Source organism: Rhodococcus sp. I2R, from assembly GCF_020889545.1.
GTDB lineage: Bacteria > Actinomycetota > Actinomycetes > Mycobacteriales > Mycobacteriaceae > Rhodococcoides.
On record NZ_JAHUTG010000014.1, the window covers coordinates 57,672 to 114,005 of the forward strand.

A 56,334-nucleotide genomic window follows, 5' to 3' on the forward strand; every position below is an offset into this window, starting at 1 on the left:
ACACCTTGTACGGATCACCGTCGTTCTTGGTCACCCGTCCAGGCGCGATGGCGAACGGCGACCCCGTTGCGACGAGGTCGACGTGCTTGCCGACGCGTTCGTCGCGATCACGTCCGTACGGCCCGTAATCGGCACTGACATGCACCTCGGCGGTATCGAGCGCCTGAGCGACTTTCGGAACGACCTCCTCCGGATCACCCTTGACCACCAGAAGTCGACCACCGAGCTGATCGTCGAGTGCCTGCAGGCTCCGATACAGGAAATCTCGTCGCGGCCCGCCCGAGGTTTTCAGCAGTTTCTCGTCGAGCACGAACAATCCGAGAACGGGACCGGCGCCGTCCGCGGCAGCGGTCAGGGTCGGGAGATCACCTGTTCGCAGGTCACGTCGAAACCACACAACAGTCATGCATCCAGTCTTACCGGAGGAATCTCATAGATCTCCCATACTTGCCTCACTCGCTGCCCAAAATTGGGTTCTACCTTGGGAAACATGACAAACACAGCAACCCCGATCTTCCCCGGAGCGGCGTCGCTGGTGAACAGCACCTGCACGTTCGACGCGTTCTACGCCAAGCTCTACGCCAACGCGCCCGCAGTAGCGTGGACGCTCGACGCCGATCGCGACCGCCGCACCGCACTCGAAGAGTTCTTCGCCAAAACGCCCGAGGAGCGAGCCATAGCCATCGACAGTTGGGCTGCATAATTGCGGGTGTGCCCGACACTGCCACCGTCCTGATCGTCGACGACGACGCGGACGTGCTCTCTTCCCTCCAGCGTGGACTGCGCCTGTCCGGATTCACCGTCATCACTGCCGTGGACGGTGCCCAGGCGCTGAGCGTGGTCAGCCAGCGCGCACCCGATGTGGTGGTTCTCGACATCAACATGCCCGTCCTCGACGGGGCCAGCGTCGTCAAGGCGCTACGCGCCATGGGCAACGACGTCCCCATCTGTGTGCTGAGCGCGCGCAGTTCGGTGGACGACCGCATCTCGGGCCTCGAATCCGGCGCCGACGACTACCTCACCAAACCATTCGTCCTCGCCGAACTGGTCGCCCGCATCCGCGCGATGCTGCGCCGCCGCGCAGCAGCCCCGGCTGCAACCCCGGACGCCGACTCGGCCGTGGTGATCGGCGACCTCCGCGTGGACATTCCCGGATACCGAGCTCATGTGAAGGATCGAGAGCTCGACCTGACGAAACGCGAGTTCGAACTCCTCGCCGTGCTCGCCCGTAACTCCGGTGTGGTCCTCACCCGCGAAAGACTGCTCGAGCTCGTATGGGGATACGACTTCGTCGCCGATACCAACGTCGTCGACGTCTTCGTCGGATATCTACGACGCAAGATCGAGGTCGACGGTCAATCGCGCGTGCTGCACACCGTCCGCGGCGTCGGCTTCGTCCTGCGCGCAGCATCGTGAAGAGATCGAGTGGGTTCTCGCTGCGTGCCCGAGTGGCAGCTGCGACGGCACTCGGCGCAACCATCGTCGTCGCGACGCTCGGAGTCGTCACCTCCGTCGCCATCTCCCGAAACAACGTCAACAATCTCGACGACCGACTCACGACGGCCTCGCAGGTGCTGATTCCGAGTGCGGCCAGCCTCGAGCTGTTCCTGGACCAGCTCGCCAGCACCGGCGCGTTCGCCGTCACCATCAGAACCGGCGGATTGGTGGTCGCATCGACGCCGACGCAGCTGCCCGATCTCGATGAGGGCTCCCAGACGGTCGACGTCGACGGCGACCGGTTCCGCGTCTATACCTCGCGTGCGGTCTCTGCCACCGACATCGTCATCTCCATCGGTGTGCCGGCGATCGAGGCCCAGCGCGTCACCGACGACCAGCAACGCTGGGTGATCCTCGGCGGCCTCGCCGCCATCGCCGCATCCACCGGACTCGGCTGGGTGTTCGGTGGCCGCGCGGTGAAACCGCTGGTGACCCTGACCGAACAGGTCAGTGCGCGGCCGCCCCAACCACCCCAGACCCGAACAGGCGTCCGCGAGGCCGACGAGTTGGCCATCGCCATCGCCGATATGCTGCAGCGACTCAACGACGCGCAGGCCCGCACCAACGACGCACTCGGCACCGCCCGCGACTTCGCGGCTGTGTCCGCACACGAGCTTCGGACGCCGTTGACGGCCATGCGGACAGACATCGAGGTCCTACGCACCCTCGAACTCGAACCGCCGCAACGCTCGGAGATACTCGACGACCTCCAACGCACCCAGGGGCGCGTAGAAGCCACCCTCTCTGCGTTGGAAAGACTCGCATCGGGTGAACTGTCCAGCGAGAACGACCGCGTGAACGTCGACGTCGTGGAGATCTGCGATGTCGCAGCGCAGGACGCCATGCGGCAGAACCCGGAACTTGATGTGCGGATCGAATCCGACACGACCGAGTACATGCGCGCACTGCCGGCCGGTCTGCGGCTCGCGCTCGACAACGCGATCATCAACGCGGTCCGACACGGCGGCGCCACACAGGTGAAGATCACCGTTGCTCGCGAGGACGCCTGCGTCAGCATCACCATCGATGACAACGGCAGCGGAATCCCGGCGTCGGAGCGCACGTCGGTGTTCGAGCGGTTCTACCGCGGAGCGTCCGCAACGAAGGGCGGCTCAGGCCTCGGTTTGGCCCTCGTCGAGCAACAGGCCGAAATACACGGCGGCCGGGCGTACTTTGCCGACAGTCCACTCGGCGGGGCCCGGCTGGTGTTGGAACTCGCCGATCACGAGGTTCCCAGCGACACTGCCTGACTGCCGGCAAAGGCCGCGACCTCGATGGCCACCGCGGCGACGAGCAACGACATCGCGAAGCCCGGCAGCACTGAGGCGACGAGACCGATTGCGGCCGCCGCAACAATGTTGGCCGACATCACCGTCCACAGCATGGGCCGAAGAGCGAACCGCCTCGACCCGAACCACAGAAACGCTGCCCAGGCCGCGACCACGGACGCCACGGCAACCAACGCGATGGGGCTGACTTCGAGAATCGGGGCGAGCAGCGGAGTGAACCCCGCGACCAGCACTGCCGTCGCCGCGCAATACACCGCGTCCAGGCGGAGCGATACCGAGCCGATACGTCGACCGTCCACGAGTCCCCCTAAGCGTCGGCAGCAGCGGCTACTTGACGTCGAGCAGGTCGATCACGAACACGAGAGTCTTGCCCGACAGCTGGTGACCGTGACCGGCAGGTCCGTATGCCAGCTCCGGCGGAATGGTGAGCTGACGACGCCCACCGACCTTCATACCGGGAATGCCGTCCTGCCACCCTTGAATCAGGCCCTGCAGGGGGAACTTGATCGACTCGCCGCGGTTCCACGAGGAGTCGAATTCCTCGCCCGACTCGAACTCGACGCCGACGTAATGAACCTCGACATTGCAGCCGGCAACCGCTTCTGCGCCGTCGCCTTCGACCAGATCCACCACCACTAGGTCGGTGGGCGGAGGGCCGGCTTGAAACTCGATAATTGGCTTCGTCACGACGTCCACCCTACGGCGCGGCCGTCAGACTTTCGGAGCAGGTGCAGATAACGACGGCTTTCCCCAGCTAGAGGTGCTGACGGATGCTCCGGCGGTCAGCGAAGCCATAGGCTGAAAGTCTATGGCCGAAGAAACGAACCAGGAGGATCAGATGGGCACCACCCTCCGCATCAGCCTCGCGCAGGTCACGAGTGGCACCGAGCCGTCCGACAACCTGAAGATCATCGACAGTCACGCGCACGCAGCCAAGGAGGCCGGGTCATCTCTGGTCGTCTTTCCGGAGGCGATGATGCGGTGCTTCGGTGGACCGATCCGCGGCGTCGCCGAGCCCATCGACGGCCCTTGGGCGGATGCGGTTCGCGAGATCGCGCAACGTATCGGCATCACCGTCGTCGCCGGAATGTTCACGCCCGCCGACGAGGGACGGGTGAGCAACACCCTGCTCGTCACCGGGCCGGGCACAGACGCCCACTACGACAAGATTCACCTGTTCGACGCGTTCGGATTCGCCGAATCCGACACCGTCGCACCGGGTTCGGAGCCACTGACCATCGACATCGGCGGGGTCACGATCGGCTTCGCGACCTGCTACGACATCCGCTTCCCCGCGTTGTTCCAGAAGCTCGGCGACCTCGGCGCCGAACTGATCGTCGTCCCAGCCTCCTGGGGCAGCGGTCCCGGCAAGGTCGAGCAGTGGTCGCTGCTGGCGCGCGCCCGCGCATTGGACTGCACCGCATTCGTCGCCGCCTGCGATCAGGCCGAACCTGCCGACGCCGAGGGGGCCGCGCCGCGGGGCGTCGGACACAGCATCGTCAGCTCACCCGTCGGCGAGATTCTGGGCGAACTCGACGCGACGCCGGGCCTACTGACGGTCGACATCGACACCGGGCTCGTCGAGTCGGTTCGCAAGACACTGCCGGTCCTGGGCAATCGCCGACAGTTCTGAGCCGTACTCCCCTGACCCCCGCCGAAATCGAGGTTGTGTACCGAAAACCGCCGAAATGCGTACACAACCTCGATCTCGGCGGGAGGGGTGGGGACGACAAAGCCGCCGGCCCCGAAATATGGGACCGGCGGCTTCACGTACTGGTACTCAGCGCGAGCTGACGTCCTTGTAGTCGCGCTCGGTGTAACCGGTGTAGATCTGACGGGGACGGCCGATCTTGCCGCTGGCGTCCTCGTGCATCTCACGCCAGTGCGCAATCCAACCCGGCAGACGGCCCATGGCGAAGAGAACCGTGAACATACGCGGCGGGAAGCCCATAGCGCGGTAGATCAGGCCGGTGTAGAAGTCGACGTTCGGGTACAGCTTGCGCTCGACGAAGTAGTCGTCGGTGAGCGCGGTCTCCTCGAGCTTGAGTGCGATCTCGAGGAGCTCGTCACCCTTGCCCAGCTTGTCGAGGATGGTGTGCGCGGTCTCCTTGACGAGGGTGGCGCGCGGATCGAAGTTCTTGTAGACGCGGTGTCCGAAGCCCATGAGCTTGACGCCGTCTTCTTTGTTCTTCACCCGGCGCAGGAATGCGGAAGCATCACCGCCGTCGGCCTTGATCTGGTCGAGCATCTCGAGTACGGCCTGGTTGGCGCCGCCGTGCAGCGGGCCCCACAGTGCGTTGATACCGCCGGAGATGGACGTGAACAGGTTGGCGTTGGACGAACCGACCAGCCGAACCGTCGAGGTCGAACAATTCTGCTCGTGATCGGCATGCAGGATGAGCAGCATGTCGAGGGCCTTGACGATCTCGGGATCGATCTCGTACGGCTCCGCCGGGAACCCGAAAGTCATCCGCAGGAAGTTCTCGACGAGGCTCTTCGAGTTGTCCGGGTACAGGAACGGCTGACCGACCGACTTCTTGTACGCGTAGGCCGCGATGGTCGGCAGCTTCGCGAGGAGCCGGATGGTCGAGAGCTCGACCTGCTCGGGATCGTTGGGGTCCAGAGAATCCTGGTAGTACGCAGACAGCGCATTGACTGCACTGGACAGCACCGGCATCGGGTGAGCGTTGCGCGGAAAGCCGTCGAAGAACCGCTTGAGGTCCTCGTGCAGCAGCGTGTGTCGACGAATCTTGTCGGTGAACCTGTCGAGCTGGTCCTCGCTGGGGAGCTCACCGTAGATCAGCAGATAGCTGACCTCGATGAACGAGGACTTACCGGCAAGTTGTTCGATCGGGTACCCGCGGTAGCGCAGGATGCCTTCGGCGCCGTCGATGTAGGTGATCGCAGACTTCGTCGACGCGGTGTTGACGAACCCACCGTCGAGAGTCGTGTAGCCGGTCTCGGCCAGCAACTTCCCCAGCTCGATACCGTCGTTGCCGTCGGTAGCCTTGGCAATGGACATGATGTGTTCGCCACCGGGGTAGGTGAGGGTGGCTTTTGCGTCATTCTCAGCGGGCACGAATGGTCCCTCTCGAACTCATGTAACGGACAATTTCTTATCTCGATAGTGAAACTAGTCTCTCGGCGCCTCGGACGCCCACGGAGGGTCTGCACCCGGACGTGAAACCGTGACGGCTGCGGCCCGTGCGGCGAACCTCAATGCTCGTTCCCAATCTTCCCTGTCCATCTCACCCAGCGTGCCGGATGTGACAATGCTCTCTCTGACGAGAAAACTGAGCAGGGCGCCGTGCACGGTGTCACCTGCACCGATGGTGTCGACGACGTCGACGGGGACACCGGGGACCGAGTACTCGCCGGTGGCCGTGAAGACCGAGATACCGTCGCCGCCACGTGTCATGACGACAGCCGTCACCCCTTGCTCGAGCCAGTCGTCGACCGTCGTACCTTCTTCACCCAATCCCAGCCAGTGAGAATCGTCCTCCGACACCTTCAGGATGTCGACGGCCGGCAGCCACGTTCTGAAACGAAGCCGGAATCCGTCGGCGGTGATGTCGCCACTGGTGCTGTCGATCGCCGCCGGACGGATGTTCGGATCGACCATCGTCAACTTGCCCGCCGCGTGGGCGCGGTGAAGCAGCGCCGCATACATCGACGCACCGGGCTCGTACAGCAACGACAACGTCCCGAAGGACAGCACGTCGATCTCGTCGGGCAGAGCCCCGGGATCACGCACGAGACGATCCGCGGTGCCGTCGGCGTAGAACGAGTATTGGGCGCTGCCGTCCTCGGCGAGCGTGGTCATCGCCAGCGTCGTCGGTTCGTCGCCGCGTTGGATCCACGACGTGTCGACGCCCGCATCCTGCAGACTCGCGAGGATCTGCTCGCCGAACGGGTCGGTGGACACTCGCGACAGGAACGCCACCGACGACCCCAGTCGCCCGAGCGATACGGCGACGTTGAACGGCCCGCCGCCGAGCTTCGGAGCGAGCAGCGGCCCGTCGTGCACAGGCACTAGATCCACCAGGGCCTCGCCGCACACCAGAATCGTCATGCTGCGCGGTACTCCATTCCCCACGTGCCGGTCCAGGACTTGCCCGGCCCGAGGACCAACAGATCGATCTCCGAATTGAATGCGTCCGGCGGACACGTCATCGGCTCGATCGCCAACGCTCGGCCGCGATCGGGATAGGCCTGATCGTTCTTCGGGTCAGCAGTGAAGATCTGGACCCAGTCGAACTCGCGATCGGTCCACAGAGCAGTCGCGGTGCCGTCCGGGCCACGCAGTACGTGGTAAGCGCGGCCGGTCTCGTCGGGCAACTCTGCACTGAAGGGAGTGTCGAGCCAGACGCCCTCGAGCAGCTTCGGCGCCCGGAAGTCGAAGTCGGTGTCCGCGATGGCCACCGAGGGCGGGATCGGCAGGCTGCGCTTCGGATCGATCGGCATGCGCGTGCCCGCCGAGAATTCGAGCGTGCACTCGTCCAGGGGAACGTCCCCGACCCGGACGAAGGAGTGAAATCCCATTCCGTAGGGCGCATCGACGTCGCCGGTGTTGGTCGCGGACGCGGTCACGACGAGTCCGCCGGCGGTGAGCTCGTGCACCACGTTCACCGTTATCTCGAACGGCCAGCCCTGATGGACACCGATATCCACCGACTGTTCGACGCGGGAAGCCCCGTGATCGACCAGGGTCCAGTCCACGCGCCGCACGAATCCGTGGCTGGCGTTGTTCTTGGCGGGTTCGGTGATCTCGAGCTGATACTCGGCGCGGTCGAAGGTGAATTTCCCGTCGGCGACCCGGTTCGGCCACGGCGCCAGCACGAGACCAGCCGAAAGTGGCGGCTTGGTGCCCGCCTCCCACGTCTCGGTCAACGGCGAGCCGTCGTACTCGAGTTTGCGCAGGCCAGCGCCTGTCGACACCACGTCGGCCCGATACTTGCCGTGCGTCAACTCATAGGTCTGTGCGTCCGCCATGGCTGCCATTGTCCACCCCCGGGACAAGAAACCGGTCAAGGCTGAAGACGCGTCACCGTCGAGGTTGCCACCGTGAAACGGATCCTGTTGTGCAGGCGATTGCTGCGGCCCTGCCAGAATTCGACCGTCTCCGGTCGCACGACGTACCCACCCCAGTTCGGCGGCACCGGCACCACCTGGTCGGCGAACCGAGCCGTGACATCGGCCAAGGCGGCTTCGAGGTCCGCTCGGGAGTCGATCGGACGTGATTGGTTCGACGCCCATGCCCCCAACTGCGATCCGCGCGGCCGGGTGGCGAAGTACTCCGCGGTCGTCTCCGCGGAGACCTTCTCAGCGATACCCCGAATCGTCAGCTGATGCGCGATACCGATCCACGGGAACGTCACCGACGCGTACGGGGTACGCGAGAGATGCGTGCCCTTGTCGGATCCGTAGTTGGTGAAGAAGACGACGCCTTCCGCACCGAGCTCCTTGCACAGGACGGTTCGGGTCGCAGGACGGCCGTCGGCATCGACCGTCGCCAGTACCAGCGCGTTCGGTTCGGGAATCTGCGCGGCGACGGCGTCGGCGAGCCACTCCTGGGCCAGTGGCAGCCAGCCGTCGCGGAGCCGGTCGACGTCGAGATCGGCGTCTTCTCCGTAATCGACGCGCATGTCGGCGAGATGTCGTTTTTCGTTCCGCACGAACCCAGACGCTACTCCCGAGTACGACCGGCTAAAGTTCTGGTCGGACAAGCCCGGACGGTCCCGCGCGCGTGCATCACGGCTGGGTCGGGCAGCACGGCTACGAGGAGAGTCCCCACGCAATGGCTGGTCAACAGGTACCCGAAGATTTCGTCAGCGGCCTCGAAGGCGTCGTAGCTTTCACCACCGACATCGCCGAACCCGACAAGGACGGCGGCGCACTGCGCTACCGCGGCGTCGACATCGAAGATCTCGTCGCCAAGAAGGTCACCTTCGGCAATGTGTGGGCGCTGCTCGTCGACGGCCGCTTCGGCCCCGGGCTGCCGCCCGCCGAGCCGTTCCCCCTCCCGATCCACACCGGTGACGTCCGCGTCGACGTTCAGGCCGGTCTGGCGATGCTTGCTCCGATCTGGGGATACCAGCCGCTGCTCGACATCGACGACGCCACGGCCCGCGATCAGCTCGCCCGTGCCTCGGTGATGGCGCTGTCCTACGTCGCGCAGTCCGCTCGCGGGATCTATCAGCCCGCGGTGCCGCAGAAGAAAATCGATCAGTGCGAGACCGTCACCGCACGCTTCATGACGCGATGGAAGGGCGACCCCGACCCCGCGCACACCGAGGCCATCGACGCGTACTGGGTCTCCGCCGCCGAGCACGGCATGAACGCCTCCACCTTCACCGCACGCGTCATCGCCTCCACCGGCGCCGACGTCGCCGCGTCGCTGTCCGGGGCCATCGGCGCGATGTCCGGTCCACTGCACGGCGGTGCACCGGCACGCGTACTTCCGATGATCGAAGAGGTCGAGAAGACCGACGACCCCCGCGGACTCGTCAAGGGCATCCTCGACCGCAAAGAAAAGCTCATGGGCTTCGGGCACCGCGTCTACCGCGCCGAGGACCCGCGTGCCCGCGTGCTGCGTGCGACGGCGAAGCGACTGAATGCGCCTCGCTACGAGGTCGCTGCTGCGCTCGAGCAAGCCGCGCTGGCCGAACTGCGCGAGCGTCGCCCCGATCGCGCCATCGAGACCAACGTCGAATTCTGGGCCGCGGTCATCCTGGACTTCGCCGAGGTCCCCACCCGGATGATGCCCGCGATGTTCACCTGTGGCCGCACCGCCGGATGGTGTGCGCACATCCTCGAGCAGAAGCGACTCGGCAAGCTCGTCCGCCCGGCCGCGATCTACACCGGACCGGCCCCGCGCAAGCCCGAGTCCGTCGACGGGTGGGGCCAGATCATCTGATCCCCTCCCTCCCGACCGCCGCTACCGTCCAACGGTGGCGGCGGTGTGCGTTTGGGGGTTGTATTCGCGGACGCTTGATTCGCGCACCTTGCAGCCATCCGCGCACGTTGCAACCCGCGCGAACAACCGTAAAGCGCGCGAATGCTGCACGCCGGCTGAGGAATCGCGGCATCGTACCGGAAATTCACTTATCCACAGCTTCGTTATCCACAGCTATCGCAGCGGCCCGTCGAGCTTCAGCATTGTCGGCATGAACCTCGACGACGATCCGTTACTACTGCGTAGCCAGCTCGTACGTTCCGGATCGACCGACGGTGACATTCGATCCGCTACGAACAGCGGCTCCATCGAACGCCTACGCCGAGGTGCCTTCGCTCCGACCGCCCAGCTGAACTCCATGAGTCCTGACGACCGCCACCGACTGCACATTCGCGCACACGCCGCAGCCGCCCGCAGCGAGTTGGTGGTGAGCCACCAGTCGGCCGCCCTCTTGCATTCAATCCCGTTGTGGTCGCCGGACTTGCAGCGCGTTCACTTCACGGTGGACCGGCCGGGCGGTGGCCGCAAATCAGCTTCACGTCATCTCCACCCGGCGTTTCTGAGTTCCAAGGATGTCGTGAGCATTCAGGGAATTGCGGTGACCTCACCAGAACGGACAGTTGCCGATCTGTGCAAGACGTTGTCGTTCGAAGCTGCCGTGTGTGCGGCAGATGCAGCGCTCAATCGACGCCTGCTCACCGTCATCGGTGTAGCCGAAGCGTTGGGTCGCAGCGGAAAGAAGAGTGCGGTCAAGGCTCGCCGTGTACTCGATTTCTGCAGCGACCTCAGCGACAGTGTCGGTGAATCACGCAGCCGAGTGCGCATGCACTACGCAGGGCTTCCCCGTCCAGCGATGCAAGTGAATCTGTACAGCGAGTCCGGCCTCTTCATCGCCAGGGTCGACTTCTTGTTCACCGACCTCGGCGTGATCGGCGAGTTCGACGGGAGGGTCAAGTACTCGAAGTACTTGCGACCAGGACAGTCTGCAAGTGATGCCGTGGTGGCAGAGAAGAAGCGCGAGGATGCTTTGCGCTCACACGGGTGGATCGTCGTGCGCTGGACCTGGGCAGATCTCGAACACCCCGAACGGCTCGTGGAGAAGCTGAAGCGCGCCATCGAACTCGCCGCGACCCTTCCGGCGCCGCGCACCACCTTCGGACCGCCCGAGGCTTGATTCGCGCACCTTGCAGCCAACCGCGCACGTTGCAACCCGCGCGAACAACCGCAAAGCGCGCGAATGACGGGCGGGCGGCCCACGCGCGCGACGCGACCGCCACCATCCGCCGAAACCTGCGCGAAACTTGTCAACCAGCAGCGACTACCCTGTAGGGGCCATATTCCCTCGACGCTAGGATGCGCTGTTCAATGGCCGATACGCCGATCATTCCCGCTGATCTTCTGCCCGCCGACGGACGCTTCGGCTGCGGACCGTCCAAGGTCCGCCCCGAGCAGTTGCAGTCCCTGGTCGACGTGGGTGCATCCGTGTTCGGTACCAGCCATCGCCAGAAGCCGGTCAAGGACGTCGTCGCTCGGGTGCGCGGTGGCCTGCGAGACCTGTTCTCCCTCCCGGACGGTTACGAGGTCGTGCTCGGCAACGGCGGCACCACGGCGTTCTGGGATGCTGCGGCATTCGGTTTGATTCGCGAGAAGTCGCTGCACCTGACCAACGGTGAGTTCAGCTCGAAGTTCGCCTCGGTTGCCAAGAACAATCCATTCATCGGCGATCCCATCGTCGTCAAGGCCGACCCGGGCAGCGCGCCCGAGCCCACGTCGGATCCGTCGGTGGACCTCATCGGGTGGGCACACAACGAGACCTCGACGGGTGTGGCCATTCCGGTCAGCCGCCCGGCCGGTTCGGAGAATGCTCTCATCGCGATCGATGCGACTTCGGGTGCCGGTGGTCTTCCGGTGAACATCGCCGATTCCGATGTGTACTACTTCGCACCGCAGAAGTGCTTCGCCGCCGACGGCGGGCTGTGGGTTGCGTTGATGAGCCCAGCGGCACTCGAGCGCGTCAGCGAGATCGCGTCCACGGGCCGGTGGGTTCCGGACTTCCTGTCGCTGCCGATTGCCATCGCCAACAGCAGCAAGGACCAGACATACAACACTCCGGCGGTGGCGACGCTGCTGATGTTCGCCGATCAGATCGAGTGGCTGAACCGCAACGGCGGCTTGGACTGGGCCACCTCGCGCACGGCCGAGTCCTCGTCGCGCCTGTACGACTGGGCCACCGCGAGCGAGTTCGCCACCCCGTTCGTCACGAACCCGACGCATCGCAGCCAGGTCGTGGGCACCATCGACATCGACGACAAGATCGACGCCGCGCAGGTCGCGAAGATCCTGCGGGCCAACGGCATCGTCGACACCGAGCCGTACCGCAAGCTGGGACGCAATCAGCTTCGCGTAGGTATGTTCCCGGCCATCGAGCCGGACGACATCACCGCGCTCACCAAGAGCATCGATTGGGTCGTCTCCAACCTCGGTTGATCCGAGCGAACGACACGCGCCCCCGTTCGCTGAGCGCACCAATTGGTGCGCTCAGCGGGCGGGGGCGTCTGCGTTCGGTAAGCCTTTGGAGCGCAACGAAGTTGAGAGGGACAGCAGCGATCGTGTGCAACGGGCGAGAACGATGACTAGTGTTCGACTGGGCAGGATGCGTGTCGGACACGCGGCACAGATCACAGGTGGATTACTGTCGAGCAGGACGATATCGCGAGCCGGCGCGATGAGGAGGTCAAGGTGCGAGATCTACGCGTGATCGGTCTCGAACCGGACGGGCAATACGTGATCTGTACAGATCCCAAGACCGGCGACAAATTCCGGCTTCCGGCCGACGACAAGCTCCGCGCGGCCTCACGCGGCGACATCGCTCGACTAGGACAGATTGAGATCGAAATGGACAGTTTGCTCAGGCCCAAAGAGATACAGGCTCGAATCCGTGCAGGCGCCACCGTCGAACAGGTTGCGGCCGATTCCGGGATGGCATTGAGCCGAGTCGAGGTCTTCGCGCATCCGGTTCTGCTCGAACGGTCACAGGCCGCATCGATGGCTCAGGCCGGCCATCCGCTGCGCTCCGACGGCCCGGCGGTGCAGACTCTGGCAGAAGTGGTCGCCCTTGCCTTCCGTGGCCGCGGCCACCACCTCGACGACGCCACGTGGGACGCCTGGCGCGACGAGGACAACAAGTGGGTCGCGCAGCTGAAGTGGCAGGCCGGACGCACCACGAACAAAGCGCACTGGCAGTTCCTGCCGGACGGTCACGGGGGCACCATCACCCCGCTCGACGACGCCGCCTCGGAACTGGTCGACCCCGACTTCGGTCGTCAGCTTCGCGGACTCGCACCGGTTCGCGCACTCGAAGTTGCACCGGGGGACTCCGCTTCGGGACAGGAAGACTCGCAGCAGCAGTCCTTCGACGAGTACTACGGGACCACGGCGGACAGCGAGATCGACGGCGAGCTCGAGTCCCACAGCAGTGAGTCCCCCAGCAACGAGTCCCCCAGCAACGAGTCTCCGAGTGCCGAGTCCGCCCGCTCCGAACCCCGGCACGAGAGCGCTCCGGCGCCGAAACGCGACAAGAAGGGCAAGCCCGCGATGCCGTCGTGGGAAGATGTGCTGCTGGGTGTCCGCAGCAGCGGCCACAGCTGAACATGGTCGATTCCACGTCGATCAAGAAGGGTGCCGGGAGTGGGGGTCAAAGCATCAACCATCTGGTATGTCGACGCACCTGATTCGATGTCGCTGCTGCGGCATGTGACGTCATCCGACCAGGGGGCCGCGAGGGCGCTCGTCGAGAGTCTCTTCCCGGAATACACCGCGGTCCCGTCGAGTGAGACGTCGATCGTGGATGCGACCCATGCCTCCCCCGACGAGGTCTTCGTCGGGTGCTATCCGGGCGTGACCGTGGTGTGCGGGCCGAATTTGTCCCTGGCCAAACCGTCGTCGTTGCCCGATGTGTGGACGCGACCCTTGGCCTCGGACCGAACGTATCTCGTATCCACCGACCCGGAGACGGCCTGGGGGGCGTTCGCATACTGGGAGCGCGGGGCGTTGCGCCGCTCGTTCAGCGCCACACCCATCTACATCTACGAGGACACCGGGCTCCCGCTGGTGTGGGAGCGTCCGTTCTGGGCAGGTGAGCATCCGCTGATGTACCCACCGGGTGTCATGCCGGACCCGCAGTCACTGCCGTTCCATCCGCAGGAGTTCGCGGAAGCGGCCAACGCCGAGTGGCTCGGTTTCCGCTACACCGAAGCGCCCCGCGGCGAGGAACTCGACCCGCATTCGCTGCCGGTGAGCGGGTTCACCCTGTATGCGCCCGGGCAGTTGCCGCCGAATCAGCAGCCACCGTCGGTGACCGATTCGACGCCGCCGAAGCAGCCCCGACCTCGGTCCATCACACGGTGGTGGCGACGGAAATCCCCAGAGCCACGAAGCTGATCACGGCCCCGACGCAGACGCCGTAGACCGGCCATCGCCACACCGGGATCTTTCGCCATCGGAGCACGGTCGGCGCGCCGCCGCCGACGACGATCAAGTTGATCCCGATCGCGAGCAGGACGTTGATGTCGGCGAGTGCGCTTCCAAAGGCGGTGAGCGCGATGGCGGCGAGAATCGCCACCAGCACCGAGATGGGGACACCGGTGAAATAGACGTCCCGGTCCGTCATGCGAGTGATCCAGGTGCCTGTACGCGCACTCGTTCGTAGAATGCCATCGCGGCGGCGGTGGCGACGTTGAGCGAGTCCGTTCCCGGTGCCATCGGGATGCGTGCTCGCACGTCGGTGGCGCGCATCGCGTGTTCGGTCAGCCCCGGTCCCTCGGCGCCGAGTAGCAACGCGACCTTGTCACCGGTCATTGCCTCCGCGAGGGTCACTGCTGTCGGATTCGGCGTCAGCGAGATCGTCTGAAAGCCGCGTTCGCGCAGGATGGACAGTCCGCGCGGCCAGTCGGGTACGCGTGCGAACGGCACCCTGAGCACATGTCCCATCGAGACGCGGACCGCGCGGCGATACAGCGGATCGGCGCAGGCGGCGCCGAACAGTACGGCGTCCGCGCCGAGTCCGGCAGCGTTGCGGAACATCGAACCGAGATTCTCGTGGTCGTTGACGCCTTCGAGCACTACGACGGTGCGCGCGTTGTCGAGTACGTCGGTGAGCTCGAGTTCCGGTGGCCGGTGTGCTGCGGCCAGTACGCCCCGGTTGAGGTGGAATCCGATGGCTGCAGCCATGACCTCGGCGCTGGCCCGGTAGAACGGCACGTCGACCCCGTCGAGTCGTTCCCCGAGTTCCTGCAATCGGCGATCGACACCGAGGAGGCTGATCGGCGTGAATCTGGAATCGAGCAGACGCTCCGCGACGAGCACCCCCTCTGCGATCACCAAACCTTTCCCTTCGGGTAGATCGGGCCGCCGGTCGGAGGAGTTCAGATCGCGAAAGTCGTCGAGCCGTGGATCGGCTGGATCGTCGATGTCGATTACGTGTGCCACAGGTACATCTTGGCATTGGTGAGAATTGCGGCTTGTTGTGTAAAGCTGGATGGCGATGACTACCGACGAAACGATCACGATCAGAACCGCCACCGACGACGACTGGGATGCGGTCCGGCTGCTCGACGCCCATGCCTTCGGTGAGCACCAGAACTCCGAGGACCTGGCGGAGACGCAGATCCTCACGAGTTCGAAGCACGTGGTGATGGCCTGGGACGGGGACACCCCGGTCGGTGTCGCGATGCACTTCCCCATGTCGGTGACCGTTCCCGGCGGTGCCCAGGTCGAGGTGTCAGGCGTGTCGTGGGTGTCGGTTGCGCCGACGCACCGCAGGCGCGGGATTCTGCGTCGGATGTTCACCGAGCAGCACCGCAAGCTCGACGCCGCGGGCGCGCCGCTGTCGTTGCTGACGGCCAGCGAGGCAACCATTTACGGACGCTTCGGATACGGCCCCGCCACCGAGGAGCACACCGTCGTGCTCGATCGCCGTTTTTCGCAGTTCCACGCGGAGGTCCCTCCCGTCACCGGGGTCCGCCTCATCGAATCCGCCGAGGCGTCGAGGCTGCTTCCGGAGATCTACCATCGCTGGCAGCGAGTGACCCCGGGCGCACAGCCCAAGCCGCCGATTCGCTGGGAACGGTTCTTCGCGGACAGGGAGAACCGCCGGCAGGGGTTGACCGAGCTGTTCTTCATCGCCCACGCCGACGGCTACGTCGCCTATCGCCGCAGCGCCACCGAGAGCAAGATCGTCGTGCAGGAATTCATCGCCGTCACCGATCAGGCGTACGCCGAGTTGTGGCAGGTCCTGGCCGGGGTCGACCTCGTCGACACGATCGAGGTCAATCAGGCGCCCGACGAGGCGTTGCCGTTTCTGCTGACCAGTAATCGGTTGCCCAAGATCACCGGCCACTTCGACGCCCTGTGGTGCCGAATCATGGACGTCAAGACCGCCCTCGAGGCCCGCACGTACGGCGTCGACGCGCAGTTCGTCATCGAGGTGGAGGACCCGTTCCTCGACGCCGGTGGCAACTTCGACGTCACCATCTCCGGCGGTCGGGCGACGGTGACGCCCACCGAGGCGGCTCCGGACGCGAAGATGAAGCTCGACGTGCTCTCGGCCATGTACTTCGGCACGCACCGCGCAACCAGATTTGCTGCGGCCTCGCGCCTGTGGAGCAGGACGCCGGAAGCGTTGCACACCGTGGACATCGCATTCGCGACGGACCGTGCCGCGGTGCTGGGTTGGGCTTTCTAGGGAGCGCTCACCTGACATTAGTCATGAGCGGACCATGACTCCGTCATCGGAGTCGATGATGCCGTGCACTACTGGGCGAGCAGGGTTGTCGGCAAACTTCGAGGTATGAAACAACCGGACGAAGGAAACCTGTTCACCGATCTCGTGGAGTTCGGACCGGCGCCGACGATGGCGCGTGAGATCGTCGTCATCGTCATCTCCCTGGCTGTGCTGGGAGCCTTGTTCGCGATCGTGGGACCGACGCCACTCGTGTGGGCCATCTTCGGCGTCTCGCTCGTGCTGTTGGCCGGACGATTCGCAGTGGGTCTGCGCGGCTGGAGCAAGTCATGAGCACCCGCGTCGACGGAATCATCGAGGTCACCGGTATGACGCGGCGATACGGCAGCGGCCGAGGCGCTTTCGAGGCCGTGAGTGATCTGAGTCTGTCCGTCGAGGAGGGCGAGCTGTTCGGGCTGCTCGGCACCAACGGCGCCGGCAAGACCTCGACGCTCGAAGTGATCCAGGGGCTTTCACGTCCCAGCCAGGGCACGGTCTCCATCATGGGTATGGATCCGATCGCGCAGCGCCGCGAGGTGCGGCCGACTCTCGGGATCATGCTGCAGAAGGGCGGTCTGCCGTCCGACCTGACCACACTCGAAAGTGTGGAGATGTGGGCGGGAACCTGCAGCAATCCACTGCCTGCGCGCGATGTGCTTGCCCGCGTGGATCTGGCCGATCGTGCCGACACTCGGGTGAAATTTCTCTCCGGGGGCGAGCAGCGTCGCCTGGATCTGGCCTGCGCCATCATCGGTCAGCCCCGCGTGCTGTTCCTCGACGAGCCGACGACAGGACTCGATCCCGAAAGCCGCCGCAACACCTGGAGGTTGATCGAGGAACTCCGCGCCTCCGGAGTGACGATCATGTTGACCACCCACTACCTCGACGAGGCCGAACGGCTCTGCGATCGACTCGCCATCATGCACCGGGGACGAGTTGTCCGCAGCGGCACCGTCGCCGATGTGGTGGCCGGTCACCCGGCACGGATCCGACTCGATCTTCCCGACGTACGACTACCCGAGCTGGCCGGCGCGAGCGTGGACATCGAGGACGGACGTCTCGTCATCGACACGTCCTCCTTGCAGGACACGCTCACCGAGCTTCTGCTGTGGGCGCAGCGCAGCGGGGTACGCATCGACGGTCTGGACGCGCGCGCCGCGTCGCTCGAAACCGTGTTCCTGTCCATTGCCGACGAATTCGACGGTCGCAACCAGTTCGAAAACAGCAAGGAGGTCGCAGCATGAGTACTTCGACCGCTCTCGCTCGCGCGGAATTCACTCTGCTCGTTCGCAATCGGGTACTGCTGTTCAATGCACTGGTCATGCCACTGTTGTTCCCGGTGGCCTTCCTGTTCATCGGACGCGAGAACGGCAGCCTGCCCGACGCCACCGTGTCCTCGGCTCTCGAGGTTTTCGCGCTGTTCCTGCTCGTGTTCCTGGTCTACTACAACCTGCTCTCGGCGTACGCGACGAGGCGGGACGAGTTGGTACTCAAGCGACTTCGGACCGGTGAGGCGACCGACAATGAGATTCTCCTGGGCCCTGCGATACCGTCGTTCGCGCTCACCACGGTGCTCACCATCGTCGTCGCCGCATTCGTCATCGCCCTCGGCGGTAGCCTGCCGGTGAACCCGGTGCTACTCATCGCAGCCTTGGGCGGGGGCGCAGCGATGTTCGCGGCACTGGCCTTGATCACCTCCACGTTCACCAGAAACGCTGAAGCTGCTCAGATCACGAGTATGCCCGTCATCCTGCTTGCGATGGCCGGCACGTCGTTCATGCGGAGCATTGCACCCGATTCGCTAGGCACCGTGATCGAGCTGACTCCGTTTGCGGCCGTGCTCGATCTCGTCGATCTCGGGTGGATCGGCAGGACGGACCCGGCAGCAGCTCCCCTCTCCTTCGCCGAGACTTTCTCCGAATCCACCACGCCGTTGCTCGTCACGACGGCCTGGATCGTCGGTTCGATCGTCATCGCGAAGACTCACTTTCGCTGGGAGCCGCGTGCGTAGGACACGGTCGAGGGATTGAAAGACGGTGGAATCTGGAATGGTGGACCGTATGCAGCTGCGGCAGTACCTCGACCCCCGCCTCGCCTGGAAGGGCAGCTCCGAGGTGGACAAGGTGCGCCTGTACACGCGTCAATCGTTCGTCGGAATCTGTGTGCTCATCGCGATCGCCGCGGTAACCGACTCGATCGGCACGAATGCGTGGATCGTCGCGGCGGCGCTGACGGTGTGTTGCGCGGCAGCGGTCGTAGTACTGCTGCGACTGCCGCGAATCGGCGGCACTGCTGGTGGAGGAATCCGGTGGCCGTTGGGAGCGTGTGTCGCGGGGGCACTGGTCGCTGCGTTCGCCGGGCCCTCGCAGGTGGCGCTGTGGGCCCTGCTGATCGCCTCGGTTCCGGTGACGGCGGTGATCTCCTTGCGGTGGTCGTTCGTCCTCGCAGTCGTGGTCGCGGCGGGGGCGTTCTTCACCGGTTACGGCCCCGTCGGCGCCGGTGCGACGTTCTTCATCGTGGTGCTGATGGCCTTCACCGTGCAAATATCGATGTGGCAGCTGCACATCGTCACCGAGCTCGACTCATCGCGTGACGCAGCAGCTGCCCTGTCCGTTGCGGAGGAGCGCCTGCGATTCTCGCGGGACCTGCACGATGTCGTCGGACGGTCGCTGTCCGCCATCGCCGTCAAAAGCGAATTGGCGGCTGCACTTTCACGGCGTGGTGACGACCGCGCCGCGGACCAGATGGACGAGGTCCGCGATTTGGCGCAGCAATCGATGACCGAGGCGAGGCAGCTGGTGCGTGGATACCGGTCGATAGACCTTCGGGCCGAGATCGAGGGGGCGTCCTCGCTGCTGACAGCGGCCGGAATCGACACCGAGGTGATCGGCAGCCCCGATGCGGTGCAGGCGGAGTTTGCCGAGGCCGCAGCGTGGATCGTGCGCGAAGGTGCGACGAACATCCTGCGCCACTCCGATGCAACGCACTGCCGAATCGAGGTGACGGCCCACTCGGTACGCATCGTCAACGACAAGCCGCGTATCCGCTCGAGCAGCGACGGATCGGGCATCGCAGGTCTGCGTGAGCGACTCGCTACCGTGGGAGGGTCCGTCGAGTCCGTCCGCGATGACGATCGCTTCACGCTGATCGCCACATTCGGAAATGAGGCCGGATGATTCGCGTGCTCCTGGCCGACGACGAAAACCTCATTCGCACTGCGCTGGCGACGATACTCGCGCTCGAGGACGACATCGAAATCGTCGCGCAAGCGGAGTCGGGCGAGGCAGCGGTCGTTGCCGCCGAGAAGTTCGGGCCTGACATCGCCGTGCTCGACCTCCAGATGGGCGGCATCGACGGCATCGAGACGGCCGCCCTCATCTCCCGTTCGGTACCGACCTGCGCGGCGATCATCGTCACCAGCCACGGCCGACCGGGTTATCTCAAGAAGGCCCTCGCTGCAGGTGTCCGCGGATTTCTCCCCAAGACGACCTCGGCCGCGACGCTCGCCGAGGTAGTTCGCACCGTCCACTCGGGCGGACGCTACGTCGACCCGACGCTTGCTGCCGAGGCGATCGGTGCGGGCGACTCACCTTTGACGCCGCGGGAAGCCGATGTCCTCGAGTTCGCGGCCGATGGTGCGTCCGTCGCCGAGATCGCCGCACGTGCGCACCTGACACAGGGCACCACGCGCAACTACCTGTCCTCGGCCGCCGCAAAGCTGGGGGCGGCCAACCGGCACGAGGCAGCTGCGGTGGCGCGCCGTCACGGTTGGATCTGAAGCACGTCCAGTACGGGAATGCGGTGTCCCGCCGCAGGCCTGCTGAGCGAGAGTCTCAGGTTGTTGTGCCGAAGCAGATACACCGCAGCGAACAGACCAGTGGCAAGCGAGACGACCCCACCGATCAGCAGTGGCGCGCGCGGGTCGAGCACGTCGGCCAGCAACCCCAGGACCGGACTCCCGAGTGGCGCGCCACCGAGGAAGCAGAGCATGTAGATGCCCATGACGCGGCCACGCATGTCCGAGGGCACCGACATCTGCAGGATGTTCATCGCCGATGTGGTGAACGTCAGCGTCAGAGCGCCGGTCGGGACGAGCAGGATCGCGACGAGAACATAGTTCGGCATGAGGCCGACGAGTATTTCGAACACACCGAACACGATGACCGCGCCGAGGAACAGCCGCAGCCGAGGCGCCTTCGCCCGCCTTGCAGCGAGCGTCGCACCGGCGAGAGTGCCCACCGCGAGGGCGGTCGAGAGCAGCCCGTATGTGGCGGCGCCGCTCCCGAAGGTGTTGCGCGCGAGCACCGCCAGGGCAAGGGGAAAGTTCAGCCCGAATGTGGCGACCATGAAGACCGTCGCGAGCAGCACCCGTAGATCGGGCCTGGACAGCACGTAGGCGAACCCCGCGCGCACCTGTCCCTTTGCGCGCGGGGCCCTTTCGACCTCGAAGAGATCCTTCACGCGCATCGCCAGCAACGCCGCGAACACTGCGGTGAAGGAGGCTGCGTTGATGAGAAAGACCCAGCCGGTACCGATCACGGTGATGAGCACACCCGAGATGGCCGGTCCGATGATGCGCGCCATGTTGAACGTCATCGAGTTCAGCGCGATCGCGTTGGACAGCTTCTCCTGGCCGACCATCTCGATGGTGAACGACTGGCGGACCGGGGCATCGATGGCCGAGGAACAACCGAGGATGAATGCGATGACGTAGACGTGCCACAGTTCGACGACATTGCCGACGTCGAGAAGGCCGAGAGCCAGCCCGCAGACGGCAGCAAACGCCTGGGTGATCATCAACAGCGTGCGTTTGTCGTATCTGTCGGCGAGCACTCCACCCCACACCGACAACACCAGAGTGGGCCCGAATTGCAGAGCCATGACGATGCCCACTGCCAGACCGTTACCCCCGGACAGGGTCAGTACGAGCCAGTCCTGCGCGACACGCTGCATCCAGGTGCCCACGAGCGAGACGATCTGCCCGGACGCCCACAACCGGTAGTTGCGCGTGCGAAGCGCGGCGAAGATCGGCGAAGCAGCCACTCTGAAGATAATAAACCTAGGTAACTACTCCGAGTCACTCACCAGGGCTCCGATGATGTCCACCGCATCACGGAGCACGGCCAACTGAGTCTCGTCTAGCCCGGCCAGCTGAGCCGTCATCCAAGCTTCGCGGGCGCTGGCCTCGTCGGCGATCAGTGCGTGCCCCGCCGGCGACAACGAGACGATCACCTGACGGCCATCGGTGGGGTGCGCGGTGCGCTCGACCAGCCCCAATTCGGCCAGCGAGGCGATGACCCTGGTCATCGACGGTGGCTGGACGCGCTCACGGGCGGCCAACGCACCCGGAGTCATATCGCCCTCACGACTGAGAGTTGCCAGTGCTGACAGCTGAGTCAGCGACACCTGCGAGTCGACCCTCCGACCCCTGAGATAGCGAGTCAATCTCACCACCGCGAGCGACAGATCGCTCGCCAATTCACGGTTGTCCTTGACACTGTGTCCCGACGTCACAGCGCAGAGACTACGCCTACCTGCACCGATCAGCTCAGGTAACGGCGTCCGTGATGGGTCCTACGACGAAATAAGCGACAAACAACAGCGCAACGATCCATAGCAGGGGATGAACCGACTTCGCTTTGCCTCCGCCGACCGCGAGTACGACCCAGGCGATGAACCCGACTCCGATCCCGTTCGCGATCGAGAACGTGAACGGCATCACGACGATGGTGAGGAACGCAGGCAGGGCGATCTCGAACCGGCTGAAGTCGATGTCGCGAACCTGCCCCATCATCAACGCACCCACGATGACCAGCGCCGGAGCCGCAGCCTCGATCGGCACGATCGCCGTCAGCGGCGTCAGGAACATCGCTGCGAGGAACAGCACTCCGGTGACGACGTTGGCCAAACCGGTGCGGGCGCCCTCGGCGATGCCGGATGCCGATTCGACGAACACCGTGTTCGACGATGCCGAGGCGCCGCCGCCGGCGATCGCGCCGGTCCCCTCGATGACGAGTGCCTTGCCGATCTTCGGCAGCGTGCCCTTGGAGTCGACGAGTTTCGCTTCCTTGCCGAGGCCCGTCATGGTGCCCATGGCATCGAAGAAGTTGGCGAGCACGAGAGTGAACACCAGCAAGCTCGCGGCCAGCACACCGATCCGAGTGAACGCACCGAGCAGATCCACCTCACCGACGAGGGCGAGATCCGGAACCTGAAAGAGTTGCTCGGGCAACAGCGGAACGCTCAGATTCCAACCCTTGGGGTCGACGCCGTTCGACGGCCCCACGTCGGTGACGGCCTCGACGATGGCTGCGACGACGGTGGTCACGACGATGCCGATGAGCAAGCCACCGCGGATTCTCCGCACCACCAGAACGCCCATCAGCAACAGGCCGAAGACGAAGACCGCCGTCGGCCAGGATGCGATGGAACCGTCGATACCGAGACCGACGGGAACCGTCGTGCCGGCCGCGTCGGGGACGCGCCGGACGAAACCGGAGTCGACCAGTCCGATGAAGGCGATGAAGGCGCCGATGCCCGCGGCGATGGCGGCTTTGAGTTCCATCGGGATCGCGTTGAACACTGCGGTGCGAAAGCCGGTGACGGCCAGCAGCACGATGATGATGCCGTCGATCACGACCAGCCCCATGGCTTCCGGCCACGTCACCTGCGGTGCGATGCTCACCGCCAGCAGCGTGTTGATACCGAGACCCGCAGCGATGCCGAACGGATAGTTGGCGACGATGCCGAACAGAATGCTCATGAATCCGGCGACGAGCGCGGTGACCGCGGCGACCTGAGCCACCGGCAGGATGTTGCCCAGCACATCGGTCTTCGCGGCTGCGTCGTCGGCGGAGAAGCTACCGAGGATAAGCGGATTGAGGACCACGATGTAGGCCATCGCGACGAAGGTGACGACCCCGCCGCGCACCTCTGATCCGACGGTGGATCCACGCTCGGTGATCTTGAAGTAGTTGTCCAGGAGCCTGGGCGACAGTGCCATGGGGGTAACCTACATTTCGTGGAGCGTGAGCCAGAACCGCAGGTGCTGAGCCCTCGCATGACCAACCCCACACCGGTGATCGCCGCGGGCATCGGGCTGTGGATCGCAGCCACCGTGGTGGTACTGCTCGCCGGCGACCGTTGGGCGTACGCGCTCCATACCTGCTGGGCCGGAATAGGCGTCGGGACCGCCGGTTTCGTGGTTTTTCTCGTGCAGCGTGCTGCGTCGCGGCGCGGGGACAAGACCGCCCAACGCGGCCTCGACTAGCGGCGGCTCGAGAGTTACCGCCGTCACCCGCGCCATCGCATCGTCGCATGGCTCACTGCTGTAGCGCTCTGACGTGCGGAAACTCACTACTTGATCGGTTGAGTTACACAGAGTTAACGTGGACCATGGGTTATGTCAGTTGATAACCACACGATCTACGAAAGCCATGCCATGAAGCTCGTTTCTCAGTTCCGCACCCGCCGCAACCACACTCGCTCGCTCCGCGCTCTCTACGCACGCGCGCACTCCGTCAGCAGCCCGTCGATGCGCGACGAGCTGCTCGTGATCGCCCAGCGAAGCGACTACGCACGCTGAACCTGCTGAAGACGGAGATCCACAGCAGCCCCCAGAGGGCGCCGAGGATCCATCCCGCCAGCACATCCGTCGTCCAATGCGCACCCAGGTAGATCCGGGACAAACCGATCACCAGGGTCGCCGCGATCGGGACGGCGAGCAAGGTGAAGTTGTGCAGCCACCACGTCCGCGATCGCAGCATGACTGCGATCGCGAGCGTGGCCAGCAGCGCCGACATCATCGCGTGCCCGGACGGAAACGCGTGCGACGCAACGTCGACCAGCCGTTCGGGCTCCGGTGGGCGCTCGCGCCCCACGATCAGTTTGATCGCGTTCATCACGCCCCACCCCGTCAGCATCGAGCCGGCAACCAGGACGGCGTCCGCGCGACGCCCGGATGTCAGTAGCGCCGCACAGCCGGCGCTCGCCCAGACGAACATCCACACCGTGTTCCCCGCAGTCGTGACGACCAGGAAGACCGCCGTCAGCCATGCAGCGCGGTGCTCGACCATCCACTGCAGTATCCCGATATCCATCTAGGCCCGACCGTCCACGGGTCGGTGCCAGCTGTCGGCGCAGTGCGTCGTTCCATCCTCGGTGACCCACCAGCTCACCGATCGCTCACCGCTGACCGCGCCGCGCAATCGCACCGCGAGTTCGCGGTGCACGACGACCTGTCCGACGGGAAGCTCCAAACCCATCGCGGCGCAGGCCAACACAGCTCCCGGCTCTCGATCCCACGAACTGACCCGTCCGACTCCCAGGACGTCGGCCTCGATCGACTCCGATGCGGTGCGCACGTCCAGCACCGAGGCCAGAACCGAAGCGGTCGCCATCGAGGACAGCACAGCCACGTTCGACGGGACGACACCGGCGAACCACGGCCGATCCACGATCACCGCGTCGTCCGGGTCGACGACAGCACCGGATATCGTTCGCACCCGCGTGGGTAGATCGAGGTCGTCGAGATCGACTCTGCCGGATGCCACTGCCTCGGCAACCGATCGGTGAGCTCTGGCGATCACCGCCGGAGTAGGTGATCTGACGGGATCGGCGAGTCGCTCGAGAATCACCCGAGTGAACCACGCACCCTCACACGTGGCCGGTGCCAACGCAGCCGCCAGCTCGTCCGCATGCGGGTGCTCGAAGGGGTCCAGCAGACCCGCGAAACTCTCGTCCGACGGCGCCCGAAAAGTTCCCAGCGGCGCGCCGTCGACGCGTGCGTGCGTGCGCAGCCACCACGCGGTGTATCCGTCCGCAGCCGCCGCCGCGGCGTGCGTGCTGGGGTTCGACGCCAACTGTGTCAACGCTTGCGGCCACAGCCGCGAGTCCACCAGATCCAGATCGCGCACGGCGACAAGCTCCGCAGGATCCTCCGGCAGCGAGGCCCACCACGTTTCCTCGTCGTCGAGATCGTGATCCGGCCCGGTAGGAAGATCGTCGGTGACGATGCCGAAATCCCACCCCACCCCGACCGCGCGCAGCGCGTCGGCGCCGTACCGGTCCACTGTCGAGCTGGCCACCAGCCCGAACGGTGAGTCCTCGGCGAGGAGCCGAGCGAGCGGCGCGTCGGGCAGCAGTAGCTCGTCAGCTGCCCGCACCTCCCCGTGCGAATCCGTCAGCGGAAGCGCACCGAGCCACGACGGGAGTTCCCTCGCATCCCGGGCGAGCGTGAGCACCGTCTCGGCGAGGCCGTCGACGGCCTCCTCGTCGTCCCAGTCGAGGTCCTCCAGCAACGCCTCGAGGGCGGGATCGGACAGCAGATCGGTGGGAGTCGCGTCCGTGGCACCGAGCTGCGCGAGGAGACGGCGCGCTGCGTCCGGATGCACGAGCCTGGCCCAATGCAGCCCCTCGAATGCGGCGGCGCCCGAACCGATCTCAGCTCCGAGCACGGTGGTGCGCGGGCCGGTGACCATTCTTCCGTCCGCCAGTGGAACGGGCAGTGCCGCAAGCTCTTCGACCTGGGTGCCGTCGGCGACGAGCGGCAGCAGGGCGTCGTAGAGCGCCCCCCACCACGACGGCTCGCGCTCGACATTCGCCAGCATCTCGGCCAGCTCCGCCAGACCGATCCGCTGCACACCGAGCGCAGCCAGAGCAGCCGCGTGCCGCGGACCGGACAGCGACGCGTCGACGAGGTTGCCGAATACCTCCACCAGCAACGCGAGAAGTTCCGCAGTGGATCCGGGCAGCAGTAACGCCCGCGACGGGACCAGATCTGCACCCGCGGCGCCGGGCAACCAGGCCGTCGCCGAGGACTCACGCAGAATCCGTTCTCGCAGCACACCGTCGACCTCGCTGCGGGCGAACCCGGGGACCGGCACGAAGCGCGGCCGAGCAGCGGGCGGAAGCGCTGCGAGCAGGTCGCCGTAGCCGTCCGCGAGCCCGTCGATGTTCGCTCCGGGCAGCACGCGGCGTCGGTCGGGCTGCATGGGCACGTCGGCGACGATCAGCGCCGGCAGCGAGAGTTCCTCATCCGAACGTGTCGGCGCGCGAAGAACATCCGGTCCCGACGGCGTGGGCATACCGTCGACGATCGGGATCAGCCAGCGCGCGTGCGGGGCCCGGAACTGCCACCACCGGCGATCGCCGACGGAAACCGATTCGAGGCCGTTACCCAGCTCGGCCACGGTTCGATCGATGCGTGTACCTGCGATATCGATGGACTCGAGCGACTGCAACTCCACAAGCAGATCGGTTGCCTCCGTGCGCATCTCGCGGAGCAGGTTATCGCCGTCATCATCGCGCAGCGTCAGCACGATCTCGGACGCATATCCCTCGCGGGGCGGCTCGTTCGAAGGCCAGACGAGCCGCAGAACCGGCATCTCATCACTCGGCAGGTGAAGTCCGCCAGCGTCGAGTTCCTGTCGCGTCGACGCCGCGCTGAACCGCAATCCACCTGAGAGAGAACGAAACTCGATCTCATCGGCGACGGCCCGCACGGCGGTGAATCCGACGCCGAAGCGGCCCACATCGGCGGAATTCGCCGATACAGCCTTCTCCGACACACGCAGCGCAGTGAGCGCATGCACCCCGCCGATGTCGAGTGGAGCCCCGGTGTTGGCGACGTGCAGTTCCCGGCCGGTGAGCCACACTCGAACTCGCCCGGGCTCGCCGCCGCGTGATGCGGCATCGGCGGCGTTCTGCGCGAGCTCGGTCAGCAGTCGATCGCGGTAACCGCCGCGCACCAGGTCGGCTTCGGTGGCCGCGTCCTCACGCAATCGAGTGGGCGAGGACGTCCACGCGGACAGTGTGGCTGCGCGCAGCCCCGCGGTACCGAACGGATCGGTCAGTCGGTCGATTGCGTGTCCAGCGGGGTCTCGTCGGTCGGGTGCGGCTGGGGTGTCGCCTCTGCCGGGGCGCTCGCCGCCTCTGCCGGAGCGGTCACCTCGACGGCTGCGTCGTCATATGGATCGAACTGCGGAGAACCTGCGCCGGTGGGCAGTTCGGTGTCCGAGTGCGCACCGCAGCCGTACTCCGCATGCACCACTCGTCCGTCGGCAGCGTACTCGTTGCCACACACGCCGAAAGCCGCCGACAGTGATCCGGCTATGGGGAGGAAGAAGCCGCACAGCCCGCACGTCGACGGCGCCGCCTTGGCCATCTCGCTGTCCGGGCCGAACTCGCCCTCGTGCCAACGCTCGGCTGCGTCGAGCCGGCCCTCACGACTGATGACCTGGGTACGTCCGAGACCCAGCTCGAAAGCGACATCGTCGATTGCCGGGTCGCCCGTCGCGACGTAACCGGGGACCAGACGCGGATCCTGCTGCCGCGGGGGAAGCAGATCACCCGGTCCGAGATCTCCGGGGCGGATGCGCTCGTCCCAGGGCAACCAACCCGGAGCCACCAACGCATCAGGACCGGGCAGCAACACCGTTTCGCTGATGGTTGCGGTGTCCGCACCGTCGGGAGCTGCCACCACCACGGCCCACTGCCAGCCGCGATAGCCGGGCAGATCCGCGATGAAGCGATGGGTCGCGGCCGTATCGTCCTCGGCGGTGACACCGAGATACTCGCCGACGCCGCCCTCCACCGAATCGATCAGTGCGCGGCGCGCCAAGTCTGCTGCCTCGGCTAGGACAGGACGAATCTGGTCGAGCTTTGTAGAAGATGTGAAACTCACACATTCATTTTGCCGCATCCCTTGGAAACCGCCCAGTTCGGGCTGCCATGATGGAGTGATGACGGCCTCGCGACGCCAATTTTCGGGCCGCACAACCGCGGTAGCCGGTATCAAGGCGGTGGCCCCTATCGCCACTGTGGCCTCTATCACCGCGGTGGCACTGGTGTTCACTGCGTGCTCCCCGGCGAGTAGCGAGGACACCTCACCGAACACCGCTGCATCGAACACCGCGGCGTCGAACACTGCGGCGTCGGACACTGCGGCGTCGGACACTGCGGCGTCGGACATGACCGTCGCCGTGACACGCACACTCCCCCACGACCCCACTGCGTTCACCCAGGGTCTGGAGGTCTCTGGCAACGAGCTGTTCGAAAGCACCGGCCGCAACGGCACGTCCTATGTCCGGGTGAGCGATCTCGAGTCGGGCGCAGTGCTGCGGCAGGCCGACCTGTCCGAGGAGTACTTCGGCGAAGGGTTCACCGTCGCCGGTGACATCGCATGGCAGATCACCTGGCGTGACGGCGTCGCGTTCGCTCGAGATCCGGGCACACTCGCCGAGGTACGCCGTGTCGACTACGACGGCGAGGGCTGGGGTTTGTGTCACAGCGAGGACTCCGGGCTGGTGATGAGCGACGGATCGTCCACCCTCACCTTTCGCGATGCGGATTCGTTCGATGTCATCGAGGAGAAGGAGGTGACGTTGGGTGGTCGACCGCTGTCGAATCTGAACGAACTCGAATGCGCGTCCGACGGCTACGTCTACGCGAACGTCTGGCAGAGTTTCGACATCGCCCGTATCGACCCGCGGTCCGGCGCCGTCACCGCGATGATCGACGCGTCACCGCTGTGGGAATCATTGACCGCGGCCGAGCGCGCCGTCGCCGACGTCCTGAACGGAATCGCGCAGATTCCGGGCACGGACAGGTTTCTCGTGACGGGGAAGCTGTGGCCGAACATGTTCGAGGTGGAGTTCCGACAGCTGTGAGTGAGTCGATGTACTCACCGACCGACGTTTTAGGACAGAATTGATCTCGTGACCGATCCCCGTGACTCCGACGCCCCAGCGGGTGAGGACCACCCAGGGTTCCACAACTACCGACCCGCCGGCAGCAACGACAACCGGCCCACCGGTAGTGACCCAGGCGTGCCCCGCCGGGTCGCCGACTCGCCGACCACCCGCGTGACCGGTCGCCGGACTCCCTTGCCACCGCTGCATCCGGTGACGCCCCCGCCGGGGAGCACGAAGCGGCACCCCAAGGCGCCGCGGATGCCTCGAAAGCTCACGGTCACTCGGGTCGCTGCGATGCGCAGTCGCGAACTCACCGGCAAGGGCATCGCCTCGTTTCAGCGCGCCGCGAAAGCCGACGGAGCCGACAAGTCCGGTCTGACCGCGTTGACGTACGCGACCATGGCCAACTTCGCCTCCGATGCCGCCCTCGCCGTCGCGCTCGCGAACACGTTGTTCTTCTCGGCGGCCGCCGGGGAGGACAAGATCAAGGTCGCGCTGTATCTGCTCATCACGATCGCGCCCTTCGCCGTGATCGCTCCGCTGATCGGACCGATGCTCGACCGGTTCCAGCACGGCCGCCGAGTAGCGCTCGCGACATCGTTCCTGCTGCGGACGGTGCTGGCGGTGGTACTGGTGTTCAATTTCGACAGTTGGGTGCTCTATCCGGCAGCGCTTGGCATGCTGGTGCTGAGCAAGTCCTTTGCCGTACTCAAGAGCGCGGTGACACCGCGTGTTCTGCCACCTGAGATCGACCTCGTCCGCGTCAATTCACGGCTGACGGTCTTCGGCCTGCTCGGCGGGACCATCGTCGCAGGTGGCATCGCTGCACTGATCGCGTTCGTCGCCGACTCACCCGGCGCGCTGTGGTTCGTGGCCATCATCACGGTGTTCGGGGCGTACCTGAGCATGCGCATTCCGTCGTGGGTCGAGGTCACCGAGGGCGAGGTGCCCGCCACCCTGAGCTACCACGGCGAGGACACTGCGGTCACCGTCGTCGCACGCGAGATTCGCGCGACGGCTCCGCCGAAGAACCGACGCCAACCGCTCGGCAAGGCCGTCATCACTGCACTGTGGGGCAACGGAACCATCCGGGTGCTCACCGGTTTTCTGACGCTCTACGTCGCTTTCGTCGCCAAAGCACAAACCGATCACGAGCCCGTCAAGCAGGCCGCGATGCTCGGTCTCGTCGGAGCCGCCGCCGCGATCGGCAACTTCGCCGGCAATGCGACCGGTGCGCGGCTCGAGCTGGGCAAACCTGCCATCGTCATCCTCCGGTGCACCGCCGCCGCGACTGCCGTCACCATCGTCGCCGCCCTCACCGACAGTCTGCTGACAGCGGCTCTGGTAGCGCTGGTGGCCTCGTGCGCGAGCGCGCTGGCCAAGGTCTCGCTCGACGCGTCGTTGCAGTCCGATCTACCACCGGAGTCGATCGCCTCGGGATTCGGACGATCGGAAACTGTGTTGCAACTGTGCTGGGTTCTCGGCGGAACAGCGGGCGTACTGCTCCCCACCGAGTTCTGGCTCGGCTTCACCGTCGTGTCGGTGGTGCTGACCCTCGGACTCGTCCAGACGTTCCTGACCTACCGCGGCAAGACCCTGCTACCCGGGTTCGGCGGCAATCGACCCGAGCACGCCGACCAAGAAATTACCGATAGCTATCACAGACAGAACGTGAGTTGAGTGAACTTCGCACCGAAGACCAAGAAGCTACTGGCCATCGGAACTGCCGGACTCGTCGTCCTGGCCGTTGCGTTCGTCGCGGGATTGACGATGTTGATCCGGCAGGCCCCCGCGCATCTACCGACGATCACGGCATTCGCCAATGGGAAGGCCGTCAGCGTCGAGCCGTTTCTGTACTGCCCGGTCGACGCCCCGCTGTGCGAAAGCGAGGGCGTCACCACGGTGCTGCCGGTCAGTGAGCACAGCGTGCTGCAGCTGTCTCTGCCGTCGGAGATCACGTCGGCCCCGTGGATCGCGGCAGCGGTGTACGCGGGCGAGGGCAGCGACATCGTCGAGACCGACACCTTCTACCTACCCGGCGAGAAGCTGCACCTGACCGTGCCTCCGCTGGACGGCGACGGACGCGAACTGCTGGGCGTCGAGATTCGACTGCCCTCGGGAATCATCGACTCCGACACCCAGCAGGAGGAGATCATCTCGCACGCGATCTGGTCGATAGCGACCATCGAGCCGGTCGCCGCCGACTAGTTCAGCTGTCGAGCTCGCGCGCGACGGCGCGCACCACCTCGGAGATCTTCTGAGCTGTCTTGCGGTCCGGGTACTTGCCCTTGCGCAGCTCAGGCTGCACGGTTGCTTCGAGCAGCGTGATCATGTCCTCGACCATGCCGTGCAGCTGGTCGGGGGTGTGTTTGCGCTCGACGTGTTCGCGGCGATTGGCAGTGTTCTGGCGCACGGTGGGTGCGGGGGCGAGAACCTCGAGTGTCAACGCCTGCGGACCTCGACGGCCCGCAGCCACACCGAACTCGACGCGTTGGCCCGCCTTGAGGCTTTCGACGCCTGCAGGCAGCGCAGAGGAGCGGACATAGACGTCCTCCCCTTCCTCCTGCGAGAGAAAGCCGAATCCCTTGTCGACGTCGTACCACTTCACCTTGCCGGTAGGCACTGCGCTCACCCGTCCATTTGTCTCGTATGGTCTTGCTGGCATAAAATTTCGCGCCCCGCACAACAAGGCAGGACGCGAATACACCAGTCTAGCGCGAAGGGTAGGTGCCGGGCACCTCGGTTTCCTTCGCAGCTACCGTTGCTCCTGTGACAGAACGACGACGCAGCGCGAACTCCGTACTCCTGCGAATAGCACTGACTCTGTTCGCAGCGGGACTCCTCGCCATCGCAGCGATATTCTTGGTGCCTGCGGTCGGCGGGAACGAGCCGCCGCTTTGGCTTTACCTGACTGCAATGCTTGCGGCGCCGACTGGATTCGTTCTCGCGATAGTCTTTGCGTTGTTGTCCGGCAGGCGTGCAAAATAGGTTGGGGAAGAACATCGTGCGAGTGATCCTTAACATCATCTGGTTGATCTTCGGTGGGCTGTGGCTCGCGCTCGGCTACTTCCTGGCAGGCATCATCTGCTGCATTCTGATCGTGACCATTCCGTTCGGCATCGCCTCGTTCCGGATCGGCGTCTACGCACTGTGGCCGTTCGGCAAGACCGTGGTGGACAAGCCCACATCCGGAGTCGCCTCGGTGGTCGGGAACGTCATCTGGTTGATCGTGGCGGGTGTGTGGTTGGCAATCGGGCACATCGTCTCTGCCTTCGCAATGGCGATCACCATCATCGGCATCCCCCTCGCCATCGCGAATCTGAAGATGATCCCGATCTCGCTCATGCCTCTCGGCAAGGACATCGTCGACGTCTGAAGTCCGGGCAGGGTCCCGTTGTGGAACGGCACGGGAACCTTTCGCAGGGTCGCAGCATCCAACTTCAGGTGGAGGTAAATTCCTTCCCGGTCGAGGCGCCTCGATGCCCGGCCGATGCGAGAAGGGCGGATGGACTGTGTACAGGTGCACTGTGACGGCGCGATGCCGTGGATGCATGCTCGACTCTCGTCGCGAGGTTCGGCAGTGATGGCTGTACGTGACTGGGCACTCGCGATCGATTTCGGTACGTCGAATACCGCTGCAGCGCACACGAGCCCGATCAGTGGTGCGGTGGAGGCGCTGACTCTGTCGCACAATCGCACGACGATGTCGTCGTCGGTCTTCGTCGAATCGCCGGACCGTATCGCAGTCGGAGACGTAGCGACCGACCGCGCCGAGTCGAACCCTGCCGCGTTCATCCCGGCCCCGAAACGCGCAATCGGGCAGGGGGTGGTGACGGTCGACGGGTACACGGTCCCCGCGGCTGTACCGGTGGCTGCTGTTCTCGACTCTGTGATCGCACGTGCCAGGGCTGCTCACGGCGGTACCGCGCCATCGAAGCTGGTGCTGACACATCCCGAAGCCTGGTCGAGACGTGAGATTCAGGTGTTGCTCGATGCCGCCGCCCAGCTCGGTCACGATCCGTCTCAGGTGACCACGGTGTCCGAGCCTCGCGCGGCCGCGCACTATTACACCCGCGCGCACACGGTGACGCCGGGAACGAAAATCGCGGTCTTCGACTTCGGCGGAGGCACCCTCGACGTCGCGGTTCTCGAAGCGAACGCCCGCGGGAGCTTCGACGTCGTAGCCGCCCGCGGTGACAACGGGTTGGGCGGAAAGAACCTGGACGCGCATATGCGCCGCTGGGTGGACCAGCAACTCGATGTCCGCGACCCCGATCTGCTCGACTTCGTCCGCACACGGGCCGCTCTGGACGTGCGGTATGCACTCGAGGATTCGATCCGTCGGGCGAAGGAACTGCTGTCGGAGGCTCCGTCTGCAACGATCACGGTCACCGGCGACGGGCGCACCGAGCGTTTCCAGATCACCCGGGACGAGTTCGAAGAGCTGATCTCCCCGGTGTTGGACAAGGCAGTCGAGCTGGCCAGGGCGACGCTGCTCGACGCCCGCATCACTGAGCCCGGCCAACTCGAAGCGCTGTACCTCACCGGCGGGTCGTCGAGGATCCCGGCAGTGCACGACCGCCTGCGCCCCCTCGGACCGATCGCGACGCTGGACGATCCGAAAACCGTGGTGGCGCAAGGAGCGTTGGCAGCCGCTGCACCGATCGTCCGCACCCCGCAGGGCTCGATCCACAGCCCGCAGGGCTCGACTCGCACTCCGGGACCACAACCGACATGGCCGGCTCCAGCGGTTCCCACTCCGCCTACTACTGCGTTCGCCGAGTGGCCGAGCCCGTCGACCGAAGCACCCGCGCACCCCGATCCCGCTACGGGTGGGCACAAGAAGCTGGCGATGGCAGGTGCCGCGGTCGCGGTCGCGGCGATCGCAGCCCTGGCAGGATTCTTCGTCCTCGATCGAAGCAGCGGCGATGCGGACACACCGACCGCGGACGGGCCGAGCTCGAGTGTGGCACAGGACGTCGATCCGGCTGCGGCGTCGGGAGGCGGAAGCGGGGACACGCCGCCGACGACGAAAGAGGCTGTCGTCGCGGCCCTTCCATCGGCGCTGCGCTCGGAGCTCTCGGACTGCAAACAGACCGGAGAGACCGACAACGGCGGTGCGCAGCTGCAATGCCAGATCGCGGCGGACAGTTTTTTGACGAGCGGAATAGTCGAAGAGAACAGTGGGGCGTCCTACATCACGGTCTCGGTGGACATCCGTGATGCAAAGAAGCAGGTCCTGCGGCTCCGGCAAGGGAATCAGAACGACACCGCGGCCGCCGACAATCAGATCGTGGAAAACGTCGCTCGCACTGCTGCGGCGCACCTGTCCGCTCCAGAGATCACCGGTGCCTATTCCATCGCCTACGCCAACGGCTCGACCGGCGTGATGGTGGGTTATTACGACGCGGTCGGGGCCGACGGAGCGAAGACCTTCCTCAGCCGCGCAGGACTGATCAACTAGCTACCCGAATATACTCGGCGACAACACTTTCCACAGCAGGGGCTGCCAGGACCAATCCGGTCTTGGCAGCCCCTACTGCTGCTTCTCCCAAGCACTGAAGGGTTCGAGTCGCGACATCTTTTTCGATGCTCGGGAACCTTTCGCGGGCCCGGGTGCATCCAACTATCGACCGCAACGAGAGCAACTCGAAAATACGCCCGAAAGAGGACATGCCATGCAGAACGACGACAAGTCCGTCTACGACAGCACCGACTCCGCCGAGTACGAAGCCAAGCTCGACGCGATCGCCGCCGATCCGAACATGAGTGTCGAGGAAAAAGCCGACGCCATCACCAACGCCATGGAGGAAGAAGTGAACGAAATCTCCGCTGCCAACTCGACATCCGACGACCGGGCAACTGCATCCGAGCCGGCAGCATCGTCGGCCGAGGTGACCGCCGACCCGTCGACCGCCACCTACGGCGACACCGCGGCCAACGCATCGGAATCGGTGCCCCCTGCCGAGGCACCGGTTGCCTCGACGGTCAACGAGACGATCGGGGTCAACGGTCAGGTCGACTACGTCTCGCCACGCGATGTGGACGGCGACGGTCTCGTCGATCTGACTCATTCGCGAGTCGACGGAATCGACACCACCACCCACTATGAGGAAGACGGCACGATCACACTGATAGAGCAGGACACCGACTCGAACGGCACCTACGAGACCGCAGTAGCGCGGCAGTCCGACGGCAGCATCCGCATCGCCGAGGATCTCGACGACGACGGCACGGTCGATCTGGCAACGTTCCACGACCCCGTCAGCGGTGCGCCGGTCCGCCAGGACACCATCGAGGGCAATGCAATCACCGAAACACTGCTGGACGTGAACGGCGACGGTGACGCGGACGTCCTGCTGATCGACTCGAACGGCGACGGCCGGTTCGACACCGCGATGCTCGACTCCGATGCCGACGGCCGCGTCAACGCCACCCTCGTCGACACCGACGGTGACGGCCAATTCGATCTTGGTCAGCTCGACAGCAACGGTGACGGTGATTACGACACCGTGGCCACCAGCGCCGACACGGATCTCGGAAGCATCGAGAGCCTGGAATCCACCATTCCCGCCGACGACAACTACCACGCGCAGGCCGGCACGTATCCGGCCGAATCGCACAACGACCTCTGACCGAGCATTCTTCGAAGACAAAGGGGGCCGACCGATGCACGAGCTCGATACGACCGCGATGTGGCCGTCCGATGCGGCAGATGATCTCGCCGACAGGTTTGTCGCAGAGCAGGTCACCACGGACTACTCCGAGGACAGCATGGCAGTCGCCGCGCTGGTCGGTGCACCGGCCGGCCCCCACCGTGAGGACCAGTACGAACCTGTCGACACACGACCCGAGTCGGGTTCACCCTCCGCGGCCGACTCCCTGGCAACGGGAAACCCTGCACTCGACATCGACCTCTCCGACGTCGACCTCTCCGACGTCGACCTCTCCGACGTCGACCTCTCCGACGTCGATGTTCCGACGTCACCAAGCGATGCCGATGCAGTGCACGGAAACCCTGCGCAATGGACTATCAACTGGTTCTACCAACAGTTCGACGGATACTGTGGCCCCGCGGTCGTCGGACAACTCGTCGCCGAATACACCGAGGCCGACATCAGCGACCCCCGACACCTCGTCGACCGCGCAGTCGAGTTAGGGCTGATGGCCGGTGATGATCCTGCCGGCGGAATGACACTGCCCGACATCGAGATACTTCTCGAAGATCAGGGTGTGCCCGCCTCCATCAGCGCTGGGTCTCTCGACGATCTCCGCTCTGCCCTCGACAACGGGCACGGCGTCGTCGCGATGGTCGACTCCGGAGAGATCTGGAAACCCGAGCACGAAGGCGTCGAAGACAACCGCCCCGATCATGTCCTGGTCGTCGCCGGCATCGACGACGCACGCGGCGTCGTCATCCTCTCCGACCCCGGAGTACCGTACGGCAATCAACTCGAGGTTCCGATCGAGCAGTTCGAGCAGGCCTGGGCCGACTCGGGGCATCAGATGCTCGTAGCCGACGATTCGGATCCCGATTTGATGCCGGCCGGCACCGACTCGACCGCCACGGCACCGCCCGTATCCGACACGCGGACGCCCAGAACGACGGTCATCTCGCTTCGCTCGTGAACCAACAGGCACAATGAACACACCGGACCTCGAGGCGCGCCATCACAGCCCGCAGCCGAGTCGATCGAACAGTAGCGAGGTGAACGATGACCGACGACCACATGGCCTTGTTGCGTGAGCTCGCCGGCGACCTGCCACCGCTTCCCGACGAGGTCTGGAACCGCACTCTCGACGCCGCGTTCGCCCCCTACGCAGCCGTCGATTCCGACCTTGTTCCCGAGATGGACGATCGTCCCATCGTCCCCGACGACGAGGACCTAGTGCTCGACGACGAGGACCTCGTCCCCGACGACACTGTGCTCGACGACACTGTGCTCGACGACACTGTCCCCGACGGCACCGTGCTCGACGACGAAGACACAGTGCTCGACGACGGTGACAGCGAGAGCGACCTTCTCCTGGCCGACGACCTGGGGATCGACACCGACGACGCAGGACCGGGTGACGACCTCGGTCGCCACCTCGATATCGACCTCGGGCATCCCGACCAGCCGGGCGACGACCTGCTTTGACGCGACCTACCGCCGGGCCCTGCAACGCTCCGTGGAAGCTCGATGCTGCCGCGGGCACGCTCACGTCCGCCTGGGTTCGTACCCGTGGGTATTATCTCTCCGCCGGGGTGGACACGGCGGAGATTCGCAGCATCGATCGGGGGGTGGAATGAGCGAGTCAGAGCTGATCGCTGCATGCCGCCTCGGTGATCACCGTGCATTCGCCGACCTCGTCGGCCGATACCGCACCAATGCCTGGCACGTCTGCCTACAGATCACCGGCAACACCCACGACGCCGAAGACGCCTTCCAGGACACCATTACTGCCGCTTGGCAGAATTTGCACAGGTTCCGCGGCGAGGCACGCTTCAGCACCTGGCTGCACCGCATCGCGGTCAATGCCGCCCTCGCTGTCGTACGCCGCCGCAAACCGACCTCGAGCCTCGACGACGACACCACCGACGAGCTGGGCATCGACCTCGGCCACGACCAGCCTCGAATCGACGACCGGGTCGTCACCACATCGGTCGTCCACCAAGCCTTGAACGAGCTGCCCGAGGACTTTCGCGTCGCGATCGTGCTCGCCGAATTCGCCGACCTGCCCTACGCCGACATCGCCGAACATCAAGGTGTGTCGGTGGCGACGGTCAAGACCCGCATCCACCGTGCACGTAAACAGCTCGCCCTCCTGCTCGGTCCCCGTACCGACGTCCACTGACAATCGGGTTGCCGAGCACGAAAAGAGACATCGAACGCGGCAAAAGCCGTCCGGCACATCCCATTCGCTGGGGTGTGCCGGACGGCTCTGAGTTCGAGCTGGCCGCGCTCTACGCTGCGTTCTGGTCGGCCTGTTCGAGGATCAGGTACTGGGCGCTGATCTGTTGGTCGACGTCCTTCTTGTCGTCCGTTCCGTACGCTTCGCCGACATAGCGCCCGTTGACGACCAAGCAATAGTCGGTCGTCCCGTCCGTGGTGTCGTTGCTCAGGCACACTGCGTCGGGAAGCCCCTGCGGCGACGGCGCTTCCACGTATCCCTGAGAGGTGAGGTCATTGCGGAATTCGTCGACGATCATCTGCGCACCGGCGTCATCGGACGCCCGGTAGACGTTGGTCTTGTACACCGCGTTGTGGTCGGAACCGGCCTCGGTGAGAACGCGGTAGGTCAACGGCGGGTTCGTCGAGCGGTGTGACATTCCACGGGGGCCGTAAGAAGCCATGTCGTTACCGGAATCCGCCTGCTCGTCTTCCTCGGGAATGGCGTAGAGGAGGATCTTGTCCTGGTCGATCATGGGCAATTCGGCAGGCTCGCCCCCGTTCTGCGCCAGAGTCGGTTGCGCCGGGAACTGGTCGATGAGTGGGCCCTGCAGATCGAGCGCGCGGGCCACAGCCTGAGCGGTCCACTCTTTCTCGTCGGCGGGCGCTTTGGCCCAGGTGTAGAGCAGGTAGCTGCCGTGCGCGGTGAACGCGTTGACGGACACCTCAGGACCAGCACTGTAGGTGTATTCCGACGTCGAGACCAGAGTATTGGGCAGGATTCCGATCGTCTCCGGGGTCTCGACGCCGGTGCCGTCGGAATCGACGGTGGTCAACCCGGCGTGCATCTCCTGGGCTGCGGCGGCAGCGTCGTCGGAGGTCTCGAAGCGCAGGACCATCTGCACGAGCGAGCGGGACGGGTCGGTGACAGCCGTGGTCGAGGTTGCGGCCGTGGAGACGTACCCGTAGAGCATGCCGTGAGTTTCGGCGACATCGGCAGCATTCCCGCTGAGCACCGCATTGAGGTTCTCGTGGCTGCGGATGACCATCGTGGGCATTTTCACTGTGACCAAGTTCGGGTCCACCTCGAAGGGCACCACGACGAACTCGGCCAATCGCTGGGTTTCCACGTCCAGGATGTTGTCCTTGGTGGCACGACCGAACTCCGGAGCCGGGCTGGTGGGATAGCTTCCGGTATCGAGTGCCGCCGGGTCGACCGCACTGTTCTCCGGGCTCGCATCTCCGCCGGATTTCGCGACGGCAAGGCCGTCTGTGGTGTCGGTGCCGCATCCGACCAGTACCGCACCGGCACAGGCAATGGCCCCTGCATGCCTCAGCCATGTTCTCGTACGCACGCGAAGATCCTCTCGGTTGAAAGCCCGGTCGCATATAACTGTGCCGGGCTCGTTGTCGGTGTCACTGACTGTTGGATGCATCCGGCACCGCACAAGGTTCCCGCACCGAGAGCACCAATTCCTCGCGACCGATCCACGACGGTGCCGACCGGGCACCGTTCCGCACTGCGACGGTGGCCAGGGTTAGAGTCGACACCCGCGCAGATCATGCGCACGGGGGTCGACAATCGAGGGCGAACGAAGCGGAGGGGCAGCGAACGTGAGTGATGTAGCAGCGCCTCCTGCCCCGGCCACAGATCGCGCCGCGGCATTGCTCGAGACGATCACCACCAAGATTCTGCGCCCGTTCCAGTTCGACGCGGTCGCCGACCTCGCCGCTCGCCGCGCCGCGCAGGACCTTGCCCGCACTGTTGTGGTGGTCGGAGAAGTCAAGCGCGGCAAGAGTTACCTCGTCAATGCTCTCGTCGGGGTCCGGGACGCCTCCCCCGTCGGTGTCGACGTGACCACCTCGACGACCTTGTCGTTCACCGACACCGACGCAGGTGCACCGGGCGGGGGCACGGAGTTGATCTATCCCGACCGCACCGAGGCGATCACCCACGCCGACCTGGAGGACTGGGTCTCCTGCGAAGGCGCACGCGTCCGCGATGCCCGAGCGGTGGAGCTGCCGACCCGTGCAGTCGTCGCCGTGCCCGGTAACCGGATGGGGACTACGACGGTCATCGACACTCCCGGTGTCGGCGGCCTCGATCCCTCGTATGCGGCTCTCGCAGCCGACAGCGCAGCGCGAGCATGCGTGGTGGTGATCGTCTGCGACGCCTCCACCCCGCTCACCGCACCGGAGATGGAGTTCATCTCCGGCGCCGGCGCTGGCGTCGAGGCGCTGATCGTGGTGGTGACCAAGACCGACAAGAACGTGCGTCGGTGGAGGCCGATCGTCGAGCAGAACACTGCCCTGCTGCGGGAACATCTGGGTCGCGAAATTCCGGTGCTCGGGGTCTCGAGCCTACGGGCCGTCGCCGCCGCCGAGATGCCACCAGGCGCTTCCCGCGACGCCGCTGAGCATCGTTCCGGGATCACGGCGCTCCGCGCGTTGATAGAGACGAAACTTGCTGTCGCCGGTCAGCTTCCGGCAGCCAGCGGGCTACGGACCGCGGTAGGTGGACTGAGCAGCCTCGCCGACGACCTCGCCGTTCAGATCGCGGCGATCAACGATGCCGCTCGGGTGGTCCCAGATCTGACCGCGCAGCTCGACGAACTGAAAGAGCTCAAAGATCACTCCCAGCAGTGGGAGCAGTATCTCCAACGCGATCTGACGCTGATCCGGCAGAACGCCACCGATGAACTCGATCGACGCCTGGACGGCATCCGCGAGAAGTGGACGAGCAGGATCAACAAGAACGGGATGGAGGTGCTGCGGAAGAATCCGCAGCACTTCACCGCCGAAATGGAGAGGGACTTCCAGTCGGCGATGGCCGAGTCGATGACGGTGTTCCTCGAGCAGCTCTACACCACCATCGTGAAACCGCGATTCGATTCCGATGTGGTGTGGGAGGAGATCTACGAGCAGGTCGTAGCCACCCTGTCCGGCCGCACGCTCGACACGCACTCCGTCGCCGGCAAACGTCATGGCCTGCTCGATCCGTCGATGCTGACCATGGGAGTGATGGGATCGTCGATGCTCGGCGGCATCGTCGGACTCTCCACTGTCGTGGGCGTCGGAGCCGTGGTGGGGATCGCGTGGGTGGGATTCAACCTGGGGTTTCGGGCCATGCGTGCCGGTAAGACGAATTTGCTTGCCTGGATGCGGGAAACGACTGCGGCGACCAAGACAGCGACAGCCCGGACGTTCGAATCGACCATCGCCTTGGCCCGACCGGAGATCGTGATTCGCTATCGCGAGCATCTCAAGACCTCGATCGCACAGTTGCAGACGCAGATCAAGGACGCCGAGGAGAGTGCGCGGTCGGATACTGCCGCGCGGGAAAAGAAACGTGACCGCCTGGAGAACAATCTGAAAGTGGTGAAGGGCAACATCGCCCGCGCCGAAGCCCTCATTGCCGAACTCACTGGAGCGGGGCGATGACTGCGTCCGGAATGCCGCTCGATCCGGTCCGTGCAGGACTCGATCGCGCCCTGCATGCCCTCGCGGCACTCGGCCCGGATTTGGCCGGCCACGCCAACCGCATCGGCGCCATCCTGTGGTCGCCGCCGCGGATCGTCATCGTCGGCCGACTCAAAGCCGGAAAATCGACGTTGGTGAACGCCCTGATCGGTGCGAAGATCGCCGACACCGCCGCGCTCGAAGCCACCAGTGTCGTCTCGGTGTACCAAGAGGGTGCACCAGCCCGCATCGAGGCAGTGCTCCTCGACGGCACCCGGGCACCGGTACCCACCGAACGGGGCCGGATCCACGGCCTCGATATCGCGCCGCACGACATCGCCTACCTGCACCGATGGTTGCCCTCCGCCGCAATCCGCGACTACACCCTCGTCGACACCCCGGGTCTGGCGACGTTGACAGCCGAGAACGAAGCTCGAACCCGGCGGGTCCTCATCGACGGATACGACCAGACCCGCACCGCGTCCGTCGATGCCGACGCCGCAGTGTTCTTGTTCGACGGGGCTCCCCGGGCGGACGAGATCGACTTCCTCCGCCAACTCGGATTCACCCCGTTGACCACCCTGGGAGTGCTCTCGCGCGCAGACGGCTTCGGTGAAGGTGCCCTCGGAGCCCGCGATCCGCTCGCACATGCGGGCGAGCACGCGACGCGGCTGTCGGCCCAGCTCGCCGATACCGTGATGACCGTCGTTCCGATCGCAGGTCTGCTCGCAGAGACCTCGCACACGGGAGCTCTCACCGAAGCCGACGCCCGCGCCCTGCACGCCATGCACGGGATCGACCCGTTCGATCTGATCGACCTGCTCGACTCCGACGACGACGCGCTCGTCCCTCCGCACGTGCGTGGCAGGTTGGTCGACCTGATGGGCGAATACGGCACGATCCACGGCCGCAGCGTCGCCGCACAGGGCGCTGCAGCGCTCAACGACTGGCTCGTCACGCATTCCGGTGTGCCGAGACTGCAGAATCTCCTGGCCTCTCATCTGGGCGTGTTCGCGGCGGTCAAACGCGCCCACCGCATCCTCGGCGAACTCGACCGCCTCGCCTACAGTCGCCCCGAACGCGAGCGCATTCGCGACATCGTCGATCGCCTGCGGTCGGACCCGGCTCTACACACCGTCGTGCTGTTCGGACACCTCGAAGCGATGCTCGGCGCCGATCCGGCGTCCCCGGTCACCCACGAACTACGTCGACTCGTCGAGCACTCCTCGCCAGCGATGAAGCTGGGTCTTTCCCCCACCGCCGGGCCCGACCACGTCCGGGCAGCCGCGCAGGACAAGCTCGCCTGGGCGCACGCCCAAGCCCTCGTCACACTCACCGCTGCCGAAGATGCCGCGCTCGTCGCCCTGATCCACACGTACGGAAACCTGAGCCGCTGACTATCTCCTTCGCGTGCTTCACGGACCAGGAGACACGCAGTCACTTTCGTCACTTCAGCCCCACTCGGACCGATGTGACGTTTGTCACATAACAAGTGGGTAACGGATGAGCAACAGGCGGGCGTCGGTGAAGCTCCAGCGCCACTGCCTGCAGGTTCGTCCGTAACCGAAAACACGGTCCGATACCGACTGCGAACGCCCTCCACAACACAACAGTTATCGAATGGTGACATTGGAGGCCCTGTCCATTACGGTCATCAGCGGCTGAGAAACTTCGGTCACACCGGCTCCCGCAGCGCCAAACCTCGTCCCGCGGGAAACGGCCCCCCAACGAACACCCAGGGGACGAGGACGGGGGACCCACACGTCCTCTCGGATAACCGAAAGACCTGCTCCGGCAGGACTTTCTTGGGGTGAAGCTCAACAATCCCCACCGGGATGGTTGAGCCGGGCTACCTCTCAGCCCGAACCCGACAGCTGACCTCGCAGGCGCCTGTGGAGAGGATTTCAATCGTATGAGCGGACGTCATCGCAAGCCGACCACCACCGGTCGCACCGTGGCCAAGGTCGCCGTCACCGGCGCGATCATGAGCACCGCGGGCATCGCCTTCACCGGCACCGCGACTGCAGCCCCCGATTCCGATTGGGACCGTCTCGCACAGTGCGAAGCAGGCGGCAACTGGGCAATCAACACGGGCAACGGATACCAGGGCGGCCTTCAGTTCGCCCCGAGCACCTGGAACTCGCACGGCGGCCAGCAGTACGCGGCCACCGCCAACCAGGCCTCCCGTGAAGAGCAGATCGCAGTCGCTGAGAAGGTACTCGCCTCGCAGGGCTGGGGCGCATGGCCCTCCTGCTCCTCGAGCCTCGGCCTGAGCAGCGCGCCCACCGAGCGCAGCGTGACGCCTTCGCCGCAGTCCGCTCCGGAAGCACCGCAGCTTCCCGACCTCACCAGCATTCCGACGGTCGACGGCACCGCCGAGGTCGTCGACGGCATCACCAGCGCCGTGCAGACCATCACCAACAACCAGGAGATCGTCACCCTGGTCCAGAATGCGACCGAGGGCATCCAACTCGACCCGCAGATCATCGACTTCTACCAGGCGAACAAGGCATTCCTGCCTCAGTAGAGTTCACCCAGGTACGAGAAAGGCCCCCGATTGCTCGGGGGCCTTTCTCGTTGTCCGGGGCCAGCCGTCAGCGGTTGATGACGGTCACAGGGTGTGCGTAGGGCAGTTGGTCCAGCGGAAGCGGGAACTCGATCTCCTCGCCGTAGGGCGACAAACCTCCCGCCCGTGAGGACGCCAGTTCGGACACCGCATGATCACCGCGCGCGGTTTCCGGCCAGCCTGGATCGACATAGGGCTTCTTCGACTTGTTCACCATGCGCCCATTTTGACACCTGCGCTGCGTCGTACACCAGTCCAGGTCACTAATCTGATGTGCGATGACCGAAACAGCAGCGCCACCGGACCTCGCCACGTGGCTTACGTCCCGTACCGACACAGAACTCGTGGGCCTGCTCACGCTGCGACCAGACCTGACCGTCCCGCCTCCCTCGACCATCGAGGTACTGGCCGGCCGAGCCGAACAACGCGCGTCGATCCTTCGCAGTGCCGACTCCCTCGACACGCTTGCCCTGACCATTCTCGAGCTGCTCTCGATCGAGGGCGCACACGAGATTCCGGTGACACGTGCGCAGCTCGACTCGGGCGTATCGGGCCGCGCGAGCGTCAAGGCCGTGGACGCGGCACTGACCGCGCTCCGCGACCGCGCGCTCGTCTGGGGCCAGCGCACGCTTCGGATGACCCCGGCAGCCCGCGACGCCGTCCCGTGGCGTATCGGCCGCATCCTCGACTCCGCCGACCAGCTGGCACCGGACGACGTCACAGCGGCGCTCGCGACCCTCGACGACAAGGAACGCGGACTACTGGACACCCTCGCCCGGTCGTCACCGGTGGGTCGAACCAGAGACGCGGCACCGGGAACCTCGGCGGACAAGCCCGTCCAGAAGCTGCTGCACGCAGGATTGCTGACCTGGCTCGACGAGCAAACCGTCGAACTTCCCCATCAGGTGGGGCAGGCTCTGCGCGGGGAACCGATGTCGGATCCAACCTCTCTGAAGGCACCCAAACCGCAGACGAGCAAGCACCCGCTGTCCGATGTCAACGCAGCCGCGGCCGGCGAGACACTGGAACTGGTTCGGCACTGTGCGGCCGTCATCGACTGCCTGTCGGTTGCGCCCGCGCCCGCTCTCAAAGCCGGTGGACTCGGGATCCGAGAACTCAAGCGCATCACCAAGGTGACCGGGCTCGACGAGAAGCAGGTCAGTCTGCTCGTCGAACTGCTGGCAGCAGCCTCGTTGATCTCGAGTGGAACGCCGGATCCTCTCCCGTCGAACGACTCGGGTGAGGACTACTGGGCACCGACCTCCGCGGTCGAAGGGTGGGTCGTGGCCACCCCCTCGGCCCGCTGGCACGCGATCGCGTCGAGCTGGCTCGACCTGCAGCGCGCGCCTTGGCTCATTGGCATGCGTGACCCCAACGACAAGCCCGTCGCTGCCCTGTCGGAGGAGGTTCGATCACCGGCCGCACCGCGCGACCGGCGCGCGATCCTCGACTACCTCGCCGGGCTGGGACCGGGAACCGCGACGACGCCGACAGAGGTCTCCCGAGGTCTCGCATGGCAGAGGCCACGCGCGGCTGCTCGGTTCTCGCCGCGCCCCGTTCAGCGAATGCTCGACGAGGCGACGACGCTCGGAATCGTGGCCCGCGGGGCACTGTCGAGCCCCGGCCGCGCGCTGTTGCACGGCGGGGATGCCGAGGCCGCAATGCGCCAGGCCCTGCCCACCCCCGTCGACCACATCCTGTTGCAGGCCGATCTGACGCTCGTGGCGCCCGGTCCTCTCGAACCCGACCTGCACGATCGGATTCAACTCGTTGCCGACGTCGAATCGGCGGGGGCAGCGTCGATGTACCGCATCACCGAGCACAGCCTCCGCCGCGCGCTCGACGTCGGGATGAGCGCCGCCGAACTGCACTCGCTGTTCTCGGTGCATTCACGCACGCCAGTGCCGCAGGGGCTGAGCTATCTCATCGACGACGTCGCACGGCGACACGGACGGCTCCGAGCGGGGGTCGCCTCCTCGTTCGTGCGCTGCGAGGACCCGGCCCTGCTCGCCGAGGTGCTCACCTCGGCCGCAGCCGAGCAGCTGGGACTGCGTGCGCTCGCGCCGACCGTCGCCATCTCGCAGGCCTCGCTGGTGGAGGTCATGAACGTGCTCGGTACCGCGGGATTCGCCCCGGCGGGCGAGGACGCCAACGGCGCCATCGTCGATTTGCGTAGCCGCGGCGCCCGCGTCCCGCTCCGGCGCACCCGGGCGAACTTCCGGAACCCCGCCGTCCCCACCGACGATCAGCTCGGGCGTCTGGTCACCGAACTTCGGGCCGGCGACCGCGCCTCGAAGACCAGCGGGCAGCAGGTCCGCTCGGACGGAACACGAGCGACCGGCACCGCGACGTTGGCGCTGCTGCAGACAGCTGTCAAGGTCAAGCGCAGTGTCACCATCGGGTACGTCGATGCGCAGGGCACGGCGTCGCAACGCGTCGTCGACCCCGTCGGAATAGGCGGCGGCCAGCTCGACGCCTTCGATCCCGCCACCGGCGAGATCCGCAGATTCACACTGCACCGCATCACGTCGGTGGCACTCGTCTGACGCGGCTCCGCCGCACGTGCGTGGAAGTACATAGCGGGTCCCGTATTTCCACGCACATGCGCCGGAGGCGCCAGGTGTGGACAATGGAGAAGTTGCGCACTTTCGTCCGTGACGGGAAGTTCTGTAGGAGGAACCAGTGACCGACGGACCGTTGATCGTCCAGTCCGACAAGACGCTGTTGCTCGAGATCGATCACCCCCTGGCGGGTGAAGCGCGTGGTGCTATCGCCCCGTTCGCGGAGCTCGAACGAGCACCAGAGCACGTCCACACGTACCGGATCACGCCGCTGGCGCTGTGGAACGCTCGAGCTGCCGGACATGACGCGGAACAGGTCGTCGACGCGCTGGTGAACTACTCGCGATATGCGGTACCGCAGCCGTTGTTGGTGGACATCGTTGACACCATGGCCCGCTACGGCAGGCTTCAGTTGGTGAAGAGTCCGATCCACGGCCTCGCCCTCATCAGCCTCGATCGAGCAGTGCTCACCGAGGTCATGCGGCACAAGAAGATCGCACCCATGCTCGGCGCGATGGTCGACGAGGACACAGTCATCGTGCATGCGAGCGAGCGCGGGCACCTCAAGCAGATGCTGCTCAAGATCGGCTGGCCCGCCGAGGACCTCGCCGGCTACGTCGACGGCGAAGCACACCCGATCGAGCTGGACACCGAAGGCGGCAACTGGCACCTCCGCGACTACCAGGAGATGGCGGCCGATTCTTTCTGGGCCGGCGGCTCCGGCGTCGTGGTGCTTCCCTGCGGCGCGGGCAAGACGATGGTCGGCGCCGCTGCCATGGCCAAGGCCAAGGCAACGACCCTCATCCTGGTCACCAACACCGTCGCCGGTCGGCAATGGAAGCGCGAGCTGATCGCGCGGACCTCGCTCACCGAGGAGGAGATCGGCGAGTATTCGGGCGAACGCAAAGAGATCCGACCTGTGACAATCGCCACGTACCAGGTGATCACGCGTCGGACCAAGGGCGAATACAAGCACCTCGAACTCTTCGACTCGCGCGACTGGGGCCTGGTGATCTACGACGAGGTCCACCTGCTTCCCGCTCCGGTGTTCCGGATGACGGCGGATCTGCAGTCACGCCGCAGGCTCGGGCTCACCGCCACGCTGGTGCGCGAGGACGGCCGGGAGGGGGACGTCTTCTCTCTCATCGGACCCAAGCGCTACGACGCACCGTGGAAGGACATCGAGGCGCAGGGCTGGATCGCGCCCGCCGAGTGCATCGAGGTTCGGGTCACTCTCACCGATGCCGAACGGATGGCGTACGCCATCTCCGAACCCGAGGAGCGCTACAAGCTCTGCTCGACGGCGCACACCAAGGTCGCCGTCGTGAAGTCCATCCTCGACAAGCACGTAGGCGCACCGACCTTGGTCATCGGTGCGTACCTCGATCAATTGAACGAGCTCGGTGAAGCCTTGAACGCCCCCGTCATCCAGGGGTCCACCAAGAACAAGGAGCGCGAGGTGCTGTTCGACGCGTTCCGCCGAGGCGAGATTGCGACGCTGGTGGTGAGCAAGGTGGCCAACTTCTCCATCGACCTTCCCGAGGCTTCGGTGGCGGTGCAGGTGTCGGGGACCTTCGGCTCTCGCCAGGAGGAAGCGCAGCGGCTGGGACGGCTGCTGCGTCCGAAGCAGGACGGCGGACAAGCGCACTTCTATTCCGTCGTCTCACGGGACACCCTCGACGCCGAATACGCCGCGCACCGCCAGCGTTTCCTCGCCGAGCAGGGGTACGCCTACCGGATCACCGATGCAGACGACCTGCTCGGTCCCGCAATCTGAGCGCGGCAGGCCGTGCTCGGGCCGCTCGTGCTAGTAATGAGCTTGTGCGCCGATTCCAGTTTCCTGTCGATGTAGCCCACGCCAAGTCCGTGAACGAGACGATCGCCGAGGTGCGGCGGCTCCGCGTTTCGGCGATCGTGACCGCCGTGATTCTGGCGGCAGCGGGTGTGTGGCTGCTCTGGTTGGCCCATACGTGGTCGCTCGTTCTGGGTGCGGTTCTCCTCGTCGCGGCCGCGGCTTCGCTGTGGGTGACGGTGTGGGCGCCGCGCAAGGTCGGGACAGTCGAACAGTTGTACGCGGACAGCCCCCTGGTTCCCGCGATCATCGCAGAGAAAAAGGCCCGGGGCGTGACGCTGCTGGCCTTGGTCGACATCGCGAAGCCCGACGCTGGGTCCCGTCACTACGCGCTCGTGACGCGCAGTGTTCGTGCACTGCCGGGCCACGAGTTGGTCGAGGGCGAGTTGGTTCCCTCGGTATCGGTGCTCGCCGACCGCACTCGCAACCATGCGGGCAAGACCTGGCAGATGGTCTCCCCCATGCCGATCGCGTGGGGCACAGCCGACACCACGGTGATAGAGCGCGCCACCGAAGCGATCACCGAAGCCGAGTGGGCGCTGCTCGTAGCCAACATCGGGATGTCCGAGAAGGTGCGCGGCACAGAGAATCAGCAACTTCTGGTCGACCCGCAGGACATTCCCGAGGATTTGCGGTAGCTCACGAGAGCGCCGGAATGACCTCACGCTCGAACAGTTCGATACCCGACCGATCGTAGGCCGCTTCGGGGAAGTAGAAGATGCCGTAGCCGAGGCCTTCGTTCTTCAGTTTCGTCAGGTTGTCGATGATCTGCTCGGGCGTTCCCACCCCGGGCAGGCCGCGGAAGGCATCGAGCGCTCCCGCTGCCTTCTCGGCGCCGACATACCCGGACAGACGATCCTCGAGTTGCTTCAATCGATCCGCCACCTCGGCCTCCGAGGTGCCGATGGCAACGTTGTAGTTGGCCGAGCGCACGATGGTCTCGAAATCGCGGCCGACGCTCTCGCAGTGACCTTTCAGCAGATCCGACTTGCGAGTGAAGCCGTCGAGGGTGCCGTCGAAATTGGTGTAGTCGGCGTACCGGGCCGCGATCTTCAGCGTCACCTTCTCGCCGCCGCCGGCGATCCAGATGGGGATACCGCCCTCCTGCAGCGGCTTGGGCCAAACGCGTGCGCCGTCCACCGAAAAGTACTTGCCGTCGAGCGTCGCCGACCCCGTCTCCCAGGCCTGCTTGAAAATCTGCACTCCCTCGGAGAGCGCACCGAGGCGCTCCCCACCCGAGGGGAACCCGTACCCATACGCCCGCCACTCGTGCTCGTACCAGCCTGCACCTATCCCCATCTCCACGCGTCCGCCCGAGATGAGATCGATGGTGGCAGCCACCTTCGCCAGATACGCCGGATTGCGGTAACCCATCGCCGTACACATCTGACCGAGACGGATGCGCGACGTCGACGCCGCGAACGCCGACATCAGCGTCCACGCCTCGTGGGTCGCTTCCTCGGTGGGCTCGGGGACAGTGTGGAAATGGTCGTAAACCCACACCGATTCCCACGGCCCCGCGTCGGCAGCCGTCGCGAGATCTCGCATGACGTTCCACTGCGCAGCTGGGTCGATACCGACCAGATCGAGCCGCCAACCTTGAGGAATGAAGAGTCCGAATCGCATAGGACAACACTACCGACGGTGACCGACACCGGGCCTACACTTTCACCCATCATGAGCGCGCTCGCCGAACGATTCGACTCACACCGAAATCACCTGCTGTCCGTGGGTTACCGCATCACCGGGAGCGTCGCCGACGCCGAGGACGCGGTACAGGAGAGCTGGCTGCGGCTGCGCGGCACCGATCACGAATCCATCGACGACCTGCGCGGCTGGCTCACCACGGTGGTAGGACGCATCTGTCTCGACCGACTGAAGTCGGCCGCGGTTCGACGCGAAAGCTATGTTGGGCAATGGCTTCCGGAACCCGTGGTGGGAGCGTGGAACGCAGGGAGCGGCGCTGCGCCCGATCCCCTGGACTCCGTCGTCCGCAGCGAGGATGCGCGCTTGGCCGCGATGGTCGTCCTCGACACCCTGACGCCGCCCCAACGCGTCGCCTTCGTGCTGCACGACGGATTCTCCGTCCCGTTCGGCGACATCGCGTCCATTCTCGGTGTGACACCCGCATCCGCCCGGCAACTCGCCTCTCGTGCACGCCGCCAGTTCGGTGATGCCCCGGACCCTGTCCCGGACACCGAGCACGACAATGCCGTCACCAGGCTCATGGCGGCCATGGCAAGCGGCGACCTCGATCGCGTCGTCGATGCCCTGCACCCGGACTGCCGCTTGATCGGCGACAGCGGCGGTACGACGCGCACCGCCCGCCGGATCGTGCTCGGCCCCGACAAGTGCGCGCGCTTCTACCTCGGCCTGATCTCGAAATACGGGCCGCAGACACTCACCTCGATGCGACTGGCATCGGTCAACGGACAACTCGGCTATTTCACGGCCGGGCTGGGCGGCGAGACCGGCTTCCCGGCCCGCGCGGGCGGCTTCACCGTCCGCGACGGCGTGGTCTGGGCATTCTACGACTTCGCGAACCCTGAAAAGCTCCACGGCGTCGATTCGGCACTCACCGCTCCCACGGCACCCGGCACGACTCCCCCGAGCTGAACCCCTGTTCGGCAACGCCGAGAGCAGAATTGACTCGGGCTCGCATGTTCTCCAGTCCGATCTGATAGCTCAACTCCACAACACCTGCACGGCCGAACCTGCGCTCCAGATCGACAACCTGCGCATCCGTCACCTCCACCGGAGTGGCAGTCATCGCGTCCGCGTAAGCGATGGCCGCACGCTCGTCCTCGCTGTATCGGGGCGAGGTCTCGTAGCTGCCAATCTCCCGCAGACGATCGACATCGAGTCCGTCCAGGCGCTGCAGCATCGTCCCGAAATCGACGCACCACTGGCAGCCCAGCACCCACGCAACTCGATACACGGCAAGTTCACGCACGCTCGCGGGCAGCGAGGTCGACGCCTTCTCCACCGCCAGTTCGTGAGTGAGCGAAACGAAGAACAATCGGGAATGGTGGGCCGTCACCGCAAACGGTTCCGGCACCGCTCCGAGCCTCCTGGCAGCGGCCCGATACGCCATCCGAACCAGGAACGATGCATCCTGCGGGGCGACTGAAGGTATACGCGACATGGTGTTCTCCTCGGCTGTGGGCAGTAGCGGATACCACTCGGACGAGGCGGACGCCCAGAATGTGACACCAGCTACGCTGCAATAATGTCCGCGGAGCTGCCCAACCGAACCGTCGAACGTCTCCGTCCCTTCGGATCGACCGTTTTCGCCGAGATGACCGCACTGGCCGTCGCAACGGGTGCAGTCAACCTCGGACAGGGGTTCCCCGACACCGACGGCCCCGCGTCCATGCTCGCCGCGGCGCAGGACGCTATCGCAGCAGGCCTCAATCAGTACGCGCCCGGAGCCGGCATGCCGGTGCTGCGCAATGCCATCGCCGCCGACCGCGCCCGTCGATCGAACATCCAGTACGACCCCGCAACCGAAATTCTGGTCACCGTGGGCGCAACCGAAGGCATCGCGGCCGCGATACTCGGGCTCGTCGAGGCAGGTGACGAAGTACTGCTGATCGAACCGTATTACGACTCGTACGCGGCAGCGATCGCACTCGCCGGTGCCCGACGCAGGACAGTCCCCCTCGTGGCGGACGGATCGGGTTACGCCGTCGATCTCGATGCACTCGAACGCGCCATCGGCCCCGACACCACACTGCTGATCGTCAACTCACCACACAACCCGACAGGAACCGTCTTCACCCGCGCCGAACTCACCCGTATCGCCGAAATCGCTTGCAAACACAACCTTCTGGTACTCACCGACGAGGTGTACGAACGCTTGGTCTTCGACGGGCCATCCTCTGGTCATTCCGCAGGCTCCACTCCCGCATCTTCTGGTCATTCCGCAGGCTCCACTCCTGCATCTTCTGGTCATTCCGCAGGCTCCACTCCTGTCCATGTACCGCTCGCGACGCTCCCCGGCATGTTCGAGCGCACTGTCACCGTCTCCAGCGCGGCGAAAACCTTCAACGCAACCGGCTGGAAGACCGGATGGGCTCTGGGCCCGGCGAATCTCATCGACGCGGTGCGCTCGGCAAAGCAGTTCATGACGTTCGTCGGCGGCACCCCGTTTCAACCCGCTGTCGCGCACGCCCTCGAGCACGAGGATCAATGGGTCGCCGAGCTCCGCCGCGGGCTACAACGCAAACGGGACCGCCTCTCGACCTCGCTCACGAAGGCCGGTTTGACGGTGAAGGCAAGCGCGGGAACCTATTTCGTATGCGCCGACGTGGCCCCACTCGGCGAGACCGACGCCGTCGCCTTCTGCCGGTCGCTTCCCGCTCGCATCGGTGTCGCAGCTGTGCCCGTTACTGCCTTCGTGGACCAGCCCGAGCCATGGAAGACGCTGGTGCGCTTCGCGTTCTGCAAAAAGGACGATGTGCTCGACGAGGCAGCCGAGCGGCTGCTCGAACTTTGAGCCGACGATGACCCCACGGACCATTCCCGCCGACTTCGTCGTCAAAGCTGTCTCGCTTGCCGCGAGCGGTGGCGTCGACCTGTCCTATCCACTGTCGGTCGCCGGAATCGGCCCGCGCACACTACGGGACCCCCATTCTCGGCTCACCGCAGAACAGGTGACGTTGTTCACCCAGGCTACGTGGCAGCTCACCGACGACGAACTCTTCGGCCTGGCGTCGACACCCATGCGTCGCGGCAGCTTTCGAGTGATCTGCCTGACGCTGATCCACTCACCCGACCTGGCAGCGGCAATGGAACGGATGTCGGAAACCACGCGAGTTCTCTCGGGTATGCCGCCGATGCTGATCACCCGCGGTGAGACCGCAACACGGCTGACGATCCCGCCCGCCGACAACAGCCACCTCCCCGAGAGTGCCCGCGTCATCGCCGGACAACTGCTCACCGACTTCCGCATGGTCCTGGTGCACCGTTTTGCCGCTTGGCTGATCGGCGGACGGGTGAAGCTCCACTCTGTGGAGCTCCCCTACGACATGGCCGACCCGGCAACCGGAAAGCTGTACGACCGAATGTTCGGCGCACACGTCACGTTCGGCGCTCCCGCTGCGGTGCTCGAATTCGACAATTCCGCGATGCGCGCCCCGATCGTGCAGACCGAGGAGTCCCTCGCGGACTACCTCCGCGAGTCACCCAACCTCCTCTTCACCGCCCGCGACTACGACAGCACAGCCTCCTCGCAGGTTCGGCGGGCACTCGAACTCGGGCTACAGGGCCGAAACCCGGCGACCGACGACATCGCCGACATGCTGTCTGTGAGCGCGGCGCACCTACGCAGACTTCTTCGCCAGGAAGGCACCTCGGTCAATCAGATTCGCGAGGAGGTGCTGCGCGATGCAGCGATCTCGGGCCTGAGCCGCGGCGACTCGGTCGACGACATCTCCGGCAGGCTCGGCTTCTCGGAACCGTCCTCGTTCAGACGAGCGTTCAAGCGATGGACCGGGCAAACCCCCGGTGCGTATCGCTAGCCCACGCAGAACTCGTTGCCCTCCGGGTCTGCCATGGTGATCCAGACGCTGGGCCCCAGCTGCCCACGGTGGAGGATCGAAGCCCCTGCCCCGACGAGATTCTGAGCCACCGACTCACGGTCTTCACCGGCCCGAATGTCGAAGTGCATACGATTTTTGACGGATTTCTCCTCGGGCACCGACTGAAAGAGAACACGCGGGCTGTCGGGTTTGTCCGGGTCGATGATTGCGGCGCCGATCCTCCACACCAGCTGCCCGTCGAACATCAATGTGTCCTCCTCGCGGGCATGGCCGGCAGCAACAAGGCCGGCAATGAACTCGCCGTCGGACGGCTCGACTTGCCATCCGAGGGCGGCAGCCCACCATTTGGCCTGCTCATGCGGGTTTCTGCTGTCGACTACCACCTGCACCTGAAGTCCCATGCACCCACGATAGGGCAGGGCTACGACAGCAAGTCGAAAAGGCTGGAACGTATGTTCGAATAGCGCTACTGTGGTCTGCATGAGCGTGGAACTGCAGGGTTCGCTGTTCACCGATGCAGAGGCATCCTTCGGCCAACTCGGGTCCTCGGTCACTCGGCGCATGCTGAGCCGCGGCGCATGGGTCGACGTGCGACCGGGCTGGGCGAGCCAGGTCGACCTCTTCGACCGACTCGTCGACGGTGTCGACTGGCGCGCAGAACGGCGCCAGATGTACGACCGCGTCGTCGACGTTCCGCGCCTGGTCCGCTTCTACTCGAGTGGCGAACGGTGGCCCGACCCGGCCCTCGTCGATGCGAAAAGCGCGCTGGATGCGCACTACCGAGGTGAACTCGGTGAGGAGTTCGCCACCGCAGGCCTGTGCTACTACCGCGACGGGTCCGACAGCGTGGCATGGCACGGCGACAACATCGGCCGCAGCGCCGTCGAGGACACGATGGTCGCGATCCTGTCACTCGGCGCCACCCGGCAGTTGATGCTCAGACCACGCGGCGGCGGGGCGTCACTGAAATTCACACTGGGACACGGAGACCTCATCGTCATGGGTGGCTCGTGCCAACGGACATGGGAACACGCCGTCCCCAAGAGCACCCGCGCGACCGGCCCACGCGTGAGCGTGCAGTTCCGGCCGCGCGGCGTGCGTTAACCCTGCCGCTGCTCGCGGCGGCGAGCGACGGCGTCGGCGAGAGTGTCCAGCTGGGTCGCCGTGGTCTCCCAGTCGAGGCACGCATCGGTGATCGACTGACCGTACGTCAGCTCGTCCTTGTGGCCGAGGGTCAGATCCTGACGCCCCGCCTCGATGAAGCTCTCCAACATGACGCCGCTGATACCCGCCTCACCCTCGGCGAGACGACGCGCGACATCGGTCACGACGTCGACCTGCTTGTTGTGATCCTTGCGGCTGTTGCCGTGGCTCGCATCGATCACGAGGCGCTCGGGCAGATTGCTCTTGCGCAGGCGCGCAACGGTATCGGCGACGGACGCCGCGTCGTAGTTCGGTCCGTCGGTGCCGCCGCGGAGGATGACGTGACAGTCGGGGTTTCCGGTGGTGCGGATCAACGCGGCCTGGCCGTCGAGATCGGTTCCCGGGAAAACGTGGCTCGACGCCGCCGCCCGCGTTCCATCGACCGCTACCTGAACATCGCCCTCGGTCGAGTTCTTGATACCGACGGGCATCGACAGTGCGCTGCAGAGTTGACGGTGCACCTGACTGGCCGCGGTACGTGCACCGATGGCGCCGTAGCTGACGAGGTCGGCGATGTACTGCGGAGTGATCGGATCGAGGAACTCGCATCCCACCGGCAGGCCCAGCGCAGAGATGTCGACCAGAAGCTGGCGCCCCACGCGCAGTCCCGAGTTGATATCGAACGAGCCGTCGAGATGCGGGTCGTTGATCAGACCCTTCCAGCCCAGCGTCGTGCGCGGCTTCTCGAAGTAGACGCGCATGACGATGTGCAGCCGGTCACCTAGTTCGGTCGCCTTCACCGCGAGCCTGCGGGCGTAGTCCATCGCGGCAGCAGTGTCGTGCACCGAGCACGGCCCGACGATGACGATCAGTCGGTCGTCACGCCCGTCGAGGATGTCGACGACACCGTCGCGGCCGCGCCGCACGGTCGCCGACACGGCGTCGTCCGCGGCGTGCTCGCGGCGCAGCAGAGACGGGGCGACGAGGGGGCTGATGCTGATGGTGCGCTGGTCGTCCAGTGCGGTATCGGTCGGGTTGATCTCGATTGTCATGGGATCTTCTACTTTCCCAGACCGGCTCTCGGTGAGCTCCACGCGCGCTTCGAGCCGGTCTGCATCCGGCTCGT

At 65.4% G+C, this 56,334-nt stretch carries 58 protein-coding genes and 1 riboswitch (1 of these 59 cut by a window edge); of the genes, 36 read left to right on the plus strand and 22 right to left on the minus strand.

Features of this window, described 5'->3' with window-relative positions; all coding sequences use genetic code 11:
• On the minus strand, positions 1-406 hold the start of the coding sequence (locus tag KVY23_RS15895; protein WP_230557391.1) for a deoxyribodipyrimidine photo-lyase. 926 nt of this gene lie to the left of the window's left edge; the window shows 406 of its 1,332 coding nt (coding positions 1-406); it begins with the start codon at positions 404-406; the stop codon falls past the left edge of the window.
• 84 nt (positions 407-490) lie between these two features.
• Between KVY23_RS15895 and KVY23_RS15900 the strand changes: the two genes are divergently transcribed.
• The 3 genes from KVY23_RS15900 to KVY23_RS15910 are packed head-to-tail and all read left to right on the plus strand — an operon-like array spanning position 491 to position 2,747.
• Positions 491-703, plus strand: a complete 213-nt coding sequence (locus KVY23_RS15900; RefSeq protein ID WP_230557392.1) for a hypothetical protein — start codon at positions 491-493, stop codon at positions 701-703.
• An 8-nt stretch (positions 704-711) separates the two neighbouring features.
• A complete protein-coding gene (locus tag KVY23_RS15905) occupies positions 712-1,416 on the plus strand; it encodes a response regulator transcription factor (RefSeq protein WP_206510910.1) in 705 nt (234 codons plus the stop codon).
• The gene (locus KVY23_RS15910; RefSeq protein WP_230557393.1) at positions 1,413-2,747 is read left to right on the plus strand and encodes a sensor histidine kinase KdpD; all 1,335 of its coding nucleotides are present in this window, start codon (positions 1,413-1,415) and stop codon (positions 2,745-2,747) included. Before KVY23_RS15905 ends, KVY23_RS15910 begins: the two co-directional genes overlap by 4 nt.
• Here the strand turns inward: KVY23_RS15910 and KVY23_RS15915 are convergent.
• Both KVY23_RS15915 and KVY23_RS15920 read right to left on the minus strand, forming a co-directional pair.
• Positions 2,720-3,085: a hypothetical protein gene (locus KVY23_RS15915; RefSeq protein WP_206510911.1), complete on the minus strand. Its 366-nt coding sequence runs from the start codon at positions 3,083-3,085 to the stop codon at positions 2,720-2,722. The two genes, KVY23_RS15910 and KVY23_RS15915, sit on opposite strands and share 28 nt — an antisense overlap.
• 28 nt (positions 3,086-3,113) lie before the next feature.
• On the minus strand, positions 3,114-3,473 hold the full coding sequence (locus KVY23_RS15920; RefSeq protein ID WP_075837390.1) for an FKBP-type peptidyl-prolyl cis-trans isomerase: 360 nt from the start codon (positions 3,471-3,473) through the stop codon (positions 3,114-3,116).
• A 121-nt stretch (positions 3,474-3,594) separates the two neighbouring features.
• On the opposite strand from KVY23_RS15920, the gene KVY23_RS15925 reads away from it, so the two are divergent.
• Positions 3,595-4,419: a carbon-nitrogen hydrolase family protein gene (locus KVY23_RS15925; protein ID WP_230557394.1), complete on the plus strand. Its 825-nt coding sequence runs from the start codon at positions 3,595-3,597 to the stop codon at positions 4,417-4,419.
• A 147-nt stretch (positions 4,420-4,566) separates the two neighbouring features.
• Here the strand turns inward: KVY23_RS15925 and KVY23_RS15930 are convergent, their stop codons facing one another.
• The 4 genes from KVY23_RS15930 to pdxH are packed head-to-tail and all read right to left on the minus strand — an operon-like array spanning position 4,567 to position 8,461.
• Entirely contained in the window at positions 4,567-5,865 is a 1,299-nt protein-coding gene (locus KVY23_RS15930) for a citrate synthase (RefSeq protein ID WP_075837343.1), read from the minus strand.
• Positions 5,866-5,919: 54 nt separating this feature from the next.
• Positions 5,920-6,858 carry a carbohydrate kinase gene (locus KVY23_RS15935; RefSeq protein ID WP_230557395.1) on the minus strand — a complete coding sequence of 313 codons (939 nt, stop codon included), beginning with the start codon at positions 6,856-6,858 and terminating at the stop codon, positions 5,920-5,922.
• A complete protein-coding gene (locus tag KVY23_RS15940) occupies positions 6,855-7,787 on the minus strand; it encodes an aldose 1-epimerase family protein (protein WP_075837345.1) in 933 nt (310 codons plus the stop codon). The genes KVY23_RS15935 and KVY23_RS15940 overlap by 4 nt, the downstream gene beginning before the upstream one ends.
• Positions 7,788-7,813: 26 nt before the next feature.
• Positions 7,814-8,461, minus strand: a complete 648-nt coding sequence (gene pdxH / locus KVY23_RS15945) for a pyridoxamine 5'-phosphate oxidase (protein ID WP_294637363.1) — start codon at positions 8,459-8,461, stop codon at positions 7,814-7,816.
• 122 nt (positions 8,462-8,583) lie between these two features.
• Here pdxH and KVY23_RS15950 point away from each other — a divergent pair, with 122 nt between their 5' ends.
• The 5 genes from KVY23_RS15950 (at position 8,584) to KVY23_RS15970 (ending at position 14,181) form a co-directional block, all read left to right on the plus strand.
• Positions 8,584-9,702, plus strand: a complete 1,119-nt coding sequence (locus tag KVY23_RS15950; protein WP_075837346.1) for a citrate synthase 2 — start codon at positions 8,584-8,586, stop codon at positions 9,700-9,702.
• A 250-nt stretch (positions 9,703-9,952) separates the two neighbouring features.
• Positions 9,953-10,915, plus strand: a complete 963-nt coding sequence (locus tag KVY23_RS15955) for a hypothetical protein (RefSeq protein ID WP_230557396.1) — start codon at positions 9,953-9,955, stop codon at positions 10,913-10,915.
• Positions 10,916-11,106: 191 nt separating this feature from the next.
• Positions 11,107-12,228, plus strand: a complete 1,122-nt coding sequence (gene serC / locus KVY23_RS15960; RefSeq protein ID WP_230557397.1) for a phosphoserine transaminase — start codon at positions 11,107-11,109, stop codon at positions 12,226-12,228.
• 252 nt (positions 12,229-12,480) lie between these two features.
• Positions 12,481-13,389, plus strand: coding sequence for a septation protein SepH (gene sepH, locus KVY23_RS15965; RefSeq protein WP_230557398.1), 909 nt, complete (start codon positions 12,481-12,483; stop codon positions 13,387-13,389).
• A 39-nt stretch (positions 13,390-13,428) separates the two neighbouring features.
• Positions 13,429-14,181, plus strand: a complete 753-nt coding sequence (locus KVY23_RS15970) for a hypothetical protein (RefSeq protein ID WP_230557399.1) — start codon at positions 13,429-13,431, stop codon at positions 14,179-14,181.
• Here the strand turns inward: KVY23_RS15970 and KVY23_RS15975 are convergent.
• Positions 14,138-14,410 carry a DUF2537 domain-containing protein gene (locus KVY23_RS15975; protein WP_230557400.1) on the minus strand — a complete coding sequence of 91 codons (273 nt, stop codon included), beginning with the start codon at positions 14,408-14,410 and terminating at the stop codon, positions 14,138-14,140. The two genes, KVY23_RS15970 and KVY23_RS15975, sit on opposite strands and share 44 nt — an antisense overlap.
• A complete protein-coding gene (locus KVY23_RS15980; RefSeq protein WP_075837351.1) occupies positions 14,407-15,228 on the minus strand; it encodes an RNA methyltransferase in 822 nt (273 codons plus the stop codon). The genes KVY23_RS15975 and KVY23_RS15980 overlap by 4 nt, the downstream gene beginning before the upstream one ends.
• Positions 15,229-15,283: 55 nt before the next feature.
• Between KVY23_RS15980 and KVY23_RS15985 the strand changes: the two genes are divergently transcribed.
• The 6 genes from KVY23_RS15985 to KVY23_RS16010 all read left to right on the plus strand — a co-directional run bounded on the left by KVY23_RS15985 (position 15,284) and on the right by KVY23_RS16010 (position 20,297).
• Positions 15,284-16,483: a GNAT family N-acetyltransferase gene (locus KVY23_RS15985; RefSeq protein WP_230557401.1), complete on the plus strand. Its 1,200-nt coding sequence runs from the start codon at positions 15,284-15,286 to the stop codon at positions 16,481-16,483.
• Positions 16,484-16,588: 105 nt separating this feature from the next.
• Positions 16,589-16,813 carry a hypothetical protein gene (locus KVY23_RS15990; protein ID WP_083667173.1) on the plus strand — a complete coding sequence of 75 codons (225 nt, stop codon included), beginning with the start codon at positions 16,589-16,591 and terminating at the stop codon, positions 16,811-16,813.
• A complete protein-coding gene (locus tag KVY23_RS15995) occupies positions 16,810-17,763 on the plus strand; it encodes an ABC transporter ATP-binding protein (RefSeq protein ID WP_230557402.1) in 954 nt (317 codons plus the stop codon). Before KVY23_RS15990 ends, KVY23_RS15995 begins: the two co-directional genes overlap by 4 nt.
• A complete protein-coding gene (locus KVY23_RS16000) occupies positions 17,760-18,530 on the plus strand; it encodes an ABC transporter permease (RefSeq protein WP_230557403.1) in 771 nt (256 codons plus the stop codon). The genes KVY23_RS15995 and KVY23_RS16000 overlap by 4 nt, the downstream gene beginning before the upstream one ends.
• Before the next feature lie 49 nt (positions 18,531-18,579).
• A complete protein-coding gene (locus KVY23_RS16005; protein ID WP_230557404.1) occupies positions 18,580-19,695 on the plus strand; it encodes a sensor histidine kinase in 1,116 nt (371 codons plus the stop codon).
• Positions 19,692-20,297: a response regulator transcription factor gene (locus tag KVY23_RS16010; RefSeq protein ID WP_206510925.1), complete on the plus strand. Its 606-nt coding sequence runs from the start codon at positions 19,692-19,694 to the stop codon at positions 20,295-20,297. Before KVY23_RS16005 ends, KVY23_RS16010 begins: the two co-directional genes overlap by 4 nt.
• On the opposite strand, the gene KVY23_RS16015 is transcribed toward KVY23_RS16010, so the two are convergent.
• From KVY23_RS16015 to KVY23_RS16025, 3 genes are read right to left on the minus strand one after another with little or no spacing between them, the layout of a single operon-like run.
• On the minus strand, positions 20,282-21,547 hold the full coding sequence (locus KVY23_RS16015; protein WP_230557435.1) for an MFS transporter: 1,266 nt from the start codon (positions 21,545-21,547) through the stop codon (positions 20,282-20,284). The genes KVY23_RS16010 and KVY23_RS16015 overlap by 16 nt on opposite strands.
• 39 nt (positions 21,548-21,586) lie before the next feature.
• Positions 21,587-22,033 carry a MarR family winged helix-turn-helix transcriptional regulator gene (locus KVY23_RS16020; protein WP_206510926.1) on the minus strand — a complete coding sequence of 149 codons (447 nt, stop codon included), beginning with the start codon at positions 22,031-22,033 and terminating at the stop codon, positions 21,587-21,589.
• Between the two features lie 34 nt (positions 22,034-22,067).
• Entirely contained in the window at positions 22,068-23,522 is a 1,455-nt protein-coding gene (locus tag KVY23_RS16025) for an NCS2 family permease (RefSeq protein ID WP_206510927.1), read from the minus strand.
• Positions 23,523-23,540: 18 nt separating this feature from the next.
• On the opposite strand from KVY23_RS16025, the gene KVY23_RS16030 reads away from it, so the two are divergent.
• Positions 23,541-23,789: a DUF2530 domain-containing protein gene (locus tag KVY23_RS16030; protein ID WP_075837355.1), complete on the plus strand. Its 249-nt coding sequence runs from the start codon at positions 23,541-23,543 to the stop codon at positions 23,787-23,789.
• 250 nt (positions 23,790-24,039) lie between these two features.
• On the opposite strand, the gene KVY23_RS16035 is transcribed toward KVY23_RS16030, so the two are convergent.
• Genes KVY23_RS16035 through KVY23_RS16045 form a run of 3 tightly spaced genes read right to left on the minus strand, consistent with a single transcriptional unit; the run spans position 24,040 to position 28,220 of the window.
• Positions 24,040-24,618, minus strand: coding sequence for a phosphatase PAP2 family protein (locus KVY23_RS16035; RefSeq protein WP_230557405.1), 579 nt, complete (start codon positions 24,616-24,618; stop codon positions 24,040-24,042).
• Positions 24,619-27,372, minus strand: coding sequence for a sacsin N-terminal ATP-binding-like domain-containing protein (locus tag KVY23_RS16040; RefSeq protein WP_230557436.1), 2,754 nt, complete (start codon positions 27,370-27,372; stop codon positions 24,619-24,621).
• Complete coding sequence (locus KVY23_RS16045; protein ID WP_230557437.1) at positions 27,369-28,220, minus strand: DUF3027 domain-containing protein; 852 nt, start codon at positions 28,218-28,220, stop codon at positions 27,369-27,371. Before KVY23_RS16045 ends, KVY23_RS16040 begins: the two co-directional genes overlap by 4 nt.
• 268 nt (positions 28,221-28,488) lie before the next feature.
• Here KVY23_RS16045 and KVY23_RS16050 point away from each other — a divergent pair, with 268 nt between their 5' ends.
• From KVY23_RS16050 to KVY23_RS16060, 3 genes are read left to right on the plus strand one after another with little or no spacing between them, the layout of a single operon-like run.
• Positions 28,489-29,187, plus strand: coding sequence for a glutaminyl-peptide cyclotransferase (locus KVY23_RS16050; protein WP_230557406.1), 699 nt, complete (start codon positions 28,489-28,491; stop codon positions 29,185-29,187).
• 48 nt (positions 29,188-29,235) lie between these two features.
• A complete protein-coding gene (locus tag KVY23_RS16055) occupies positions 29,236-30,891 on the plus strand; it encodes an MFS transporter (RefSeq protein WP_230557407.1) in 1,656 nt (551 codons plus the stop codon).
• Positions 30,892-31,419, plus strand: coding sequence for a DUF2771 family protein (locus tag KVY23_RS16060; protein WP_230557408.1), 528 nt, complete (start codon positions 30,892-30,894; stop codon positions 31,417-31,419).
• 1 nt (position 31,420) lies between these two features.
• Here KVY23_RS16060 and KVY23_RS25140 read toward each other — a convergent pair whose 3' ends face one another.
• On the minus strand, positions 31,421-31,834 hold the full coding sequence (locus KVY23_RS25140; protein ID WP_075837394.1) for a cold-shock protein: 414 nt from the start codon (positions 31,832-31,834) through the stop codon (positions 31,421-31,423).
• A 146-nt stretch (positions 31,835-31,980) separates the two neighbouring features.
• Here KVY23_RS25140 and KVY23_RS16070 point away from each other — a divergent pair, with 146 nt between their 5' ends.
• The 7 genes from KVY23_RS16070 to KVY23_RS16100 all read left to right on the plus strand — a co-directional run bounded on the left by KVY23_RS16070 (position 31,981) and on the right by KVY23_RS16100 (position 38,049).
• On the plus strand, positions 31,981-32,199 hold the full coding sequence (locus KVY23_RS16070) for a hypothetical protein (protein WP_075837358.1): 219 nt from the start codon (positions 31,981-31,983) through the stop codon (positions 32,197-32,199).
• Positions 32,200-32,215: 16 nt separating this feature from the next.
• Entirely contained in the window at positions 32,216-32,587 is a 372-nt protein-coding gene (locus KVY23_RS16075) for a YccF domain-containing protein (protein ID WP_075837359.1), read from the plus strand.
• A gap of 207 nt (positions 32,588-32,794) precedes the next feature.
• Positions 32,795-34,675, plus strand: a complete 1,881-nt coding sequence (locus KVY23_RS16080; RefSeq protein ID WP_230557409.1) for an Hsp70 family protein — start codon at positions 32,795-32,797, stop codon at positions 34,673-34,675.
• Positions 34,676-34,889: 214 nt separating this feature from the next.
• Positions 34,890-35,846 carry a VCBS repeat-containing protein gene (locus tag KVY23_RS16085; protein WP_230557410.1) on the plus strand — a complete coding sequence of 319 codons (957 nt, stop codon included), beginning with the start codon at positions 34,890-34,892 and terminating at the stop codon, positions 35,844-35,846.
• Between the two features lie 34 nt (positions 35,847-35,880).
• Entirely contained in the window at positions 35,881-36,840 is a 960-nt protein-coding gene (locus KVY23_RS16090; RefSeq protein WP_230557411.1) for a C39 family peptidase, read from the plus strand.
• Positions 36,841-36,926: 86 nt separating this feature from the next.
• A complete protein-coding gene (locus tag KVY23_RS16095; protein WP_230557412.1) occupies positions 36,927-37,352 on the plus strand; it encodes a hypothetical protein in 426 nt (141 codons plus the stop codon).
• Positions 37,353-37,500: 148 nt separating this feature from the next.
• Positions 37,501-38,049, plus strand: coding sequence for an RNA polymerase sigma factor (locus KVY23_RS16100; RefSeq protein WP_230557413.1), 549 nt, complete (start codon positions 37,501-37,503; stop codon positions 38,047-38,049).
• Positions 38,050-38,158: 109 nt separating this feature from the next.
• Here KVY23_RS16100 and KVY23_RS16105 read toward each other — a convergent pair whose 3' ends face one another.
• Positions 38,159-39,439, minus strand: a complete 1,281-nt coding sequence (locus tag KVY23_RS16105; protein WP_230557414.1) for a hypothetical protein — start codon at positions 39,437-39,439, stop codon at positions 38,159-38,161.
• Between the two features lie 259 nt (positions 39,440-39,698).
• On the opposite strand from KVY23_RS16105, the gene KVY23_RS16110 reads away from it, so the two are divergent.
• From KVY23_RS16110 to KVY23_RS16120, 3 genes are all read left to right on the plus strand, one after another.
• Positions 39,699-41,525 (plus strand): dynamin family protein, encoded by a 1,827-nt coding sequence (locus tag KVY23_RS16110; protein WP_230557415.1) that lies wholly within the window; start codon positions 39,699-39,701, stop codon positions 41,523-41,525.
• Positions 41,522-42,940, plus strand: a complete 1,419-nt coding sequence (locus KVY23_RS16115; RefSeq protein ID WP_230557416.1) for a GTPase — start codon at positions 41,522-41,524, stop codon at positions 42,938-42,940. Before KVY23_RS16110 ends, KVY23_RS16115 begins: the two co-directional genes overlap by 4 nt.
• Positions 42,941-43,226: 286 nt before the next feature.
• Positions 43,227-43,448, plus strand: a riboswitch (cyclic di-AMP (ydaO/yuaA leader).
• A 7-nt stretch (positions 43,449-43,455) separates the two neighbouring features.
• Entirely contained in the window at positions 43,456-44,070 is a 615-nt protein-coding gene (locus KVY23_RS16120) for a transglycosylase family protein (protein ID WP_230557417.1), read from the plus strand.
• 67 nt (positions 44,071-44,137) lie between these two features.
• Here the strand turns inward: KVY23_RS16120 and KVY23_RS16125 are convergent, their stop codons facing one another.
• A complete protein-coding gene (locus KVY23_RS16125) occupies positions 44,138-44,326 on the minus strand; it encodes a hypothetical protein (RefSeq protein ID WP_206510939.1) in 189 nt (62 codons plus the stop codon).
• Between the two features lie 61 nt (positions 44,327-44,387).
• Here KVY23_RS16125 and KVY23_RS16130 point away from each other — a divergent pair, with 61 nt between their 5' ends.
• From KVY23_RS16130 to KVY23_RS16140, 3 genes are all read left to right on the plus strand, one after another.
• Positions 44,388-46,655, plus strand: a complete 2,268-nt coding sequence (locus tag KVY23_RS16130; protein WP_230557418.1) for a helicase-associated domain-containing protein — start codon at positions 44,388-44,390, stop codon at positions 46,653-46,655.
• 136 nt (positions 46,656-46,791) lie between these two features.
• Entirely contained in the window at positions 46,792-48,447 is a 1,656-nt protein-coding gene (locus KVY23_RS16135) for a DNA repair helicase XPB (protein WP_075841067.1), read from the plus strand.
• Between the two features lie 44 nt (positions 48,448-48,491).
• Positions 48,492-49,160 (plus strand): DUF3239 domain-containing protein, encoded by a 669-nt coding sequence (locus KVY23_RS16140; protein WP_230557419.1) that lies wholly within the window; start codon positions 48,492-48,494, stop codon positions 49,158-49,160.
• A gap of 1 nt (position 49,161) precedes the next feature.
• On the opposite strand, the gene KVY23_RS16145 is transcribed toward KVY23_RS16140, so the two are convergent.
• The gene (locus KVY23_RS16145) at positions 49,162-50,148 is read right to left on the minus strand and encodes an LLM class F420-dependent oxidoreductase (RefSeq protein ID WP_230557420.1); all 987 of its coding nucleotides are present in this window, start codon (positions 50,146-50,148) and stop codon (positions 49,162-49,164) included.
• 51 nt (positions 50,149-50,199) lie between these two features.
• Between KVY23_RS16145 and KVY23_RS16150 the strand changes: the two genes are divergently transcribed.
• Entirely contained in the window at positions 50,200-51,138 is a 939-nt protein-coding gene (locus tag KVY23_RS16150) for a sigma-70 family RNA polymerase sigma factor (RefSeq protein WP_230557421.1), read from the plus strand.
• On the opposite strand, the gene KVY23_RS16155 is transcribed toward KVY23_RS16150, so the two are convergent.
• On the minus strand, positions 51,098-51,667 hold the full coding sequence (locus tag KVY23_RS16155) for a carboxymuconolactone decarboxylase family protein (RefSeq protein ID WP_230557422.1): 570 nt from the start codon (positions 51,665-51,667) through the stop codon (positions 51,098-51,100). The two genes, KVY23_RS16150 and KVY23_RS16155, sit on opposite strands and share 41 nt — an antisense overlap.
• A gap of 84 nt (positions 51,668-51,751) precedes the next feature.
• Here KVY23_RS16155 and KVY23_RS16160 point away from each other — a divergent pair, with 84 nt between their 5' ends.
• Complete coding sequence (locus tag KVY23_RS16160) at positions 51,752-53,020, plus strand: aminotransferase class I/II-fold pyridoxal phosphate-dependent enzyme (RefSeq protein WP_230557423.1); 1,269 nt, start codon at positions 51,752-51,754, stop codon at positions 53,018-53,020.
• A gap of 7 nt (positions 53,021-53,027) precedes the next feature.
• Positions 53,028-54,044 (plus strand): AraC family transcriptional regulator, encoded by a 1,017-nt coding sequence (locus tag KVY23_RS16165; protein ID WP_230557424.1) that lies wholly within the window; start codon positions 53,028-53,030, stop codon positions 54,042-54,044.
• On the opposite strand, the gene KVY23_RS16170 is transcribed toward KVY23_RS16165, so the two are convergent.
• The gene (locus KVY23_RS16170; RefSeq protein ID WP_075841064.1) at positions 54,041-54,466 is read right to left on the minus strand and encodes a VOC family protein; all 426 of its coding nucleotides are present in this window, start codon (positions 54,464-54,466) and stop codon (positions 54,041-54,043) included. The genes KVY23_RS16165 and KVY23_RS16170 overlap by 4 nt on opposite strands.
• Positions 54,467-54,545: 79 nt before the next feature.
• On the opposite strand from KVY23_RS16170, the gene KVY23_RS16175 reads away from it, so the two are divergent.
• A complete protein-coding gene (locus KVY23_RS16175; RefSeq protein ID WP_230557425.1) occupies positions 54,546-55,169 on the plus strand; it encodes an alpha-ketoglutarate-dependent dioxygenase AlkB in 624 nt (207 codons plus the stop codon).
• Here KVY23_RS16175 and KVY23_RS16180 read toward each other — a convergent pair.
• On the minus strand, positions 55,166-56,260 hold the full coding sequence (locus tag KVY23_RS16180; RefSeq protein WP_075841062.1) for a 3-deoxy-7-phosphoheptulonate synthase: 1,095 nt from the start codon (positions 56,258-56,260) through the stop codon (positions 55,166-55,168). The two genes, KVY23_RS16175 and KVY23_RS16180, sit on opposite strands and share 4 nt — an antisense overlap.
• Between the last annotated feature and the right edge of the window lie 74 nt (positions 56,261-56,334).

Excerpts from the sequence above, each read along its gene's own strand:
- KVY23_RS15900 (WP_230557392.1), top strand. The coding sequence starts at position 491 with ATGACAAACACAGCAACCCCGATCTTCCCCGGAGCGGCGTCGCTGGTG.
- KVY23_RS15925 (WP_230557394.1), top strand. The coding sequence starts at position 3,595 with ATGGCCGAAGAAACGAACCAGGAGGATCAGATGGGCACCACCCTCCGC.
- KVY23_RS15935 (WP_230557395.1), bottom strand. The coding sequence starts at position 6,858 with ATGACGATTCTGGTGTGCGGCGAGGCCCTGGTGGATCTAGTGCCTGTG.
- KVY23_RS15940 (WP_075837345.1), bottom strand. The coding sequence starts at position 7,787 with ATGGCAGCCATGGCGGACGCACAGACCTATGAGTTGACGCACGGCAAG.
- KVY23_RS15950 (WP_075837346.1), top strand. The coding sequence starts at position 8,584 with ATGGCTGGTCAACAGGTACCCGAAGATTTCGTCAGCGGCCTCGAAGGC.
- KVY23_RS15955 (WP_230557396.1), top strand. The coding sequence starts at position 9,953 with ATGAACCTCGACGACGATCCGTTACTACTGCGTAGCCAGCTCGTACGT.
- serC (WP_230557397.1), top strand. The coding sequence starts at position 11,107 with ATGGCCGATACGCCGATCATTCCCGCTGATCTTCTGCCCGCCGACGGA.
- KVY23_RS15975 (WP_230557400.1), bottom strand. The coding sequence starts at position 14,410 with ATGACGGACCGGGACGTCTATTTCACCGGTGTCCCCATCTCGGTGCTG.
- KVY23_RS15985 (WP_230557401.1), top strand. The coding sequence starts at position 15,284 with ATGACTACCGACGAAACGATCACGATCAGAACCGCCACCGACGACGAC.
- KVY23_RS15990 (WP_083667173.1), top strand. The coding sequence starts at position 16,589 with ATGAAACAACCGGACGAAGGAAACCTGTTCACCGATCTCGTGGAGTTC.
- KVY23_RS15995 (WP_230557402.1), top strand. The coding sequence starts at position 16,810 with ATGAGCACCCGCGTCGACGGAATCATCGAGGTCACCGGTATGACGCGG.
- KVY23_RS16000 (WP_230557403.1), top strand. The coding sequence starts at position 17,760 with ATGAGTACTTCGACCGCTCTCGCTCGCGCGGAATTCACTCTGCTCGTT.
- KVY23_RS16005 (WP_230557404.1), top strand. The coding sequence starts at position 18,580 with ATGCAGCTGCGGCAGTACCTCGACCCCCGCCTCGCCTGGAAGGGCAGC.
- KVY23_RS16010 (WP_206510925.1), top strand. The coding sequence starts at position 19,692 with ATGATTCGCGTGCTCCTGGCCGACGACGAAAACCTCATTCGCACTGCG.
- KVY23_RS16025 (WP_206510927.1), bottom strand. The coding sequence starts at position 23,522 with ATGGCACTGTCGCCCAGGCTCCTGGACAACTACTTCAAGATCACCGAG.
- KVY23_RS16035 (WP_230557405.1), bottom strand. The coding sequence starts at position 24,618 with ATGGATATCGGGATACTGCAGTGGATGGTCGAGCACCGCGCTGCATGG.
- KVY23_RS16045 (WP_230557437.1), bottom strand. The coding sequence starts at position 28,220 with ATGCGGCAAAATGAATGTGTGAGTTTCACATCTTCTACAAAGCTCGAC.
- KVY23_RS16050 (WP_230557406.1), top strand. The coding sequence starts at position 28,489 with ATGACCGTCGCCGTGACACGCACACTCCCCCACGACCCCACTGCGTTC.
- KVY23_RS16080 (WP_230557409.1), top strand. The coding sequence starts at position 32,795 with ATGGCTGTACGTGACTGGGCACTCGCGATCGATTTCGGTACGTCGAAT.
- KVY23_RS16085 (WP_230557410.1), top strand. The coding sequence starts at position 34,890 with ATGCAGAACGACGACAAGTCCGTCTACGACAGCACCGACTCCGCCGAG.
- KVY23_RS16090 (WP_230557411.1), top strand. The coding sequence starts at position 35,881 with ATGCACGAGCTCGATACGACCGCGATGTGGCCGTCCGATGCGGCAGAT.
- KVY23_RS16095 (WP_230557412.1), top strand. The coding sequence starts at position 36,927 with ATGACCGACGACCACATGGCCTTGTTGCGTGAGCTCGCCGGCGACCTG.
- KVY23_RS16100 (WP_230557413.1), top strand. The coding sequence starts at position 37,501 with ATGAGCGAGTCAGAGCTGATCGCTGCATGCCGCCTCGGTGATCACCGT.
- KVY23_RS16115 (WP_230557416.1), top strand. The coding sequence starts at position 41,522 with ATGACTGCGTCCGGAATGCCGCTCGATCCGGTCCGTGCAGGACTCGAT.
- KVY23_RS16120 (WP_230557417.1), top strand. The coding sequence starts at position 43,456 with ATGAGCGGACGTCATCGCAAGCCGACCACCACCGGTCGCACCGTGGCC.
- KVY23_RS16125 (WP_206510939.1), bottom strand. The coding sequence starts at position 44,326 with ATGGTGAACAAGTCGAAGAAGCCCTATGTCGATCCAGGCTGGCCGGAA.
- KVY23_RS16130 (WP_230557418.1), top strand. The coding sequence starts at position 44,388 with ATGACCGAAACAGCAGCGCCACCGGACCTCGCCACGTGGCTTACGTCC.
- KVY23_RS16145 (WP_230557420.1), bottom strand. The coding sequence starts at position 50,148 with ATGCGATTCGGACTCTTCATTCCTCAAGGTTGGCGGCTCGATCTGGTC.
- KVY23_RS16150 (WP_230557421.1), top strand. The coding sequence starts at position 50,200 with ATGAGCGCGCTCGCCGAACGATTCGACTCACACCGAAATCACCTGCTG.
- KVY23_RS16155 (WP_230557422.1), bottom strand. The coding sequence starts at position 51,667 with ATGTCGCGTATACCTTCAGTCGCCCCGCAGGATGCATCGTTCCTGGTT.
- KVY23_RS16160 (WP_230557423.1), top strand. The coding sequence starts at position 51,752 with ATGTCCGCGGAGCTGCCCAACCGAACCGTCGAACGTCTCCGTCCCTTC.
- KVY23_RS16165 (WP_230557424.1), top strand. The coding sequence starts at position 53,028 with ATGACCCCACGGACCATTCCCGCCGACTTCGTCGTCAAAGCTGTCTCG.
- KVY23_RS16170 (WP_075841064.1), bottom strand. The coding sequence starts at position 54,466 with ATGGGACTTCAGGTGCAGGTGGTAGTCGACAGCAGAAACCCGCATGAG.
- KVY23_RS16175 (WP_230557425.1), top strand. The coding sequence starts at position 54,546 with ATGAGCGTGGAACTGCAGGGTTCGCTGTTCACCGATGCAGAGGCATCC.
- KVY23_RS16180 (WP_075841062.1), bottom strand. The coding sequence starts at position 56,260 with ATGACAATCGAGATCAACCCGACCGATACCGCACTGGACGACCAGCGC.